Raw genomic sequence first — 57,671 nt, 5'->3', positions numbered from 1 at the left:
CTAATAAGATTTTAAGTAAGCCTTGAGTTGATGCATCGAATGTAGATAAATCTTCTTGTTCACAATTAAGAATAGGTAGCAACTGATTGGCAATTTCTTTGCCCTTTTCAACACCCCATTGGTCAAAAGGATTAATGTTCCATAACACCGACTGTACAAAAACTTTATGTTCGTAAGTCGCAATCAACATTCCCAAACTATAGGGATTGAGCTCTTTTAATAAAATCGTTGAACTTGGCTGATTACCTTCATATTGTTTGTAAGTAGGTAAATCTTCAACTTCATCAACCGTTAATGCTTGATTACCGAACGCCAATAAACGCGACTGAGCTAAGCAGTTTGATAATGCCAAATGATGTTGCTCAATCAAAGCTTCTGCATTTTCAGCATAAGTAAATTGATTGGCATTGTATCGTTTAACTGGTGCGATAAAATCACAACTGACCTTATGAGTGCCTTGATGAAGGAGTTGATAAAAAGCATGTTGTGCATTCGGCCCGACCTCTCCCCAAACAATTGGACAAGTCGCGGAATCAACTTTTTCACCACTTCTTTGCGTTGACTTACCGTTCGACTCCATTTCCAGCTGCTGCAAATAAGCAGCAAAATATTTGAGCCGCCCATCATAAGGTAGTACTGCATGTGTTTGAATATCTAGAAAATTATTATTCCAAACACCTAACAACCCAATTAAAACAGGAATATTTTGAGCAAACGGTGCCGTTTGAAAATGCTGATCAATGGCATATGCACCTGACAACAATTGTTTGAAACCATCGATACCCACAGTTAATGCGATCGGTAAACCAATACATGACCAGAGTGAGTATCGACCACCGACCCAATCCCAAAGTAGTAACTGATTTTCTGGTGCAATACCCCACTCAGACATCTTATCCGGTTTGGTTGATACACCAATAAAGTGATGCTTCAGCACATGACTATTTTTACCTAAAGCTTTTTCTAACCATTGACGTACAGTTTGTGCATTCGACAGCGTATCAATCGTACCAAAGGACTTAGACGAAATAATAAATAACGTTGTTTCTGGTCGAAGTTGATGCAGCAAATCAGAAAGCTGACTGCCATCCATCGTCGATACAAAATGAACATCCAAAGGCTTTGCTGTTACGACTTTAAAATCCGAAAGCGCATGTGTGACCATTAATGGGCCGAGATCAGAGCCACCGACCCCAATATTCACCACATCCTGAATCACTTCACCTGTTGCACCACGATATTGGCCTGCATGAATTTTCTCAACTAAGCTATACATCCGCTCTAATTGAGTATGAACTTGTGCCGTAATTTCAGGAAGTACTTGCTGATTTTGCTCAGGCACACGTAAAGCCCAATGCATTGCTGCACGTTGCTCAGTATAGTTAATCTCTTCAAGAGAAAATAATCTTTGGATCCATTGTGTTAGGTCTTGAGCATGGGCTAAATCAACAAGTCCATTTAAAACATTTTGATCAATACGATGCTTACTGAAATCCAAGACCAGCTGTTCTTGTTCGACTGAAAAGCGCTCGAAGCGCCCTAAATCATCTGAGAAAAATTGATTCAAATGCATGTCTTGGGTTTGCATTTTAAGGTTATACAACGTTGACCGTGCTTGTTGCTGGCTTTTAACTATCAAAGGCTGCTTATAATTCATTATCAACGCCCCACCCCCATATAAGCAAACTGTTGTGCTTTGACATATTGGGGATCATAAATATTACGGCCATCTAAAACCAAAGGATGAGCCATACGTTGCATCATTTGTTTAAAATCAGGACTCCAATATTGTTTCCATGCAGTAAGCACACACAACCCATGTGCATTTTCAAGAGCTTCATACTGCTGCTGACAAAGTATCAAGTCATCACGCTGACCATAGATCATCTGAATCTCTTCTAGCGCTTGAGGATCATGTAATTGCACTTTAACGCCCTGCGCCCATAAAGCTTTTAACATCAAATGAATCGGTGAATGTTGTATGCTTGAGGTATTTTCCTTAAACGAAGCGCCCCAAATTGCAATCGTCTTACCATGCAAATCGCCATGATAATAATTCCATAATTTGCGGAATAAAATTTCTTTTTGTTGCTCATTGATTTCCCAAACTTGAGCAAGCAACTGGCTCTTTACTCCAGTATTGGCCACGGTATTCGCAAGCGTCAAAACATCATGGGAAAAGTTTTCTCCACCAAAACCCGCACCAGGCGATAGATAAGCAGTACCAATACGGTTGTCTGCTGCCATCCCTTGGCGAACCGAAGCAATATCAATACCCAACTTTTCAGCGACTACAGCCAAGTCATTAATATAACTAATGCGTGTCGCCAACATGCCTGAAATACTAAGCTTGGTAAACTCAGCATCTAATACAGGCATAAATAAAAATTGTTGCTCAAAAGGAAAAAATGGGCGTAACAACTCTTTGACTTTCTGCTGTGCCGATGGCTCTGTATACCCAACAATGAGTTGTTTTGCTTGAGTGAAACTCTGTAAAGCATTTCCTTCTTGGATAATATCTGGCAGATAAACCCATTCATCTTCAGGCAAAATTTGCTTAAATTTTTCTGTACTATGCAAACCAAATGTTGATGCATTCACCATCAGCTTAGGATGAATAATCGGACGTTGCTGCAATTCAGTTAATAACGCTAAAACTTGCTGCTCTTGTGTCTGATTAAAACTGAATAAATAGACATCAATATCAAGTGGAATATGCTTGAAATTTGCATAATATAAAAAACCACTGTTGAGCTGCTTATCAAGCAAACGGCTTACATTTTCATCATGAAATGAATATTGCACAGTGTTTTCTTTATCATCGGTGTTTGAACACCAATAAACACTGTGCCCAGACTCTGATAGTAATGCAGACATGACCCCTGCATATAGGGTATTGCCAAAAACTGCAAGTTTCATAACCGTTAACCCTAAACTATAGGGCTAACTCACGAATTAAGCCCTTAAACTCTTCACCCAATTTTGGATGTTCAACACCATAGTGTAGTACAGCTTTAAGATACCCAATCTTGCTACCACAATCAAAAGTTTGCCCTTTCATACGATAGGCTTCAACAGTTTCTGATTGTTGCAATGCTGCGATCGCATCCGTCAATTGAATTTCATTTCCTGCACCACGCGGTGTATTCTCTAACAGTGCCATGATTTGCGCAGGTAAAATATAACGGCCAACGACTGACAAATTGGATGGCGCAGTTCCAACACTTGGTTTCTCTACAATGCCTTGCATTACAATACTTTCACCTTCATTTGGCGAATTTTCGACATCAACAATGCCATATTGATCAACCAGATGATCAGGAACAGCTTCAACCATAATTTGTGCAGCATTCGACTGCTCAAAACGGCGAATCATTCGCGATAAATCATTGTCTGCCTCAGCATCTTTGACCAGTACATCGGGTAGCAACACTGCAAAAGCTTCATTCCCGATTACATCTTTGGCGCATAAAACCGCATGTCCCAAACCTAATGGTTGCGGTTGGCGTACACTAATCACGCTAACATGCTTCGGTAAAATATCTGTGATTTCTTTCAGTAGGTCGAACTTCTTCTTTTGTTCTAATATCGTTTCAAGTTCAAAATTACGATCAAAATAGTTCTCAATCGATGCTTTTGATGAGTGAGTCACCAAAATGATCTGCTCAATGCCTGCTTCAACTGCTTCACGCACCACATATTCAATTGCTGGGCGATCAACCACAGTCACCATTTCTTTTGGAATTGATTTGCTCGCTGGTAAAAAACGAGTTCCAAGACCAGCGACAGGCAAAATTGCTTTCTTAATCATTTAATTTCTCAGTTTAATTCACTCTAACTTCATCACTACGCTTGTAGCCATCAACATAATATTCAAGCTGGGTTAATGCCCAATCAACGTCATGTTCGACCGCAGTCATTTGATTAATTCTATCAAAAATCAATTGAATTTCAGCTAATGGATAATGTTTCTCAAAAGACCGTAAAATACGAGTATGTTCTGTGTATTCTGTATTTTCTTGATCAATCAATAATTCCTCATACAGCTTTTCGCCTGGACGCAATCCGCTATATGCAATTTCAATATCACCGTCTAATGATCCAGCTTCACGTACAGTTAAGCCGCTTAACTTGATCATTTGTCGAGCCAAATCTTGAATACGTACAGGCTCACCCATATCAAGCAGAAATACATCTCCTCCCGTCCCGAGTGCGCCAGCCTGAATCACCAACTGTGATGCTTCAGGAATCGTCATAAAATAACGTGTAACGTCTGGATGGGTTACGGTAATCGGTCCACCACGTGCAATTTGCTGCTTAAATAATGGTACAACAGAGCCCGAAGACCCAAGCACATTACCAAAACGAACAATACTAATTTGTGTATTGGGTTGAGTATCGGCAACCGCTTGGCAGTACAGTTCAGCCATTCGTTTTGAAGCACCCATCACATTGGTTGGGCGTACAGCTTTGTCTGTAGAAATTAAAACAAAAGTCTCAACACCATTTTTAATAGCGGCATTCAGACTATTTGCTGTACCAATCGAGTTGTTTTTCAATCCCGCGATTGGATTACACTCAACGAGTGGTACATGCTTATAAGCAGCAGCATGATAAACCGTCTGAATGTGGTACTGTTCAATAATGCGTTCTAGTTTTTGTTGGTCTTGTACTGTTCCTAAAATTGGAATAATTTCGCAATTGGCTGTCTGTCTCAGCTCTTTTTCAATGTCGTACAAAGCGAATTCTGTTAATTCATATAACACCAACATTTTAGGATTATTTTTGATGATCTGACGACATAATTCAGAACCAATAGAACCACCCGCACCTGTCACCATCACAATTTTATTTTGAATATTTTTTGCAAGTAGATGTGAAATAGGAGGAACTGGATCACGCCCCAACAAGTCAATAATATCAACTTCTTGGATGTCTGAAATCTGAATTTCTCCATCAACCAGTTGTGTCAGCCCAGGTAATTCAGTAATTTTTAAATGCGCATTTTCAAACTGTTGAATAATTTCTGTCTTTCTTACGCGACCAACCGAAGGAAGTGCCAGTAAAATTTCCTCGATCCTGTCTTTCTCAAAACGCTGTAATGCTTTTTCAACAGAATATACTTTTAAACCACCAACGATTTGACCTTGTAATGATGCATAGTCATCTATAAAGAAAACTGGTAAATGATCATCTGAACGATGTAATGCAGCAGCCATTTGTTGTCCAGCATCACCTGCACCATATATCGCAATACGTTTCCGGCCAATTTCTGAATAAAATGAAGCCTTAATAATAAAACGGATAGAAGCTCGGCTAATCCAAACCCAAGCAAACATCATAAATCCAAACATAAATGGGATGGACATTGGGATATAAGCTTGTGTACATGTACTTAGGGTGTAGAGCGCGATCATGCTTAAGCTAACAGCGATCGCTAACTTAACAATAAATACTTCATTAAAGGTTCGAACAATAAAGCGATAAACACCAGTGATTGCCAAACTCAAAATTGCAATTAAGGTGACAAGCAAAATACCATGATCAATGCCTGGAATAATTTTGGCACCCAAATCAAACAAACGAATGACATAGCACAACCATAAGATCACTGGAAAAGCTAAAGCATCCAAGATAACAAGGAATATTTGCTTAAATAATCTTGGCGCAGAGGCAAATTGATGAATAATCTTTTTCACAATGATCTTCTAAACAACTCTTTAACAGTTTTATCTTTATAGACACCTCACTTTAAAAGTCGAAATGCCTCTTACATTTTTAATTTCATAATCAGGGATTAATTATAAACTCTGATTCTGGATATTACTCAATAATTTAATCATCAATTGCTTGTATCACGTTCTGAATAGCCACTACTGTTTTTGTAATGCTATCTTCACTTAATGTCGGATGTACCAAAAACATTAAACTTGTCTCACCAAGTTGCTGGGCATTTTCCAACCGTTGTTCAGGGCGCCACGGCGTATTATCAAAAGCGTGTTCCAAATACACCTCAGAACAAGAACCACTAAAGCAAGGCACATTTTGCGAATTAATCTCTTGCATGATTCTGTCCCGTGACCAACCTTCAGGTAATGCAGCCAAATTAACTTGTACATAGCATTTATAATGCGCATGAACATAATCATTCGAAGGTAAGTGAACTGTAAAATAAGGAGAATCGGCAAAAGCTTTTAGAATTTTTTCTGCATTCTCAGTTCGTTTCTGTGTCCACTCTGCCATACGTATCAGTTGAATACGACCGATCACTGCCTGCATTTCCATCATACGCCAATTGGTTCCAAATGAATCATGTAACCAACGAAAACCCGGCGGGTGTTGCTTGTTATAAACGCTGTCATAGCTTTTACCATGATCTTTATAAGACCACATTTTTTTCCAAAGGCTCTCATCATTGGTCGTGACCATTCCGCCTTCGCCACCTGTGGTCATAATTTTATCTTGGCAGAAAGACCAAGCTGAAATATGCCCAATTGAACCCGCTGGTTTACCTTTATACTTTGCACCATGCGCTTGCGCGCAATCTTCAATAACATACAGCCCTTTTTCTTCAGCCAGTTGCATGATCGGATCCATATCACACATCCAGCCCGCCAAGTGCACACAAATAATGGCTTTGGTTTTCGGAGTCAGTACCGCCTCAATAGTTTCTCGGGAAATGTTCTGTGAATCCAGCTCGACATCAGCAAAAATAGGATTTGCTCCTGCGGTAACAATTGAACTGGCTGAGGCAAGGAAAGTTCGTGACGTGACGATGACATCATCACCCGAACCAATATCCAAAGCTTTTAATGCGACATCTAATGCAACAGTTCCATTCGCAAGCGCAACAGCATATTTAGTTTGAGAAAATTGAGCAAACTCTTTCTCAAAATCACGACATTCTTGGCCAGTCCAGTAGTTCACTTTGTTTGAAAGAAGAACATTTTTAACAGCATCTGCTTCTTCAATTGTGAAGCTTGGCCATGGTTCAAATGAAGTGTTTAACATCTTATTTTACCTAAATTTGCTCAAAATTAATTTTTTTCAAGAACTCTAGCAGGATTTCCTACTACTGTTACATTTGGAGGAACATCTTTCGTGACTACCGCCCCCATTCCTACTATAGCACCTCGACCAATCACAAGTGGTTTATTTGCAGTGCCTTGTTTAATTACGGCACCAGCTCCTATGTATGCATGATCTTGAATATGAATATTGCCATTACATTTTACACCTGGCGCAAAAGTGACATAATCACCAATTACACAGTCATGCTCAACATAACTATATAGGTTAGCATGGAAGCACTTACCAATTTTTATATTGGAGGTAATCGAAACAAAGGGACTTAGCGCAGCACCCTCGCCTAATTCAATATTGTCCATCATCACAATATTATCAGCATGTACAGTCCATAACTGAAGACCATCTCTAATGAGCTGATTTGCAAGTTTTTCACGAATTTGACTATTTGCAATGGCAATCAACACGTATTTTTGAGGCGCATCCAAGTCTTTGAAAGACTGATAGTTTAAGGCGATATGCCCATTTACAATCTGCTGTTCTCGTAGACTGTCGTCAATAAAATAAATCTCAGAGTTAACACCCTCTCTGGACAGTTGTTGGCGAGCAACTGGCATCAGACTACGGCCACAACCTGATGCCCCATAAATCGCATAGATCGGCTGACTCATTGATTTTCTTCCGACGTTGAACCCGTAAACTTTGTCATCGTCGCTTCGCCAGCCTCGTTAATATCATCTTTGGCAATGACCTTCTTCACTGTCTGCAACATAATTTTAAAGTCTAGCCAAAGTGATCTGTTTTCCACATACCATGTATCTAGTTTAAATTTTTGTTCCCAACTAATTGCATTACGCCCATTGACCTGTGCATGTCCTGTCATTCCTGGACGTACATCATGACGTTTGGCTTGTTCTTTATTATATAAAGGTAAATATTCCATCAATAATGGACGTGGCCCCACGATACTCATATCGCCTTTAATCACATTCCAAAGCTCAGGCATTTCATCCAAGCTTGTTGAACGTAACATCTTGCCAAAAGGGGTTAAACGCTCATTATCTGGTAATGGATTACCTTGTTCATCAAGTGCATCCTTCATGGTGCGGAACTTAATCATTTCAAAGGGTTTGCCATGTAAACCAGGACGAACCTGACGAAACAAAACTGGTGAGCCTAGATTCTTTTTTACTTTATGCGCAACATAAAAGTATAGGGGTGAAAGCAACACCAGCGCAGTGGAAGCAATAACAATATCCAGTAAACGTTTAAGCATATTACGCTCCTGTGACCCAGTCAGAAAATTTCTGCGAAAGAATAGAACGATTAAACTGTTCTCTGGCAACCTGCTGACCATTTCTGCCCATTTCAATCAGTTTTTCGCGCTGATTCGCTGCCTGTTCCAAGGCATCAGCAAACGCTTGAGGATTCTCTGGGGGTACAGCAAAACCACATTGTTCTTTAGTAATTAACTCTGCTAACCAACCCGGATAATTATTTAAAACGGGCAGGCCAGCTGAAATATAATCAAAAAATTTATTCGGTGACGTTCCATAATAAAAGGCTGGAACATTGGCTAAAATTTGTAACCCAATATCTGCACTGGCCATAAGACCTGCTAACTTTGCTTTATTAACAGGATCATGAAAAATCACATTATCCAATTGAAGCTCGGCCGCTCGTTCAAGCAATGCTTTTTTCTGCATGCCATCCCCAACCAAAACCAATTTAATGTCCATTCTTTGACGTTTTTTCAATTCAACTGCTGCGTCTAACACAGCATTAAGACCATTGGCCAAGCCATGTGTCCCAGTAAAAATTGCCATAAGGTCTGTTGGTTGAACACCCTCTGGTCGCCATGCTTGATGTTCAGATGCAAAAATATCTAAATCACAACCATTTGGAATAGAGGCTACTTTTTCAGGGGCAATCCCTCGTTTAATAATGCCGTCCACAATACCTGGAGACAATCCCACTAAACGATCAGCTGAATGATAAGAGGTCCACTCAAGCACAGACATCATCCATAAAACAATTGGGTTTTTGATCACCCCCATCGCTTTAGGCAGCTCTGGCCATAGATCCCTCACTTCGAAAACAAATGGTTTACGCCGAAACCACTTAGCAAAAATACCCGGAATACCCGCCGTTAATGGTGTTGTTGTCGCAAATACAACATCGTATTGTTCAGTCAAAGCAACTTTGATCGATTTAAAAGCAAAACTTAAAAAAATTAAAATACGCTTGAGAAAAGAAAGCGCATTTGAATAAGGCAGTTCAAATTCTATGATATCGATGCCATCGACCATACCACGGCGCATTCCTTTATTAAAAGGCTGGATTAAACCCGTTTGGCCTGCACCAAAAGAACCACAAACCATCGTCACCTGATGGCCATTACGAATGAGCGATTGAGCCATGGCATAGGAACGGATTCCTGCTGACCCTTTAGGTGTCGAGAAATGCTGATGGAAATATAAAATTTTCATGTTAAATCTTTAATTACAGTAAAAATTGTAGTCGCTTGTGTAGCAATCACTTCTAGAACAGGCACTTTGCTCTTTTGATAGTAGTACCTAGACTCCTCTCCCTCACTCCAACGAAGAGTGATCGGATGCTCAGCCTCTAAAATAATCTCCACTTTACCATTGCTTAGAACATTATTCTCAAGAGTCCAATGATCTGGCTGTAAACGCCAACGTAAGACCGCTTGTTGCTGAAATCCAGAGATATTATCTGCTATTTTAATTGCATTATCTGTTAATGAAATTTTACGGTGGTGTGTACAACCCCAATGATCTTGATAACCACAACCAAATTCATTAGCACTATACGTTAATTTTTTTGGTGTAAGCCATGCACCAAATAAAAAGCGACTTAAACGCGGCATTTGTTGATGTTGATCAAACTCAACGGTATTGTGACTGGCAACGCCAGAAAAGTAGTTTAAATCTTCTACGGTGGAATTATAACTATAAGTTCCGCCATCACGTAAAAGGTTTTGTCCTTTAAACCAAACATCCAGATGCAAAGCATCACATTGACTTGGACGAAATTTGAATTTCGGCAATTTGAATGCAATAAAGAAATTATTATTTTGAGAGCTAATCAAACCGCTTTCATTAAAAAATTGATTTCGCGAAGGTAGTTCAACGTTTTCTTGCTTCAATTTTTGTATTTGAAAGAACGTTAGACTTTCATCATATGAATCTGGTTCTGAATAATAACTATGTTGATGGAATAAGGTACTTGCCAACTGAACTGTTGGTCTAAAATCACGATAATCCGTTTGGCTTACAGGAATCAGTCGCGCACCATCATTGGCACCTAAATTAGGGACATCCCCATCAACTTGGGTTAATACATATAACCAGTCTGTCGCTTTCTGCAATTGACGGTATAGTTGTCCTGAAAAAGGCTTCAATTCAAATTTTTGGCGGACGATTTCAGCTAAGCAATAAGAATCCAGCATCACGCGATGGTAATTAATCGAATATTGACTAAAACCACCATCTTGCATAATGAGCTTGCTTGCACGGTTCAGCAACCATTTCTCACCCAATGCCTGCCATTGCTGATATTGAGGCTTAGGTTTCCAAAGATTTAGAACAGCCCCACCGATATACAATGCTGCTGCCTCAGATGTCCCATGATTATTATCCTGAGCAATGGCATAATCAATTGTCGGTTCAATACGCTTTAAATGTGCCTCGATAAATGCGCAGACATTGTCATGCGGATGCTGCTCTTGCTCTAAACCGATAAGTGCAGTAATGATATGCATGACACGGATGGATGCTTCCTGCCCACATTTCCAATTCGGCCCCAAATAAGCAGGGTTCTTCTCACACCAATCATTCAACCATAAATCAAGCTGAACCAATGCTTGCCCATCTCTCACTTGACGCTCGTGTAGCACAAGGTCTATTAGCCAATCAAAACGAGAAGCCTCCCATATGCCTTTAATATCACCAACATTTCCATCAAAATCTGGAATTTGATACCACGCCTTCTCTGTATTTTGAAAGGTATGTTTGGTTAAAGGGCTATAGAACCAATTCGGCAGCTGTCCAGCCACTGGATACTTGAGGTATCCAAAGGCTGTTAACGTTGAGTTTACGGGCACATTCATTGTGCCAGTGGGTGCACTCTGACTAAAGAAGCAACCCGTTGGCAATTGTGCAGACAGCTTTTGTACAGGGTTTAGACCTGTTTTTACGCCTAGACGATATTTAAAGACTCTGAACAAATTAAACAGCCCTAATGCTAGCGCTGTTTGAGCTTTCATTAGAATAGGCATTTAAAATCTACCTGATAGGAATATAGATTATTTCTTAATTTCATGATCTATCCATCGTCGAACGATACTATCCCAAGTATAATTTGTCTCTACTCTTTCTCTTAAAGTCTTTGAATTGCCAACAAATAAGTCATAATTATCAAATACATGAAGAATCGTCGAATTTAAACTTTTATAGTCTCCTGATCTATAGAATATGAATTCATTAAAATCTTTTGCTGTTTCGTAAAGAGAGTCTCCAATAATCACAGGAATATTCAAATAAGCATACTCAAACATTTTCATAGGACTTCCAGATTTTGCTATTTCAGAGTCATCTGGATGAAGGATAAGAATAGGGTTGATAATTTCATTAATTCCTTTAATTAATAACTTATGATCAAATTTTCCATGAAAAAAAATATTTTTTAAATTTACATGATCATTAAAACCAAATACATGTAAATTAATATTAGGATGATCTTGCATTACACGATACAAACCATCCCAATCATAATAGTTTTGTTTTTTTCCAAAATAAACAATATTAGGTTGCGATTTCAACCTAAGATTAGGATTAAAATTATTAAATGCACTTGGATTAAAACCATTAGGCATAACATAAATTGGATATATAGGTTTCGTTAGAGATAATATTTGCTTCTTTGAATTTTCAGAAACAACAATAATTTTTGCAAATTTTGCAGTTAAATAAATTGAAAGCCTGACTCCTGCTCTAACCAAGAAATTTTTTGAATTCAATCCAGTAATAGAATTTACTTCAAAATATATATCCTTATAAAAAAATAGATAAACAAAAAATAATAAAGGTAAGATAGGGCGCCAGCGTATTACTATTTTATCTTTCTTAAAAAGAGATATAAAAACCTCATAAAAGCAAACCAAAAGCAAAGCATATTTGAACTCTTTTATTTTTGTATAAGAGTTTTCTACAATAAAATTCTTAGCTCCTTTACCACAGATGAGAGTAACATATTGATTATTGTTAGCTAAACCTTCAACAAAACCTTTTGCATGACTCACACGTCCACACGGGCCTTCAAGGAAGAAAGATTTGGTAGTTAGAATATACTTAATCATAGCTTTTCCGTAATAAGAGCTTTATATCTATTTAAAACCACATCCAAACCAACCACTAAAATTAAAAAAATAAACCCATTATATACACTTCCTCTAGAAAAAAATAAAATAAAATAAAATATAAAACCAAAATATAAATAGTTATATTTAGAGGTTAATAAAACATTATGAATTAAAAATCTAGAAAAAAACAATACAATAAAATATATAAAACCTAACCAACCTGCAGCATCAGCATAAGCATAACCATAGCTTGTAGGATGAAGACTTCCACCAACACCACTTTCCACTAAATAGTCATATAAATTATACTCAACAGTTTTCCCTTCAAAGCTCCAAAAATATAATTTACTTAAAATCTTTTGGAAAAAAGTAAACTCTCCGCACCACAAAGATACATTACATTGTTCAATAGTCTTGAAATAAACAGAAATAATAGAAAGATCACCTGAAGTAAAATTCTTTGCTAAAATATCTGAAAAAGAATCACCAACTACTCCTGCATCCAAACTATTATTTAAAGAACCTTGATAACGAACAGCTTTTACAAACTGTGACATAATAAAGATTATTGGCACCATCAAGAATAAAATATATCTTTTCTCCTTATTAAAAAAAAGAATATAAAAAAATAAAGGTAAAAAGAATAAACCAATAATTGATCTACTTCTAAAATAAAATAGTATCAAAAGAAATATTAAAAATATAATCACACCCAATATTTTCTTTTTATTTTTATAAACATAAATAAATTGTGAAAATAAAAATGCTGACAAACCAAGCAAAACAAGATACCAGCCTCCCAAGTCTCTTTTTGATGTAAGATTTGACTCTAAAAAGGCTTGAACATCAACCCCATTAAATAAAAGAATAAGTGGTATAACACCACTAACAACCAATATAGTAAAATCCTTAGATTTTGTAGGCTGCAAATCTAAAGTATATTTTTTATTAGTCTTAGAAAAAACTAAAAATAAAGTAAAATATAGGATATTACATAATACTATAAAATTAGCTGCCTCAATAAAAGTTGACTCATAAAAAGTTCTATTTTCAATAAAGAAATAGAAGGGAATATAAACAAAAGGTATATTTAGCAACCAAAATAAAAACATAGGGGATTTAGCTTTCCAATCTATATAAATACATGGAAGAGAGGAAATAAATGCTAAAAACAAGCTTAAATAAGCCATTTAATTCTCCTCAATTCTTCTTGCAATCTTATTTGCAATAAAGACTCTAAACAACCAGTTTAAAATTACCACTAAAATTACTATGTAAAGAGAAAAATCAAAATAAACAACCAATATCAAAACCAACATATATAGAATTGTTAATATTATATTTCTCCCCAGAAAACTTTTTAAATCTACAGGGTTTGCCAAAGCTCCCATCTTAGATGTAGGAAATATATATAAAACTCTTAACATTCCCAATAGTAAAAACATAATAGCTAAAAATAAATCTAATTGAACACCAGTACATAAAAGGTAAGCACAACCAAAAATAAAATTTAACAAACCAACAGCGACGATTGAAATTCTTATTTTATATTTATTTTTTTCAATAAAATGCAATGTTTTTTCTGGCTGTTTTCTTATTTTTGGAGTTAAATAAAACCCTAAATATCCTGATAAGAAAATTCCATAAGCAGTAAACAAAGTAAAATATAGAAAGTATTTAGATACTAGTTTAGCATCATAAAATTTTGCCAAAAGAAATAATTCATAGTATGTAGCAACATTTAATAACAACCCAGAGATGAGCATTTGCCGAGCAAAACTATGATTATCTTTTTCCAACTTAATAGAGTTATCACTTTTAAGTTGAGAAGAACACTTAAGTAAATAAAGTAGAGAAGGAAGAAATAAAAATAAACCGAGCATTACATAGTAATATTTATTTAAATTTGAATAATAGCAAGTAAAAAGAACAAAAAATAATAATAAAATTTTCCATATCGACTGATTAATTTGAGCTGCCAAATTACCATTAGCAACCCTTAACAAAGAAGTCACAAAAAGAGAGAAAGAAAAACTTACCACTATAAAATAAGAGAATTCAAATTTAAAAAAATAATCTAGAATAAAACCAAAGATAAGCCAAAATATACTTAGGTGTAGACATAAATCTAACGTTGACTTTATTTTCTCTGGATATCTTAAAAAAACATTATTATATCCTAATAGTAGTAGTGGTCCAATCATCATCATTAGAGACTTATTCAAAACCCACAACTTAATATCATTAGCACTAAAATAATGATTAATTAAGATATCAACAAAAAACAGCCCCCCTATACCTAATGTATAGAAAATTAAGCTTAAAATAATACTATTCATTACCTGATATTTTTCTATATTTTATAACTTTAGCAGGATTTCCTCCTACAATAGCATAATCAGGGACATCCTTAGTGACAACAGAGCCAGATGCTATTACTGCTCCTTTACCAATCACATTAACCTTACTTAATATCAAGCTATTAGCGCCAATCCACGCATATTGCTTTATAACTAAAGTCGAGTAATTAATACCATCCTTTTGCCAATCATCACTCTTTTCAATATTATGGTCATGAGTAAAAATCATTGCGCGTTCAGATATTGTGACGTCATCTTCAATATTGACCCCACCAGTAAAGTCAATATAAGCTCCACTTCCTATTTTTAATGACTTACCATAGTTAAAAAATGATTGAGGTACGCTATGGGCGGGTTTGACTAATATATTACTTCCAAACTTAGCCAAATACTTTCCTTTATGATATTTTCTAAAAAAGCCAAGCTTCAACTTCCTTAGGAAAGGAAGTTGAAATAGCGTCGAGGCTAAAATGAAGTAATATAATTCTTGTAGAATTTTCTTTTTCATAACCCATCCAAGTTATACAATAATACCCTTAGTATCTATAATATATTGACCATCTAAGGAGCTTTTCTTAAACTCTTTATGATCAACCAAAATTAAATGGATATCAGCTTTATCCTTATCCTCTAATTGGATAAGTTGAACATTTGATGGTAAATTCACAGGTAACTCATCAATATTTGGCTCGATAGCTAAAATATTTAATCCTTGTTCTGCTAACTGTTTTGTAATTTCCAACGCAGGGCTTTCACGGAGGTCATCGATATCTGGTTTAAACGCTAAACCGTAACAAGCAACTGTAACATCTTTAATTGTTCTAGTTGGATTCGCCTGTAAAAACTCGGCGATCTTGATCTTAACCTGATCAATGACCCATTCTGGTTTAGCATCATTCACTTCACGTGCCGTACGAATCAAACGTGCTTGTTCTGGTGTCTTTGCTACAATAAACCAAGGATCAACAGCAATACAGTGACCACCGACCCCAGGTCCTGGCTGTAAAATATTCACACGAGGGTGACGATTTGCCAATGAAATTAATTCCCAGACATTGATATCTAGCTTGTCACAAATAACTGAAAGCTCATTTGCAAAAGCAATATTGACGTCACGGAAAGAATTCTCCGTTAACTTACACATTTCTGCGGTACGAGCATTAGTTTCAATACAATCGCCTTTTACAAAGATTTTGTATAAATCACATGCAGCTTTTGAGCAACGTGGTGTCATCCCACCAATAATACGATCATTACTGATGAGCTCTTGTAAAACTTTACCTGGCAATACACGCTCTGGGCAGTGCGCGACTAAAATATCAGCCTCTTCACCCTTTTGTTGCGGGAAGCTTAAATCTGGACGCGCTTCACTTAACCAAGCCGACATTTGTTCAGTTGCTTCTACAGGTGAAGTCGACTCCAATATTACCAAGTTACCCGGTTTTAAAAATGGAGCTAAGGCTTTCGATGCAGCTTCAATATATTTCAAATCAGGTTGATAGTCATCTTTGAATGGTGTTGGGACAGCAACAATATAGGCATCTGCTTCTGTTGGTGTAATCTGTGCCGACAATTTTCCTTGCGCTACAACATCACGAACTAAAGCATCCAGATCAGGTTCAACGATATGAACTTTTCCTTGATTAATCATATCAACAGCATGTTGATTCACATCAACACCAGTAACTTTTACTCCATGTGCAGCAAATGTTGCTGCAGTAGGTAAACCAATATAGCCCAATCCAATTACACAGATATGCTTAAATGCGTTATTCATATTCAATACTTTTCAAACTTGATAGATAAAAATTAAACGAAATTTCTTTTTAAGAAATCAATAATCTGCTGACATGCTGTGCCATCACCATAAGGGTTATGTGCTTCAGACATTTCTGCATAAATATTTGGATTCTCAAGTAACATGGTTACTGACCGTTCGATAGTATTTACATCAGTTCCAACCAAACGTACCGTTCCTGCCTGTACAGCTTCAGGTCTTTCCGTAGTGTCACGCATTACCAATACAGGTTTTCCTAAAGATGGCGCTTCCTCCTGAATTCCACCAGAATCAGTTAAAATCAGGTAGCTGCGATTCATCAAATAGACAAAAGGTAAATAGTCCTGAGGCGCGATCAGGTGAATATTTTCTATTCCTGCTAAAAGTTCATTTACAGGCTGCTGTACATTTGGATTTAAATGGACAGGATAAACAATTTGGATCTCAGGATATTTTTTAGCTAAATTTGCTAGAGATGTGCAAATATTTAGAAAACCCTGTCCAAAATTCTCTCGACGATGTCCAGTGACTAGCACAAGTTTTTTATCAGAATTAAGGAATGAAAATTTTTCTTGAAATTGATTAACAAGTGATTGGTCTGTTTCAACTTTTTTCTTCACTTGTAACAGAGCATCAATCACGGTATTACCTGTGATTACGATATTGACGGGGTTCACATTTTCTTTAATTAAATTTTCATAAGAAGATTGTGTTGGAGCAAAATGATAATTTGCTAAAACACCCGTTAATTGTCTATTAGCTTCTTCTGGCCAAGGAGAATATAGATCTCCTGTTCGTAAACCAGCTTCGACGTGACCTACCTTTATTTTGTGATAATATGCCGCCAACGAAGCGGCAAATGTAGTTGCAGTATCACCATGTACCAGAATAAGGTCAGGAATCCATTGCTCAAATACTTGCTCTAAACCCACTAATACACCAGATGTTATGTCAGATAAAGTTTGGCCTGGTTTCATCAGATTCAGGTCAAAGTCAGGTTTCAAATCAAATAGCTCTAAAACTTGATCTAACATCTGGCGATGCTGGCCAGTAACACAAACTTTAGTTTCAAAGTCTTGATCGAACTCTTTTAATTTTATAGCCAAAGGTGCCATTTTTATCGCTTCTGGCCGAGTACCAAATACTAATAAAACCCTCTTCACCTAATTCACCCTTTTTATTCATGATCATACGACTTAAAGCGATATTAAGAACCAAAGAAACACCCAAAATGGTTATGTAACTTCAAATATCCACAAAACTACAATATTGTTTTTTTATGAAAACTTAAAGAAAGTGCATAAGTCTAACTCAATTTTTTAAAGAAACTATGGCTATCAATCGTCTTTAGGTCCTATGTTTAACAAGTAAAACTAATACTCTTTTAGTTTATCTAAAGAATTTGCTACCAACCAAGAAAAAGTAGCTTTTCTGATTACCAACGAAATCCTACCTAGGATAAAAACGGCTCTACTATAGCAGACTTTTAAATTTACCCTCACTTTAATTGTACGATTGTTTTTAATAAACACTCTCTTATCAGTAAGCATCTATATCCTATCTGTCTAGACATAGCCTAGAAATACTAAACATACAAAGCTTCTAGATTTTCTCATGATTTTTTAACGTTTTTAAGCTAGACTGAGTGCATTTTTAAATCTAAAGTGAAGCTGTATAGAGCAGCTGATATCAATGAGATATAAGTATTCAAGGGTCGAGTGTGAAGCATTATAAAATTTTTTCTATCCTCGCAATTAGCATTAGTGCTACAGGTTGTGCCGTTACTTCTGGCTTGCAAACTTATGACATTCCAAGTGAAGGAAGCTATACAACTGATCTAGGGTCACATATTAATGTTGTAAAAATTACTCAAGATAGCCTAACGACTATTCTCTCTCAACAAGTAAACACACAACAGAATTATACATCACTTTTTAAGGAGCACCCCCAAACTTATCGCTTAAGCTCAGGGGATATTTTATCTATTCAGTTATGGGCCTACCCTGAAATTACGCCGCCATCAGTGACGATGAGCAATGACCAAGCGATCCAAGCAAATGGTTATCCAATTGATGCTAATGGATATATTCAACTGCCATTGGTAGGTCGATATAAGGCATCAGGTAAATCACTCAGCCAATTAAATGTAGAACTGAGAAAGCACTTTGCACAATATTTAAAAAACCCAGATCTCATCGTAAGAGTTCTTTCCTATCAAGGGCAACGTTATTCAGTCCAAGGAAGTGTAACTCGCGCAGGTCAGTTCTATTTAAATGATAAACCCACAAGTATCTATACAGCCTTAGGTCTTGCTGGTGGAATCAATGATAAAGGTGCAAATACCTACATTCAACTTATTCGAAATGGTCAAACCTATAACCTCAATACGATAGAGTTAGAAAAATCAGGATATTCGCTGCATAACCTTTTAATTCAACCTAATGATACGATTTATGTCAGTACAAGAGAGAATCAAAAAATCTACGTTATGGGGGAGTCCGGTAAGAATCAAGCTTTACCTATGCGTGATCAAGGCATGTCTTTGAGTGATGCACTTGGTGAAAGTTTAGGCTTAAATCCTTTATCCGCTAGCGCTAGTCGCATTTATGTATTAAGAACAAACCCTACTAATCACAGTACCGCTCTGTATCATATGAATTTGTTGAGTCTCGGTGACTTTGGATTAGCCAATCAATTCCAGTTACGTAGTAACGATATTGTCTATGTAGATGCGACAGGATTAACACGCTGGCAACGTGTGGTGAATCAAATGATTCCTTTCTCAAGCGCTTTGTATAACATTGATCGCTTAGGACAATAATTCAAATGAATATCAAAAATATTCTGGTTGTGTGTGTTGGAAATATTTGTCGTAGTCCAATGGCAGAGTATTTTTTAAAAGCAGATTATCCTAACTTACACATTGAGTCAGCAGGCATTTCAGGTTTAATCGGACATCCTGCTGATGAAAAAGCAATACTATGTATGCATCAACTCAATATTGATATGGGTGCCCATGTTGCCAAAAAGTTAAATGCTGAACATTTAAAAAATGCAGATTTAGTTCTTGTGATGAGTCATAATCAGCAAAAACATGTCGAGCAAACTTGGCCATTTGCAAAAGGGAAAGTTTTCCGTTTAGGTCATTGGCAAAACAAAAATGTACCTGACCCTTACCAACACGATCAAACTTTTTTTGATCAAACCTGTCTGCTAATCCAACAATGTGTTACTGACTGGAAAAACTATATTTAACTTTTTAGATTTAAGATTATGAGCCAAAATACCAATACTGAAGATACGATTGACTTAAAAGAGCTTTTCTTTGCTTTGATTGCACAATGGAAGCTAATTGCACTGTGTATTATTTTGAGTTTGGTCTTTGCTTTGTTATACCTACGCGCAACTCCAAATACATATTCCGTTGATGCTTTGGTCCAAGTAGAAGACAGTAAAGGGGCTTCAGCTGCGCTGCTTGGGGATCTTTCACAAATGATTGATCAAAAGTCGCCGGCTCAATCTGAGATTGAAATTTTAAAGTCTCGCTTAGTTCTTGGTTCTGTGATTCAAGCACTTCATCTAGATATTAATATTTCCAGCACTGAAGATACTTTTTCTCATCGTTTATTCAATAAAGTAGATTACTCGACTGAATATACTCCCAAAGCTGTTATTTTTAATGATGGTGGGAAATCTTTTGATATCAAGCAATTCGATGTTCCGAATTACTATCTAGATCAAAAGCTGAGCTTAAATTTTAAGAATAATAGTTTTAGTTTAACTGATCCAAAAACGGATAAAGTCCTTCTTTCAGCTCCTCTGAATCAGTTAAATCAGGTTAACACTCAAGATGGTTTTTGGAAAATTGCAATTTTTACAAAAGATACTTTTGACATTGATTACTCTGTACAAAAAAGTTCATTACCAGCTGCAGTCAACACTATTCTTTCCAACTATTCCGTTGCCGAAAAAGGGAAACTAACGGGAATTTTAGGATTAAATTACCAAGGCCAAGATAAAGAGCATATTACGAAAGTTCTAAATTCTATTTTATCAGCTTATAGTGCTCAAAATGTTGCTCGTCGATCAGCAGAAACAGCACAAACACTGAAATTCTTAGATGAGCAACTCCCTGAACTAAAAAAACAGTTAGATGATGCTGAACGTGAGTTCAATAAATTCCGTCAACAATACAATACGGTTGATGTCACTAAAGAGTCAGAACTTTATTTGACTCAAAGTATTACTTTAGAAACAAAGAAAATTGAATTGCAACAACAGCAAGCTGATTTAGCTGCTAAGTACACGTCTGAGCATCCCGCTATGCGTGAGATTAATGCTCAGCTTGCAGCATTAAATAAACAAATCTCAGACCTTAATGGCACACTTAAACGCCTACCAGATTTACAACGCCAATACTTACAATTGTATCGAGAAGTTGAAGTTAAAACCCAACTGTATACAGCATTGCTTAATTCATATCAGCAATTACGTATCGCAAAAGCAGGTGAAATTGGTAATGTCCGGATTGTGGATACTGCCGTAGAACCTGTAGAACCAATCAAACCTAAGAAATTACAAATTTTAATTCTTTCTATTTTCCTTGGTGGCTTCTTAGGGACTCTGCTTGCATTATTACGAAATATGCTACGTACTGGCGTCAAAGACTCGACACAAATCGAGAGAGAGTTTGACCTTCCTGTTTATGCTACAGTTCCGAGATCTCCTGTACAAGAAACTCGTATCAGTATCTTGAAAAAGAAAAAATCGATCCCTATCTTAGCTGTAAAACATAGTGATGATATTGCAATTGAGAGCTTACGCAGTATCCGTACGGCAATCCATTTCGCCCTCGCGAATGCAAAAAATAATATCATTATGATTGCTGGCCCAGCACCTGAAGTCGGAAAATCGTTTATTTCAACGAATTTAGCAACCATTTTTGCTCAAAGCGATAAAAAAGTTCTTCTCATCGATGCGGATATGCGTCGTGGTTATATGCATAAATACTTTGATGTTGAGGTGAAACCTGGATTGTCTGAATTTTTAAGCAATCAAGCTGAGTTAAGCCAAGTAATTCATCAGACTGAGGTAAATGGACTGAATGTCATCACACGTGGTAAAAGTCCAACAAATCCATCTGAAATGTTAGGTTCTCAAAAATTTAAAGCATTGCTTGATGAACTCAGCCAACAATATGATCATATCATCATTGATACGCCACCGATTTTAGCCGTAACGGATGGGATTATTATTTCTCAATATGCAGGCGTGAACTTATTAATTGCTCGTTATTCTAAATCGCAAATGAAAGAGCTTGAGCTTAGCTTAAATCGTTTTGAGCAAGCAGGCGTCAAAGTGAATGGCTTCATCTTAAACGATATCCAACGTACTGCTGGCGCTGGTTATAGCTATAACTATGCTTATGCCTATAAAGCCAATAAAGAAGACTAACTTTAACTTGCGTTAAAGTGAGTAAAAAGCCAGATCAATTGATCTGGCTTTTTTTTAAAACAAAAACCTAATAAAAAATACACGTATTATTCAAATCGGTTATTCAATGGATCAGCATAGACATGCTAAGATCAATGCCATATTTTTTACTAAGAACTCATATCGGGACATCTCATGAGTAAAGCTTTACCTTTTGTTGTTGCAGCCGTTTTAGGTGGTGCAGCGCTTGTTCCTGTTTATTACGCTACACAACATCCAACAACTGAACTTGGGGCTAAAGCTGATAAAAATGCAGCACCTGTAGCAAAAATCAGTTATGCCTTGGGTTATGAAGTTGCAAAGCAAACTCCTCCTGAATTAGATACAAATTCATTTATTACTGGTTTCCGCGATGCACATGCGCAAAAACCAGCAGCATATACAGAAGAAGAGCTACAAGCAGCTTATGTTGATTTTCAAAAAGAAATTCAACAAAAACAGTTAAATGAAACGAAAAAAGCAGAAGCAACAAGCAATAGCTTTTTAGCTGAAAATGCCAAAAAAGAAGGTGTTAAAACAACTGCTTCAGGTCTACAGTACAAAATTATTAAAGAAGGTACTGGTAAACAGCCATCTGCCACCTCTGTCGTTAAAGTTCACTACAAAGGTCAGCTCACTGATGGTAAGGTCTTTGACAGCTCTTACGATCGTGGCGAGCCAATTGAATTCCCGCTCAATCAAGTGATTCCTGGTTGGACGGAAGGTCTACAACTGATGAAAGAAGGCGGTAAAGCAACGTTATACATCCCTGCAAATCTGGGATATGGTGAGCAAGGCGTACCAGGTTCTATTCCACCGAACAGTACATTAATTTTTGATGTTGAATTAATCTCTGTAAAATAATTGATATAAGGAGAGCATGTGCTCTCCTTTATTTTGGAAGAAATAATGAAAAAACTAAGTCTAATTTTAATTGCATCGGCTATTGGTACGGTTCAAGCAGCACCGACAACATTAAAAAGCCCCCAAAAGGAACAGTTGGGCTATAGTTACGGATACTTGATGGGTAAAGGAAATGCAGAAACCCTGAAAGATTTAGATATTGAAACCTTTGTACAAGGCTTAAAGGATGCGACCCAAGGTAAAACAGCATCATTAAGCGATGAAGAAATGGCGAATGTTCTAAATCAATATAAAAAACGCCTTGAAGCAAAACAGTTGATTGAATTTCAAGAATTAGCGCAACAAAACCAGCAAGCAGGTCAAGCTTTTTTAGCTGAAAATGCAAAGAAAGCGGACATCATCACAACAAAATCAGGTTTACAGTATCAAGTCTTACAAGAAGGTAAAGGTAAATCACCTAAAGCCACCTCTATGGTAAAAGTGAATTATGAAGGTCGTTTGCTTGATGGAACTGTTTTTGATAGTTCTATTGCACGCAATCATCCTGCTGAGTTTAAACTCAATCAAGTCATTTCTGGCTGGACCGAAGGTGTTCAAACCATGAAAGAAGGCGGTAAAAGCCGTTTCTTCATCCCTGCTGATTTAGCATATGGTGACATTGGTGCTGGTGATGGAATTGGCCCGAACAGCACACTGATTTTTGATATCGAACTGATCGAAGTGAAATAACAAAGAACCCTCCATCTCGGAGGGTTTAATTTTAGAATAATTGAGTATTAATGTTTTAAATGTCTTGGTCTAAAACCCATTACCACTAAACCAATTAAATAGGCCACAACGCCAACCACACATAGACCAATCACTTCTACAATACGGAACCATTGTGAAACATCACCTTGATACCATGTTAAGGCATACCACAAGGCTGCAATCATGGTCATATTCGCTACCGCAAATTGGAAAAATAATTTCTTCCAATGCGCACCAAAACGGTAGATATGACGCTTATGTAAATAGAAATAGAGCATTCCTGCATTCACCAAAGCAGAACCTGATGAAGCAAGAGCCAGTGCCATATGCTCTGCATGCCAATCAATTAATTTAAAGAAACCAATAAATACCACGTTTAAAATAGCATTTGCCGCAACCGCCATTAAGCCCACACGCACTGGTGTTTTAGTATCTTGTTGTGCATAAAACCCTGGTGCGAATACTTTGATCAACATAAATGAAATCACCCCAGCACTCATACATTGCAATGCTAAAGCCGTCATTTGAGTATCTTCTAACGTAAACTCACCACGTTGGAACAATGCTTGAATAATCGGTGTCGATAACATAAATAAAGCAATACTGGCAGGGATACCGACTAACATAATAATTTTAGCGGCCCAATCGATCATGCTCTTAAATTTGGCTTGGTCTTGCTCGGCATGACGTGCTGATAATGAAGGCAAAATCACCGTGCCTATTGCCACGCCAATCAATCCCAATGGAAGCTCCGTCATTCGCTCAGCACTATAAAGCCAAGACACCGAACCATCTTGCATGAATGATGCCCAGATTGTATTGAGCAATAAATTAATTTGCGTTACTGAGACACCAAATAAAGCTGGCAACATCAGCTTTAAAATACGATCTACACCTTCATGTTTAAAATCAACTTTTGGTGGAATAAGTAAGTTTTTCTTCCATAACTCAGGAATTTGAATCGCAAGCTGCAATACACCTGCCGCAACGACTGCCCAACCTAGTGCCATAATTGGCTCAGCCATGAACGGCGTTAACCACCATGCTCCTGCGATCATGGCAACATTTAATAAGACAGGTGCAAATGCAGGTGAGGCAAAAGAGCCATAACTGTTCAGAATACTACTTGCAAATGCCGTTAATGACATAAACATCAAATATGGAATCGTTAAACGAAACATATCAACGGCTAATGCAAATTTATCAGGATCGTTATGGAAACCAGGTGCATACAAATAAATAATGGCAGGTGCAGCAACCATTGCCACAAACGTTAATAGGGTCATGGCTGTCAATAAGCAGCCAAATACCCGACTAATTAAAATCTGAACTTCGGCATGCGCACGACTGGTCTTATATTCTGTTAAAACAGGAATAAAGGCTTGTGAAAATGCACCCTCAGCAAATAAACGCCGAAAAAAATTAGGAATACGAAATGCAACAACGAATGTATCGAAGTCCTTCCCTGCACCAAATACGTTGAGTAGTACGACATCTCGTACCAATCCCAACACTCGGGATAACATCGTCATTGCACTGACAATGACAGTCGATCGCCACAATGCCATCGCATTCACCTACGGCTTATCTTTTAAAAAGCGTTATTGTAATGAAAGTCCAAATAAATTTCGTTGTGAAATCATAAATCGAACGATGTTTTTTTGGATAATTTTGCTGCTGATAATTGGAAACGGAATAACTGCCAGTCAAAAAATGGTCCAGGATCAGTCTTACGTTTCGGTGCAATATCAGAATGTCCTGCAATATGATTTTGAATTTTTGGATAAGCTTGCTGAAGCGTTTGTATAACCTCTACCAGTGATTGATATTGTTCTTTTTCAAATGGTAAATCATCACTTCCTTCCAGCTCAATTCCAATCGAATAATCGTTACATTCTTTTTGAGCCAAATAACTAGAACGTCCCGCATGCCAAGAACGGTTATTGAAATTTACGAACTGGATGACCTCACCTGTTCTCAAGATCAATAAATGTGCAGAAACTTGCATTCCCTCAATAGTTTGGAAATAAGGATGCAATGACCAATCTAATTTATTCTGAAAAAACTGCTGAATATAGCCTCCACCAAATTGTGAAGGAGGCAAACTAATATTATGAATTACAATCAGTTGGATATCAGTGCCATCTGGACGTACATTAAAATTTGGAGATGCTATTTGAGTCGCCCCAATTAATACACCATCCTGAACTTGAGCAAATTTAGAGTGTTGCATTGTCATTCGAATCAGCAATTTAATATTTCTATGCTGCATTCTGACATGCTTTATCACGAATAATCGAGACGAAATACTTATTTTTTATGTTGAGGGTGCTAATATAACGCACAAGTTTTTTGGCCAAAAATATACTGGAAATGGTATGAGTATTCCTCAATCTTTGCTTGAACAATCTATTCAAATCAATATTCAACAAGCATTACAAGAAGATATTGGGGATGGCGATATTACTGCCATGTTAACACCTGTAGATGAACAAGCGACTGCCACGATCATTACTCGTGAAGAGATGGTTCTAGCGGGACAGCCTTGGGTTGATGCGTTAATAAAGGCGTATGACGAAACTGTGCAAATTACATGGTTAAAGCAAGAAGGTGATGTTGTTGCAGCAAATGAAGCTTTTTTAAAGCTTGCTGGTTCAGCACGTAGCCTTCTCACTGTTGAGCGTCCAGCGTTAAACTTTGTACAAACACTTTCAGCCGTTGCGACCAAAACAGCAAACTACGTTAAACAGCTTGATGGATTAAATACAAAATTATTGGATACACGTAAAACCTTACCCGGATTACGCATCGCACAAAAATATGCTGTGGCTATTGGCGGTGGACAAAACCACCGTTTAGGTCTATTTGATGCATTCTTAATTAAAGAAAATCATATCATGGCAGCTGGTGGTATTGCTCAAGCGATTGTCAAAGCACATGACATTGCACCGGGTAAACCTGTTGAAGTTGAAGTTGAGACTTGGGACGAGCTGAATCAGGCGCTTGAAGCTGGGGCTGATATTGTGATGTTAGATAACTTTAGTCAGCAGCAAATGATTGATGCGGTGAAGCATGTCGCTGGACGCTGTAAATTAGAAGCATCAGGTAATATCACCATTGAAAATCTACGTGAAGTCGCAACGACAGGTGTGGATTATATTTCGATGGGCGTACTTACCAAAGATGTAACCGCTGTAGATTTATCGATGCGTTTTAACGCTTAACCTTGTTCGGATTTATTCTCTTGCTCTGAACGTTTTGGTTGAACCGAAACTTCAGGCATCTCTATTTTTCTTTCTTCAGCTCGCTCAGTCCATGCTGATTTAGCTTCGGTTGAATCAGTAGGTCTTGGGTCGGCAGCCATCAAGACAAAAGTAACTGCGGTCAAAAATACGAGAAATACTTGTAACATTCTCATCCCTATTTTGTTTTCTTTCAATTTTATAAATTTAACAAAGCAAAATGAGTCAAATTTGCGTGCTCTGTTACATTATGAAATGCGTCAGTTAAGGTATGTAGAAAATGATAACATCATGTTTTTACATCTCTAACCAGAATAAAGTAAAAACAGCCTAAACTGTGTTTAGACTGTTTTTTTTGCAATCGCAGAATTAAAACATCATGAACCAACAAAGCCCATATATGGATCAGAAATTGAATCTTCATTTGTTTCAATGCGACCAGCAAAACGACGGCTATAACTTGGCTCGTTGACTATAGTCACCGTGAAATCATACCAGCCACCAAACTCGCTCATATCCCAGCTTAACTCTTTCTCTGCTGCAGCTGTTTCGATTTGCCATGTTTGACTTGGTAAATACGCATTGGCTTTTACGATGAGTTTTGCAGTTTGAGCTGCATCATTACGCACTTTTAAGAAAAGTTTCGGATCACACTCTTCCATACACACGCGTATCTCAGGTAAGGCAGCAGACTGCTCTGCTTGAGATAAATCACCAGTAAAACTTCGATGGAAACCATTTGGCCCAAGTACCCATAAGTCATAACGACTTTCTTTGGTTTGCCAAATGTCATCCAATTGTTTGCCTGCTTCAACCATATAGCGGCGAGGCACAGCATCCAGATTCAATTTGTCATAGACATGGAAAACTGCAGCATGTGTACCTGTATTGGAGAACATCAACTTTACAGTTTTCGCAGCAACATCAACTTTGGCACTGGTATGAAGAATATACGGCAGTGCACGTGATGGACGAATACCTGTTTCTTGTATTGGATAAGCTTGATTCAGCGGGCGACTCACCTGAGCTAAACCTTCTTGTGCTTTGCGAATTGCATCAGCTTCAGCTTTGGTTTTCTTCCCTGATAGATCTGGCAATGGAACAATATTCGGTGTTTCAAAATCAAAAGCTGTCGTTAAATCACCACATACTGTACGGCGATAAGGGCTGATATTCGGTTCTTCTACATCAAAGCACTGCTCCAAGAAACGAATCACCGAAGAATGATCAAATACTTGTGAATTGACCCAACCACCACGACTCCAAGGGGAAATGATGTACATTGGAACACGAATCCCTGGTCCATATACCCCAACCCCATTACTCACTTTTGGATCTGTAAAGTTTGGCTGTCCCGATGATGCCTTATCATGTGTTGCATATTCATACGACATTTGCGCTTCAGTTAATGTCGACTTACCACAGACCTCACCAGACACATCAATTGATGGTGCACTTGGTGATGGCACATGGTCGAAGAAACCATCATTCTCATCAAAATTAATTAAAAAGACAGTCTGACTCCAAATTTCTGGACGCTCCGTTAAAGCATTCAAAACCTCTTGAATATACCACGCGCCCTGAACTGGACTTGAAGGTCCAGGATGTTCACTATAGGTCGCTGGAGCGACCAACCAGCTCACTTGAGGTAATTGACCTTGGGCAATATCCTGTTTAAACGTCCCAAGAAATCCGCCATCAGGCATGGTGTTGGCAATCCCTTTATATAATGGTTGATTTGCATCAATCGCAGGATCATAGGCAGGACAAATGGTACTGTTATTGACGGGTTTCCCAGACAATTCATTGGCACGACGATACTGTTTAAAACCTGCTAAGGGATTATCTGTAAAGTTATCTGGCATGTTTTGGTAAACTTTCCAGCTTACACCTGCCTGTTGTAAACGTTCTGGATAAGTTGTCCAATCATAACCTGTCGTTGATGGGCCTATCGCATCTAAATCATTGACTACACTGGCCACATTTCCTGTGGTTGGGCCATTCGTTCCTGTCCAAATAAACATACGATTCGAGTTAGTTCCTGTATGCATCGCACAGTGATATGCATCACATAAAGTAAAGGCATTGGCTAAAGCAAACTGAAACTCAACTTCTTGCTGTTTGTAATAACCCATAGACTGAGGTTGTTTATATTGCACCCAATTGCCCATACGACCATGATCCCACGCGTACTGCCCATCGGTCCATGAGTGCGGTGTTCCACTGACACGCTGTGCGTTACCGCGCGTACTGTCTAAATGGTAGGGATAAACTTTGTTTTTGTTCGCATCATATTGCTCCCAAACTTTACGTCCCTGAGTTAAAGGGATGGTAAAACGGTCACCAAAACCACGTACACCTTTCAAGGTACCAAAATAATTATCAAACGAACGGTTTTCTTGGGTCAGAATCACCACATGTTTAACGTCTTTAATTGTTCCTGTTTCTACTTTGGCATCAATCGCTAATGCTTTTTGAATACTCATTGGAAAGCTCGTTAAAGCGGCTGTTCCAAAAAGTGCTTTGGTTGAATTTAATAAAAAATCACGACGGTTCATTTGTTATTTCCTTATTCTTATTATGGGGCGCAATGGATTTTACAGTTCGAGGTTGGCGGCTCTGGTGTTGGCGTAGGTTTATTGTTATCGCCACTATCATTGTCATTACACGCACTTAATAAGAAGACACTACTACTCAGCAGCACTAAAAGGAAATTTCGCATTTTACTATCCGTTAAAATATTCGTGCAGATAGTCAATACAATATAAATGACAGTTGAATGATTGTTTTATAGCAATTCAATGACATCGAAGATAAAAAAAAGGCGGTCTAAAAAAACCAGACCGCCCGCACTATCAACTGGAACTTACCAACCGAGTGCTTGCTGTTGCTTCTGAATCAATTCCAAGATTCCTTTCTCTGCAAGCTCTAACATAGCATTGCACTGCTGGCGCGTGAACGGTTTTTCTTCAGCCGTTCCTTGAATTTCAATAAACTCACCAGCTTGTGTCATCACCACGTTTAAATCCGTTTGGCAATTTGAATCTTCTTCGTAGCAAAGATCGAGTAGGACTTCGTCTTGATACATCCCGACCGAAATTGCTGCAACCAAACCCTTTAATGGGTCTTGTTTAATTTTTTTGTTGCTCAGTAACACATTCATCGCATCAACCAAGGCAACCGCTGCACCTGTGATTGCTGCAGTACGTGTACCACCGTCAGCTTGGATAACATCACAGTCAATCGTAATCGTGTTTTCACCCAACTTTTTCAAATCAACCATGGCGCGAAGGCTACGACCAATTAAACGTTGAATTTCCTGAGTACGACCTGTCTGCTTACCACGTGCTGCCTCACGGTCACTACGGGTATGTGTTGAACGCGGTAACATACCGTATTCAGCAGTGACCCAACCTTGACCCTGACCTTTCAGAAATCGCGGTACTGAATTATCAATACTCGCCGTACACAACACTTTGGTATGACCAAACTCAACCAAAACTGAACCTTCCGCGTAACGGGTATAATTACGCGTAATTTTTACTTCACGTAATTGGTCTAATGCTCTTTGGTCAATACGCATAACGATTCCTTAAAACTATGGCTCAAATATCATTGCGCCATAGTATAGCTCAATTACACGTACTTTCAGTTTTACTTATTCGTTACAATTCACCAGTTTAAGCAAGCTTCAATTTTGCTTTCAGTTTGCTGAATGCTTGAGTTAGGTTTGCACCCACATCATTTGGCAATGAACACTTCGCTAAACGTACCCAAACGGTCCAGAACTGTTTCATAAAGTTTGCTTCGTTATAGTTCACGCCATATTCAGCACATAAAGCTCTGATTTTTGGTGCAACTTCTTCATAACGATTGGCTGGCATATCTGGGAATAAATGATGCTCAATTTGATGGCTCAAGTTACCACTCATAAAGTGCATCCACTTACCGCCTGTAAAGTTACTCGAACCACGGATCTGACGTAAGTACCACTCTGCTTTGCTTTCATTTTCAGTGTTATCCGCTTCAAATGTTTCAGCATCTTCAGTAAAGTGACCGTTAAAAATCACGGCTGATGACCAAAGATTACGGATAATATTTGCCACAGCATTCCCTGCTAATACAGGAATAAAGTTAATGGTCGCAATCGCTGGAAAGAACACATAATCTTTTAAGACTTGGCGTTTAGCTTTCTTACGGAACTCAGCCGCATCAGCCCAAACTTGTTTCCACGTTTTGGTTTTATAAACCAAAGCATCTTCAAGATGTAAGTTTTGCACGCCCACATACCATTGGAAGAAGAACATCAATTGTAATGCCAATGGGATATTGAACAGATGACGCACTTCCCACTTCTGATCTTCTGTGACACGCAAGATGCCATATCCCACATCATGGTCTTTACCGACAATGTTGGTATAAGTATGGTGCATATAGTTATGGGTATAACGCCAGTCATTACCTGAACAGGTGTTGTCCCAGTCATAATCTTCGCCACGTAAACTTGGATCATTCAACCAGTCAAACTGACCATGCATCACGTTATGACCAAGTTCCATATTCTCTACGATCTTAGACACACCAAGCATGGCTGTCCCCAACAACCATACTGGTGGGATCCAACCACCGAACATCAACATTCCACGAGATGCGATTTCGGTATAACGCACGAAATTACGTACTTTATAAATATATTTTGAATCTTGTTCACCTAGATTCTGCATCACATCTAAACGAATCTGTTCTACACGACGACCAAACTCTTCTATTTGCTCTGGTGTTAGATGAGCTGATTTTGATGCTGCTTTAAATTCTAATGCCATATTCATTGTGATAATCCTCAAATGTCTTTGTTTTTATAGGTCAATCGTGACTGGGCTAAGGGCTTGGCTCACACATAATTTGATCGCACGGTTTGGCTGATCATCAATTTCACCTGTGAGCACGTTTTGCGTTACACCACTGACTTTGGTACAGCTACAACGATTACATACCCCCATTCGACAACCATGTTGTGGACGTAATCCTGCTTGTTCTGCACTACTTAAAAGATTTGTCGTTGCAATAAAGTTTTGTTGCGAACGACGGAATGTAATGTTCTGAGCTTCATTCGACTGTTCAAGTTGAACAGGTTGGAAAAACTCTTGATGAAAATTTTCTACTACACCATGTTGCGTATAAATTTCTTGTGCTTGGCGCATCATGCTGTGATGACCACAAGCATAGGCTTGCAATTCAGCAAAGTTCGGAACCAATTGCTTTAATAACACATCATCTAAATGCTGCTTTTGTTCAGCAGTATTAAAAAAGTGATATTTCACTTGTGGATATTGCTGCGCCAAATCCAAAATTTCTTGGTGGAAGACTTCGGCACGGTTGAAGTACACCACATGTATTTCTTTTAACTGTTGTGCAATTGCTTGTTTCACTAATGAATAAATTGCAGTAATCCCAGAACCTGATGCAATGAATACCGCAGGTTGCTGTCCTTGATGGAGTACAAAATCACCTTGTGCTTGAGAAATCTCAACACTTTCGCCGACATGTAAAAGTTGTGCTGCACTTGATACAAGACCTTGTACTTTAATGCCTAAACGGATTTCACCTTGTTCAGTGATATCTATAATAGAGTAGCTACGTTGATGATATACCCCTTGGATCATCAAGGTAATCAAAACACTTTGCCCTGCACATACACGAGAAAGGTCAAAGTTATGATTTGGTTTTAAGGTCAATAAAACCATATCTGTACTTAATGGACGCACAGCTGTCACTTCAGCAAGAATGCGTTTCCAAGCAAATGTTGGTTTTATTTTTTGCAAAACAAAATCAACGAAATCTTCTCTTACCCAATGTGGCTGATAACCTAACTTTGCGTTCATACGTTCCTCGTTTTGTATCTGGCTATTTATATTGAGTGAACAAATGTTCATGTAGTGAACATGTGTACACTATATTTATTTGTGTTCACTGAGTCAACACTTGTTCACTAATTTTTTGAATATTTTTTATCCTTTTTAATAAGCTTTTAAAAAGATTAAGAAAATAGTTTTTGATCACAACGTATTCAGTCCTTCACCAATACATCTATGCATCTATGCATTTTGATTAAGAATCATCATTTCCTGTTCAAATGACTAATCAGCTTTTTGATAAGCTTATAAAGACTTCTCAGCGCTCAGATTGTTTTCTTCTTACGAGGCTTAAGAGGGGCTTTTCAAGACACAGTAGCTTTATTTAACCCCATATTCACAGCACAGCTGTTCATCTTCTTGCGAAGCTTTAGACGCTTCTCAGGACAAAAGTTGCTTTGTTTAATCCTCGCTCAGGGCTAAAAAAATCCTGTTTTTTTTGCTAGACTCTGCTGTACGGTTTCAATGAGTCTTATTCATGTCGATTAGAGATGAACGAAAACAACAAAGTCGGCAGGCTCTACTAGATGCAGCACTCCACCTGAGTACTTCAGGGCGCTCATTTAGTAGTATTAGTTTGCGTGAAGTTGCACGTGAAGTTGGTTTAGTACCAACTGCGTTTTATCGTCATTTCCAAGATATGGAAGCTTTGGGGCAAGAGCTTGTTGACCAAGTTTCGCTGCACTTAAAAAGTTTGATTCATCAACTTGGACAAAGTTATTTACAGCATAGTGGCGGTGCGAAAACACGTACTAGTATTGAGCTATTTGTACAGGCAGTTAACCACAGCCCACAACAATGGCAGTTTATGATTGCGGAGCGTTGGGGTGGTTCAGAATCCGTTCGGATCGCAATCGCACGCGAAATTGAGTTTTTAATTGAAGACCTTGCTATCGACTTATGCAAGCTTGAGACCTTTAAGCACATAAAAGAAGCCAAAGATCTGCAAGTCTTATCGACCATCTTAATTAATATGTCATTTACATGGGCAATGACATGGATCAATTTACCAAAACAATTTACGATTGATCATCTACTGGAACAGCAAAACCTCTTTATTGATAATGCAGCGACGCAAGTACGCTTATTATTCCGCGGTATCTCAAATTGGGAACCACAAAACGCTTGATCATATCAAAGCTAAAGTTTGATATATAAAAGCATTGCTTAGCATTATGATTGTGTTCAACAATTATGCGATGCCGTTTAGAACACTATGAGGAGCTTATAAGCATCATGAATCCTGATCGTCATACCCAGTTCTTAATTCGTAAAGAAAAAATTTTGCAGGTTGCGGAAAAATTATTATTAGAAAACAACCAAGAAATGACCTTAGATGAACTGGTTGCCGAACTAGATATTGCTAAGGGCACTTTATACAAGCACTTTCGTAGCAAAAATGAATTGCTACTTGAATTAATCATTCAAAATGAAAAAGAAATTCTAAAGATTTCAGACCAGTACAATACTGACTTCAAAGAATACGCACCTCGCTATATGTTGCATCACCTGATGGCACCTAGTCGTACTATTTTGCTGCATCAGCTCGAAGAGCATTTAACGATGACCGAATCAAAGTTAAAGCATCTCTTTGATGAGCTTTATGAAGTTCGCCAGCAACGTATTGTTTCTTTGAAAGATATGACTGAGAAATATTTAAAATCGCAGAACTATGATATGTCGATTCGTGACTATTTATCTTATATCTGGTCACTGACTTATGGCGCTGCGTTGCTTTTAAACTCAAGTTATTATCAACGTTCAATTGGTTCACGCCAGAAATTAATCAACCTGTATGTCAGTCAAGCACTCTCTTTGCCAACGCAAACCGTGCAAATTGATTTAAAAGAATTTCATCTCGACGAAAAGAATTAAAAGAAAAAGGACTGTATTAACAGTCCTTTTTTAATCTTTGCGAAACACAAATTATTTTGCTTTACGCTCTTTTTCCAATAAGTAATCAATAACTTGAGTTACTTTACCATCTTCACCTTGTACAACGTATTTACCGTTTACAACAACTGCTGGTACACCCGTCAACTGATACTGTTGAGCCAATTTATTTGACTCAGCAATTTTTGCTGTGATCGGGAAAGAGGTAAACATGCTATTAAATTTCGCTTCAGGGACACCATAACGCGCAAAGAATTTCGCTTGTGATGCTTGGTCAAAAATCTGCTGACCACCTTCATGAATCGCATGGAACAAAGGAATATGTGTTTTCTTACGCACGCCAAGCGCTTCAGACACGTAGTAACCACGCGCACCTTGTTCCCATACTTTGTTCATTGCCGCTGGTGTGCGAAGGAAATAAACATCTTTTGGAATTTTCTTCAACCACGTTTGCATATGTGGCTCAAGCTTGAAGCAGTGCGGGCAACCGTACCAGAAAAATTCTCGAACTTCGAGCTGTCCTGCAGGTGCGGCTGTCTTACCTGGATTTGCAACCACGATATAATCCTTACCAGCAACAAAATCCGCAGCCATTGCATTCATTGAAAATGCCATTACAGCCGCACTTAAACCACCTAATACTAACTTTTTCATTGAGTTTGCTTTTCCTCTAAGCATTTTTCGTAAGTTTATATGCTAAATATAAAACAAACACGACCAATTCGTTTTGCTTCTGTGAAGTTTTTTATTGGATTTATCGCTTTTTTTTCTAGAATCGCTACACTACCAACAGATTAAACCGAAATAATCATCCTAAAATATAGAGGTGACACCATGTCGCAATTGAATGTTGACCCACAAGAAATCGCAAAATTTGAAGCACTGGCTGCCAAATGGTGGGATCAACATTCTGAGTTCCGCCCTCTACACCAAATTAATCCATTACGCTTAAATTGGATTGATGAACGTGTAGGCGGGTTAGCGGGCAAAAAAGTGATCGATGTCGGCTGCGGTGGCGGAATTTTGGCAGAAAGCATGGCTCGACGCGGTGCAAATGTTCTCGGTATCGACATGGGCGAAGCACCACTTGCTGTTGGTCGCTTACATGCACAACAAGACAATGTACAAAATATTGAATATCGCCAGATTCCTGTTGAACAACTAGCGCAAGAACAAGCAGGTCAATATGATGTAGTGACTTGCATGGAAATGATGGAACACGTTCCTGATCCAGCATCCATCGTAAAAGCTTGCCAAAGCTTAGTCAAACCTGGTGGTCATGTGTTCTTTTCAACCATTAACCGCAACCCTAAATCTTATTTATTTGCCATTATTGGTGCCGAATACGTGCTGCGTTTACTACCAAAAGGTACGCATGATTATCATAAATTTATTCGCCCTTCTGAAATGGCACATGATATTCGTAATGCAGGATTGACCTTAAAGGAAATGACTGGACTTCATTACAATCCAATCACCAAACACTATTGGTTAGCACCAAATGTTGATGTGAATTATATGGTTCATACTACGAATACAGGTGCTTAATGAAAGCTGTTTTATTTGATCTTGATGGTACCTTAATCGATACTGCTGCGGATTTCATCCGCATCATCCAGCAGATGTGTCGTGATGAACAACGTCCTGTTGTTGATGCTGAGACCATTCGCACCCAAGTGTCTGAAGGCGCGCGTGCCATGGTCAAACTGGTCTATCCAGAATTAGATGTCACCGACCCTGTATTTTTAGCACATCGCCAACGTTTTTTAGATGTGTATGGTGACAATATTGTGGTCGATACCGATCTCTTTTTAGGGATGTACCCTTTGCTTGAGGAACTTGAAGCACATCAAATTCCTTGGGGAATTGTCACCAATAAACCACGCGGTTTAAGTGAATCACTATTGGCAAAACTGAATCTCACAGAACGTTGTGCAGTGCTGGTTTGCCCTGAGGATGTCAGCAAAACTAAACCTGATCCTGAACCGATGTATCTCGCAGCAAAACAGCTCGATATTGATGTGCAAGAGATTATTTATGTAGGCGATCATCCGCGTGACATCGATGCAGGTCGTAATGCGGACATGTACACCATCTTAGCAGCTTATGGTTATTTACCTGTTGAATCACGTGACGATCTCGCAGCATGGCAAGCTGATGCCATTATTCACACCATCCCTGAACTCCATCAACTGCTTAAACAGAAAATCACTGTTTTGTCAGAAAATCAGGGTATGATGGGTTAAACATTATATTGAAGATCATAACAGGAGGCATAACAATGAAATATTCAGAATATCAACCTCGTCCTGATCTATTAAAAGATCGTATTATCCTGATCACTGGTGCAGGTGATGGGATCGGACGTGCTGCTGCTATGAGTTATGCCCTTCACGGCGCAACAGTTGTTTTGCATGGCCGTACCCTCAATAAGCTTGAAGTGATTTATGATGAAATCGAAGGCTTAGGAGCACCCCAACCTGCGATTTTACCCTTACAACTTTCAACGGCATCAAGCCACGACTATGAACTTTTAGTCGATACGCTTGAACAGCAATTTGGTCGCCTTGATGGCATTTTGCATAATGCAGGTATGCTCGGCGATCGAGTTGAACTTGCGCATTATCCTGTTGATGTTTGGGATGATGTAATGGCGGTCAACTTACGTGCGCCTTTTGCATTGACCCAAGCGTTACTGCCATTACTTGAAAAATCGGAACACGCTTCTGTGGTATTCACTAGCTCAAGTGTGGGCCGTGAAGCACGTGCACTTTGGGGAGCATATTCTGTTTCTAAAGTTGCAACTGAAGCCATGAGCAAAATCTTTGCTGCAGAAAATACGTATCCAAACATTCGTTTTAACTGTATCAACCCAGGTGGCACACGTACTGCAATGCGTGCAAAAGCCTATCCTGAAGAAGATCCAAAAGTGCTTCCAACGCCTGATAGCATCATGCCAGCCTATCTCTACCTTATGGGTGATGATAGTTTAGAGATGAACGGGCAAAGTATTGATGCACAAGGTTAATTAATTTTATAGAATAATTCTAAATAACATTGAACACTGTCGTTAAAGATGTTGTTTTCAGCGAAAGGACTAAAGTCTCTTCATTATTTTAATCGAATAATGAATTGATCTTCACAGTTTCTCTGCATTTTTAACGTACAGTAGTTCACATGAGAGACATCCGAAATACATAAGGTGCATCATGAAAAAATTTTTCATTATCTTGATTTTAGGTTCAACGACCATCTTTAGCAGTATGGCTAGTTTTGCAGGTCCGCATTTTGATCGTGATGAAGATCAGCGTGGTGGTGGCTGGCAAAATGGTCGTGGCTTTGATCGTCCAGATGGTGAAAATCGTCAACGTGAACGTCGTATGCGTGAAGAACGTGGTGTCGAGCGTTTAAAACAACATCGTTGGCAAGCAGGCTATGTGATGCCTCAGCACTACCGTGGAAATGGTTATAAGGTTGATTATAAAGATAATAATTTACCAAAACCAGGCCGTAACCAACAATGGTATAAAATCAATAATGACTTTATTTTAGTCAATGCAGACGATAATAGTATTATCCGCATCATGGGCTTTTAAGCTTTTTTGATCATCCAATTCAATTAAAGTTGTCTCGTGAGTTTGAGAATAGATTTATCTTTTCATTTTTTTGGTTAGAATCAGATAAATTGATGTATCTCTGAGATGAACATGGCGAACCAAATGACTGAAACTTTAAATAGTACAACGCAAGATTATGTACATTGGTTTCGCCACTCTGCACCGTATATTAACGCGCATCGTGATAAAACTTTTGTGTTAATGTTTGGTGGTGAAGCCGTTCAACACCATAACTTTCAACATATTATTCACGATATTGCGCTGCTACATTCTTTAGGTATTCGCTTGATTCTCGTGCATGGGGCACGTCCACAGATCAATCAAAATCTACTCGAACGTCATATCGAAACACCTTTTCATCAAAACCGTCGTGTCACGACTCGCGAATCTCTACGTGGTGTCATGAATGCTGTCGGCTCAATTCGCCTCGAAATTGAAGCATTGCTGTCGATGGGACTCGCCAACTCACCGATGTATGGTGCTCGCATTGATGTCGTATCAGGCAATTTTGTCACAGCCAAACCGTATGGCATTCGTGAAGGTATTGATTTCCAGCTGACGGGAGAAGTTCGCTCCGTAGATACAGATGCCATTCAACGTCATTTAGACAATCACAATATTGTTCTGCTTGGTCCAACAGGCTATTCAACCACAGGGGAAGTCTTTAACTTACTCGCTGAAGAAGTTGCGACCAAAACTGCGATTGCCTTGAAAGCAGATAAGTTGATATTCCTTGGGGAAAAACAAGGGCTAATGAATGAGCAACAACAGTTACTTCGTGAACTAAGTTCTCGGCAGCTTGAACCCTATATTCAAAAAAATCAGCAACAATATCCAGAATTTGCTTTACACCTAAAGCAAGCACAACAAGCCTCTTTGTCTGGCGTTCATCGCGTACATTTGATTTCTTATGCATATGATGGTGCTTTGATTGAAGAGCTATTTACCCGTGATGGTATTGGTACGCTGATTACAGATGCACACTATGAAGAGGTGCGAATTGCCAATATTCAAGATGTTGGTGGCCTAATTAACTTACTTCGCCCTTTGGAACAAGAAGGTATTCTGGTTTATCGCTCACGCGAACGCCTTGAAAGTGAAATTGAACAGTTTGCAGTGATTGAACGAGACGGCATGATCTTGGCCTGCGCTGCACTATATCCAATTCCTGCTGGATCAGATGAAATTCGTTCAGCGGAAATTGCCTGTGTTGCTGTCGATTCAAGCTATCGAAAATCAAATCGTGGTAGCCAGATTTTGCAATTTTTAGAAACCAAAGCCAAGCAACAAGGTATTCAGCAACTCTTTGTTCTGACCACTCGGACAGCGCATTGGTTCTTGGAACAAGGCTTTATTCCTGCCAGCGTAGATGATTTACCGAATGCACGCCAAGCACTCTATAATTATCAGCGGAATTCTTTGGTGTTTAAAAAAACGCTAATATGAAGACTAAATATGGTGAAGAGATATGTTTATTTCTGATAAATAGCTCTCTTCATCATCATAATCTCTGCTTAACTAGTAGATTAGAAATCAATACCACCTAAACCAAAATATTAAAATTCAATATAAAACAATAATTTATGTAAATAAAGTATTGTTTTTCTTATTCTAACTATCGATAAAGTTATGCAATCTTCTATTTTGCTTTTTTCATCATAAGCAAAGCCTAATTAGTTATTTTTTATGCAATAAAAAAAGTTTTAGCTTAGTTGCTCATCTTATTTAAATCTTTTGATTTGTCGGGGAGCGCAACTCACATGGCTATTTCTATTCATCGTTCATGGGCAACATCTACAATCATTGCAGCAAGTCTTGCCAGTGTAATGGGTGTTGCAGGTTGTGCAAAAAAACCAGAGCAGCAAGAGACAACAAAACAAGAAACCACAACATTAAATATCGGCTTTCAAAAGTATGGCATCTTGCCGATTGTTAAAGCAAAAGGTGAATTAGAAAAAAATCTTGCTGCTCAAGCTGTCACGGTGAAATGGGTTGAATTTCCAGCTGGCCCACAACTTTTGGAAGGATTAAATGTAGGTAGCGTGGTATTTGGCGAAGCAGGTGAAGCACCGCCAATCTTTGCTCAAGCCGCCAATCCCAATCTGGTCTATGTCGCGAACCAACCTGCAGCACCACAAGCCGAAGCCTTGATCGTACAAAAAAATTCTCCTATTCAATCCATCCAAGATCTGAAAGGTAAACGTGTGGCGCTGAATAAAGGTTCCAATGTTCACTATCTTCTACTCAAACTCTTAGAAGCAAACAATCTCAGTTTAAAAGATGTTCAAGCTGTTTACCTGCCACCGTCAGATGCACGTGCAGCATTTGAAAAAGGTGCTGTAGATGCTTGGGTGATTTGGGATCCTTTCTTCGCCGCAGCTGAACACCAAATACATGCCCGTGTGATCGCCACAGGTGAACACTTAGTCAGTAATCATCAATTCTATTTGGCCGATCGCCAATTTGCTGAAAGCCATCCTCAGGTTTTAACGACCTTGGTCACCACACTCAATCAAACCACGGATTGGGTCAAAACACATCCAGATGATGCAGCCAAATTACTGGAAAAACCAACAGGGCTTGAGTTTGATGTTTTAAAAAGCTCAATTTCGCGCATGGGCTTCGGGGTTCAACCGATCTCTGCCAAAGTCGCAACAGAGCAGCAATATGTCGCTGATGCCTTCTTTGCGCAGAAACTGATTCCGAAGCAGCTTGTGATCCAAGATGCCGTATTAAAGAACGGTTAAATAATTGAGGATCGCCATGAAGTTGTTATCTAAAGTTTCTGTTTTGGGGTTGCTGATCTCTACATTTTCACTGGGTGGTTGCCAGAAGCCAGAGCAGAGTACGGAGAAGACAACTTCAGCAACTGAAAATACGGCGGTCAAAACCCTATCCATTGGCTTCCAGAAATCTTCCCTCAATTTGTTAGTTGCCAAACAACAAAAGCTATTTGAGCAAGAATTTCCGAATGCCAAAATTGAATGGCGAGAATTTCCAGCAGGCCCACAAATGCTTGAAGCTCTTGCCGTTGGTGCAGTCGATTTTGGTTATGTCGGCAATACTCCACCCATCTTTGCTCAAGCTGCAGCTAAACCATTGAGCTATGTGGCTTATGAAGTGGTTGCACCAACAGGCCAAGCTATTTTGGTACATGCCAACGATAAAATCAGCACCCTGCAAGACTTAAAAGGCAAACGTGTCGCAGTTCAAAAGGGCTCCAGTGCGCACGAACTTTTGGCAAAAACCTTGCAGAAAGCGGGTCTATCTTGGCAAGACATTCAACCGATTTGGTTACCTCCTGCCGATGCACGCGCAGCATTTGATAAGCAGGCCGTAGATGCGTGGGCAATTTGGGAACCCTACTTAGGTACAGCAGAACTGCAAGGCCATACCAAAACCTTGGTTGATGGCTCTGCTTTTCCAACCACTTATTCTTTTTATATTGGTAATCCTGATTTTATTAAAAAGCATCCTGATTCTGCACCAAAGCTGATTAAGAGCATCAACATTGCGGATCAGTGGATTGTGCAGCACCAAGATCAGGCACTACAGATTTATGCACAAAGTACGGGGCTAAGCCTTCCTGTGGCGCAACGTGTTTTAGATAAACGACCAAAACCATCGCCTGTGCACATCCTCACAGCTGAGGTCATAAAGAGTCAGCAACAAATCGCCGATTTATTTAAACAAGAGCAACTCATTCCTGCGCAAATTGATATTCAGCACAGTGTCTGGTCTGCCCAATGAACATTGATTTCATTTTCATAAGGAACATCGACATGAATATTTTCTGGTTTATCCCCACTCATGGTGACAGTCGTTATTTAGGCACCAGCAAGGGTGCTCGTCAGGTCGATCATGCTTATATGAAACAGATTGCAGTTGCCGTGGATAATCTGGGTTATGCAGGCGTACTCATTCCAACAGGACGCTCTTGTGAAGATCCTTGGATTACGGCAGCCAGTTTAATTGATGCAACCACCCAACTTAAGTTTTTAGTCGCACTTCGTCCTGGGCTGACCACACCAGCACTTGCTGCACGCATGGCAGCCACTTTTGATCGTCTCTCCAATGGCCGTATTCTGCTCAACCTTGTCACAGGTGGTGATGAACAGGAACTCAAAGGTGATGGACTCTATGAAGATCACAGTACCCGTTATCAAACTGCTTCTGAATATGTCAAAATCTGGCGCGAAATTCTCACTCGCTCACATACGGGTGAACCGTTTAGCTTTCACGGCGAACGCCTCAGAGTTGACGATGCCAAACTGCTCTATCCACCTGTACAACAGCCGTACCCACCCCTCTGGTTTGGTGGTTCTTCAGAAGCTGCAACAGAGTTGGCAGCTGAACAGGTTGATACCTATCTGACTTGGGGTGAACCACCTGCTGCGGTAAAGGAGAAAATTGAATATCTCCGTGCTAAAGCAGCTGCCAAAGGTCGCACACTTACTTATGGCATCCGTTTGCATGTAATTGTACGTGAAACCAATGAACAAGCATGGGCCGCCGCCGATGAACTGATTCAATATCTGGATGATGCCACAATTGCGGCGGCACAGAAAAAATTTGCGCAGATGGACTCAGTCGGTCAGCAACGTATGGCTGCACTACACGGCGGACGTAAAGATCAATTAGAGGTATCTCCGAATTTATGGGCAGGCATTGGCTTAGTTCGTGGCGGCGCGGGTACTGCTTTAGTCGGAGACCCTGAAACAGTTGCCGCACGCATTCAAGAATATGCTGATTTAGGCATTGATACCTTTATTTTCTCTGGCTATCCACATTTGGAAGAATCAATCCGCTTTGCCGAATTGGTGTTCCCACTACTCCCACTTAAAACTCGTGAAAAATTGGCACAACCTCATCTCACAGGTCCATTCGGAGAAATCATTGCCAATAACTATGTGCCCGAAGAGAAAGTGCCAAAAATCTTGGTCAAGGAGGATGCATGAGTACAAAACCTTTTTTGAATAATGTTTCACGTGGAACACAAAGAATAGGTAAAGGTCTACTGCCATGGTTATTCCCAATACTGTTGATCCTGATTTGGCAAACAGCATCTAGCTCTGGGTTGCTACAAAATCGAATATTACCTGCCCCAACTGCTGTTGTGGGTGCTTTCTGGCATTTGCTAGTCAGTGGCGAACTTTGGCAGCATGTCAAAGTCAGTGCAGGTCGGGCGCTACTCGGTTTATTAATTGGTGGTGGACTCGGTCTGATACTAGGACTACTCAATGGCTCATCACGTGTGGCTTCAACCTTGCTGGATACTACCCTGCAAATGGTCCGTAACATACCTGCGCTGGCACTGATTCCACTGGTGATTTTATGGTTTGGTATTGATGAAACTGCCAAGTTATTTTTGGTTGCGATCGGCGTATTTTTTCCAATTTATATCAATACCTATCATGGTATTCGCTCTGTCGATCCACAGCTCATCGAAATGGGCAAAAGCTACGGTCTCAACCGTTGGCAGCTCTATCGAGACATTATTTTACCGGGTGCGATGCCCTCGATTTTAGTTGGACTGCGCTTTTCTCTAGGTTTGGTTTGGGTACTCTTAATCGTTGCAGAAACAATTTCAGCACAGTCAGGAATTGGTTATATGACCATGAATGCACGCGAGTTTTTACAGACCGATATTGTCTTAGTCGGTATTTTACTCTACGCCCTACTGGGTAAATTAGCAGATGTATTGGCACAAGTACTAGAACGCTATCTATTGCGTTGGCACGCAGGCTATCAAAAATAAAAGGCACAGAAACATGAGTAACTTAAATTTAAACTTTTACGATAACAATCTTATTCAACCTATAACTGGGCCAGAAACTTCTACAGTACCCATCAATGGCGCTGATATTTTGATTGAGCAACTGTATAAATTTTATGGTGATATCAAAGTTCTTGAGGATTTAGACCTCAACATTCAAGCAGGTGAATTTGTTGCTATTGTTGGACGCAGTGGTTGCGGCAAAAGTACGCTGCTGCGTTTGATTGCTCAGTTAGAAAATGTCAGTTATGGAGAAATTAAATTTCAATCTGCTCGCAATTTCCATGAGGGCATTACGAGCACTGATATTCGCGTGATGTTCCAAGATCCTCGATTATTGCCGTGGAAAAGTGTTCTGCACAATGCTCAACTTGGTTTAGCTAAAGAGCAATATCCGCTTGCAGCAACACTATTAGAAAAAGTAGGCTTAAAAGACAAAGCCAATCAATGGCCAGCACAGCTTTCTGGTGGACAGCGCCAACGCGCCGCTCTTGCACGCGCACTTTCACATACACCACGTATTTTATTGCTGGATGAGCCATTAGGCGCATTAGATGCTTTGACGCGTTTAGAAATGCAAAATTTGATTGAACATCTATGGAAGGAACAAGGTTTTACTGCAATTTTAGTCACACATGATGTCAGTGAAGCAGTGCAATTGGCAGATCGAATCATTTTGCTGGATCAGGGTCATATCGCACGAAATTTTCAAGTAGACCTCCCCCGTCCCCGTAAAAAAAGCATTACTTTCGCTCAGCTTGAACAACAAGTACTTGATGCAGTTTTAGCAACCTAAGACTGCTTTTTATATTTAAAGGCACACCAAATAATAGAATTTCAGTGTTCTTGCAAGACCAACACAGATTAATTTTTTACAAAATATGTATTCATATATTGAGATTTCAAGAATTATCAATTACGTAGGGAATTTTCATTTCATCGTAAAGTTTTTTTCGACAAAAAAAATGCGTTATTGTGCACAAATCCGACAAATTATCTTACAATGTCAATGACATTTTTTGAATCAAGCTCTCAGATGGAACAGAAAAAAAGTACACAAAAGCGCAATCAATTGCTGAATGCTGCCCTGGATGTTTTTTCCGTCTATGGGTTCAGTGGTGCAAGTTTGGATGAGATTGCACAGCTTGCAAATATGCATAAATCGAATATTTTCTATTATTATGAAAATAAAGAGTCTCTTTACGTTGAAGTTCTTACAACAGTTTTACAGAAGTGGCTTGCTCCTTTGCAAACCCTTGAGTCAGAACTTGAGCCAACTGAAGCATTAACACACTATCTAATTCAAAAATTAGAAAGTTCAAGGGATCAGCCAAAAGCTTCTCGTTTATTTGCATTAGAAATTATTCAGGGTGCTCCGCATATTCTACCTATTTTAAAAGGGCCTTTGAAAAAGCTATTTAAGCGTAAAACCAAAGTGATCCAAACTTGGCAAGAGCAAGGTAAATTATCAGCAGAGATTGACCCTGAATTGTTGATTCTCAATATCTGGGCTATCACCCAGAATTACGCGGACTTTTCGACGCAAATGGAAATGGTCACGGGTAAAACTTTGCGTAACCGTAGCATGTTTCAACGCTCGGTTGAGCACACTGTGCATATGATGTTGTACGGCGTATTACCACGTTAAATTTTCTTTAGTTAAGAGCCTTAATTTTAGCAATTGGAATACACTAAAAAGCGACTTTGTTAGTCGCTTTTCCTATTCAGTGCATGAGAATGTTATTAAGTTGACCTAAACAAAATAATGATCAATAAACCTATATGGAATGTGAAACATCAAGTAAAAGCCGTTCCAGTGCGCTTTTTATTGGAACGGCTTTGGTTAAGATATTGATGCTAAAGAGGAAACTTCAATCATTACGCATAAGGCGTATTATGTTAATTTTAGATAGATTAAATGAAAACTATTCTTTATTTTCATCTCTGTTATTATCTTTTCTCCGAAGTTCTGAAGAATTTATGACTCTTCGCACATCACTATCTTCTAAAGAATTTCTGACTCTTCGAACATCACTATCTTCTAAAGAATTTCTGACTCTTCGAGCATCACCCTCTCCTAAAGAATTTCTGACTCTTCGAACATCACCCTCTTCTAAAGAATTTCTGACTCTTCGAACATCACCCTCTTCTAAAGAATTTCTGACTCTTCGAACATCACTATCTTCTAAAGAATTTCTGACTCTTCGAGCATCACTATCTTCTAAAGAATTTCTGACTCTTCGAACATCACCCTCTTCTAAAGAATTTCTGACTCTTCGAACATCACTATCTTCTAAAGAATTTCTGACTCTTCGAACATCACCCTCTTCTAAAGAATTTCTGACTCTTCGAACATCACTATCTTCTAGAGAATTTCGTTTTTCGTCTGAATTTAATTTGTTATGTTGTTCTGTTAAAAGTTGCTCTATATTTTTTCTTATCAAAAATCTTTGCTTAGATAATTGTCGTTTTTTACTTTCTAGACTTTCCAAGTTTTCAGAAATCATTTTCTCAGCTTGATTTAGTTTCCTTAGTAATTCATGTTCTTTACGAAGTTCACTTGGATCTAAATCATCAAAATTTTCAAATATTCTTTCTTCAATATTTTTAATTTCTTGTTGTATAGAATTTAATTGATGAACCGCATGTTTTATATCAAAATTTAATTGTTGAATTTGTTTAGAAAAAGTATTCATATCCATTTCTAGATTCAGAATATAATCATTCAAATTACTGATATTACTTAATTTAAATTTTTCTTCTGACGCACTTTTAAAATTATTAATAGTTATATAATTTTCATGAACGGCATTCAAATCAGCAACTAAATTAGTATCTAGTTTGACCTTACTATGTTTAATAAATTCTTCCGTATTAAAAACCAAAAAATTCAATATTCCTGCTTCTTTAAAAGCTTCTTCTCTAATTTCTCGTCTGACTCCATAATATTTACTACTTTCATGAGGCACACTCTCTTTCCAATCTTTTTTACTATCTTCTGATATAAAAATAACATTTTTAATTTTTCTTTCTGAACTTTGCTTAAGAATTTGCTTATATAAAATCAAATCCCCAAATTTGCTTTTATATAATAAACCTCTATTTAAAAACTCTTCTGTTTTATGTGCATCTTTATAGCCTGGTGGAATTTCTTTTGTATATCTAATCTCACCATCTTCATAAATTTTATTTAATATTTCTTGATCAAAAGGAGAACCTACTTTCTCATCGGAATACAATTCCAATAGCTTTTGATAAATACTGTCACTTCCCGTCAAAGAGATAGTTTGTTTTTTAAGCTCTTCTGTTTTAGCTTTTATCGGTCTTGCATCTTCTTCTAATTTTAGAATTACTTCATTGATTATTTTTTTGCTAGATTCTTTAAAGTTATTAAATAGCTCTCTTAATTCTGGATACATTTTCCCAAAGTTAGTATCAAAAGTAATTAATTCTTTTTCATTACACTTATGAGCTTGAATGAATGCATCCAAATATCCATTAATTAAGTCAAAGTTTTTTTTGCTTTTATAAATAATTTCTGGTCTATTTTTATGAAACTCTAGCATTACCTGATGTGGTGCCCATAGTCGATCATTCACTTTATCAAGGCTTTTATAAATCGCTTTCTTTGTTGCATCTTGGTAAGAATAAAGGTTTAACAAGACATTAGTATCTAAAACGAATAATGTATCTGCATCATTCCATATTTCTGAAAGACTAGGCTCACTCAAAAAATAATCGAATTCAAAAAAAAGTGATTTCATTAAATATATTACAAAGGAATAAGTAAAATTAATTTTATAATACTTTTACTTAACATAAAACCTCTTATGCGAACTCACTTCAAAACAATTATTTTATTTCAAAATTTTCCAGCTTCATAAAGTTTACCTGCACACACTACAGCATTAAAACTTTGCATTTAAAAATGTGCCTGATACAACGCCAATAATTTTTGTGCGCCAAGCAACAAGTTCTCTTCCCAATCCAAATGAGCAGTATCATTTGCACCATCAGTAATGTATTTGACTGAGATCAATCGTACACCGAGCTTTTTACACACTTTAGCCAAGGCATAGGCTTCCATGTCCACAAGATTACAACTGACCTTTGGTACTCCTGTTTCAAACGAATCACCCGTACCACAAATTCCCTTTGGTAAGGATTCAAAGTGGGGTTGTGCATGAATCTCTGCTGGAAAATGCTCATCCATCGGTGTCACCCCAACAGCAAAACCTAAAGGTGAAACATCCATATCACGTTGCACAAAAGTCGTAACCTCGACCAAGCTATGCGCATCAAAGTGTGAACTGCCTGCACTGCCTAAATTGATCAGCGTTTTACATCCCGTCTTTTGAATCACCTCAAAGGCTTTAAATGCTGCATTAATTTTGCCGATGCCACTGTAATGAACATCAATGCCTGCTTGTTCAAACAAGCCTTTAGATTCATTCGGCAAAGCCATAATCAGAGCAATATCAGCATTCATAAAAAAGACTCGTTCAAATCAAAATAGAGACACAAAAAAGGTGTGCTTCGGCACACCTCAATATTATTGCATCTTCTGCTGTAAGGCGACCAAACAGGGAGAGAAAAATAATTGACCACTATACGCTCCCGCTACGGTTTTCTTCACCACCAACGCCCACAAGCCAACTAACAATACACTTAATATCACCGCCACATACTGTAAGAAGTCGATATGTAACTGATGTGCTAAGTTAAATATCGCTAAAACAAACACGCCGAATGGGAACGTTAAACCCCACCAACCGAGATTAAATGGAATACCTGTGCGTGTATGACGTAAAGTTGTAAGAATTGCAATTCCAAACCACCACAAACCAAAACCTAATAACACCAAACTTGCAACGATGCCTAAGGCTGGAAGTAATACTGCTAAGCCATCAAAACCCATCACTTGCATAATTCGTGGCGCTTGCTCACCAAGCAATAATAACGCTAATGCTCCCGTTCCAATCGGTCCTAAACATAACCAACTAGAAATCGCGACTTCTTTCTCTGGCAATTGGTGCAAGGCCAAACGCAACATTAAAATGGTTAAGATCGCAAAAGCAGGTAGTACTGAAATCCCCCACAACACATAACCAGTGATCAAGATCGCTAAAGCATGTTGGTCAGCAGCTAAATGTTGCAATAAAAGACCAGCAGAACTGGCTGCAACTTCACACGCCACTATCGGGAGTAACCATACTGCCGTCATACGATGTAGCTGATGATCTTGGCAGCTAAACATACAAAACGGCACAATCCATGCGATCATCACTGCGAGCAAAACATCGAGATACCAAAGGTATTCAGCAATATGTATTGCAATATCCCCGTAAAGATGAATACCAAAACTGAGGAAACCATTGGCAATAGTGGCTAAACCCATTGGAATAGCGCCTAAAAACAAGCTCATATTGGGATGATTAAAAATCTGTTTTGCTTCATTTGGAAATAAAATCCAACGTAAAGCATAAAGCACGCTAAAAGTGCTAAATAACAAAATATTAAACTGCCATAATTTAGTCGCAAGCATAAACAAAACAGATGAAGCAAAAGGGAGCTGTGCTAAAATCATTGCGACAACGCCTGTTCCCATGGTTGCAGTAAACCAGTTTGGGGTAAAATGGCGAATCACATCTCTGCTCTGTTCTAGCTGATAAAATGGCTTTTTCATCTCTATCTCGATATAAAGCAACGATAGCGTTATATTAAAAGAGATTTTAAATAAGTAAAATTGATTTATTTTTATTTAATGAATAAATTAAATTGATATAAAAGTTTTAAATATTAAAATTTTTCTGTGTAAAAACACAACAACAAGACGAAACGCCGAGATTATGGCAATATATAGCCTTTGCAAAATTCACTGTATTTAACGCCCATGAAGTTGCTTCGTCTCAACGCATTATCGCCAGATTTTCAGTTACCTCCGACTGCGGTAACGATTGGCAATTTTGATGGTGTCCATCTCGGTCATCAGGCGATGATTGCTCAATTGCAAATGTTAGCCAAAGCACAAGGCTTAAACACATTAGTCATGATTTTCGAGCCGCAACCACTTGAATTTTTTAAAGGTTATGACGCACCTCCGCGCATTAGCTCATTACGTGAAAAAGTCGAATATTTAACTGAACTGGGTGTCGATTACATCGCAGTCGCAAAATTTGATCAATATTTTAGAAGCCTCAGTGCAACACAATTTGCTGACTTGCTCAAATTAAAACTCAATGCACAAAGTTTAGTGCTGGGTGATGACTTTCATTTTGGTAAAGATCGTCAGGGCAATAGCGAATTTTTACGTGATTATGGTTTTGATGTCACAAATTTAAATACCGTTGCCTTAAAAGGTGAACGCGTCAGTTCTACCCGTATTCGCCAAGTGCTACAAGAAGGTGATCTTGCTTTAGCTGCAAAACTACTGGGTCGTCCTTATAGCATTACAGGTCGAGTGCAATATGGAGATCAGATTGGTCGTACTCTTGATTTTCCAACCATTAATGTTCGTTTAAATCGCCATAAACCCTGTTTAAATGGCATCTATGCAGTAGATGTGGTCTGTGAAAACGCGTCATTGAGTGAAAAAATTAAACATTCAGATCCTGCGCTCAACGGTATTGCAGGATATCAAAATGATAGTTTATTTGGTGCAGGTCATGTGGGGACACGTCCTGCCATCCAACAAGCACAGCCAGAATGGCGATTAGAAGTACATTTCCCTGATGTTTCTGCTAATCTGTATGGCTTATTGATGCGGGTGACTTTTCTTCACTATTTACATGGTGAATTGAATTACCCTTCGCTTGAAGCACTCAAAGTCGGAATTGATGATGATGTACAAAAATTACGTGATTATCGTAGTCGTACTTCAGAATTTCCTTTTTAAATTTAATTTTCATTTGTAATACATGTCAGTTTACAAACTGATCAAACTGGAAGAAAACTTGCATGAGCGATAAGCAAACTCCTGAAAATGCAGTGGATTATAAAGCCACACTCAATTTACCTCATACTGAATTTGCGATGAAAGCAAACTTAGCTGTGCGTGAAGCTAAATGGTTAGAAGAGTGGTATGCCGACAACATTTATCAGCAGATTCGTGAATCGCGTATTGGCAAGAAAAAATATGTACTTCATGACGGCCCTCCATATGCCAATGGTCAAATCCACTTAGGTCATGCAGTCAATAAAGTTTTAAAAGACATCATCATTAAAAGCCGCGTTTTAGATGGCTTCGATGCACCCTATGTACCGGGCTGGGACTGTCATGGTTTACCAATCGAACTGAAAGTCGAAGAAAAAGTCGGCAAAGTCGGTGTTAAAGTTGATGCTTCAACTTTCCGTAAAGCATGTCGTGAATATGCCTATTCACAAGTTGAGCTACAAAAGAAAGACTTCGTGCGTATGGGGGTATTTGGTGACTGGGACAATCCTTATCTCACCATGAACTTCAAACAAGAAGCGGACATCGTACGATCACTAGGTGCAATTGCCAAAGCTGGTCATATTGAACCGGGTCTAAAACCAGTCAACTGGTGTATGGACTGTGGCTCTGCACTCGCAGAGGCGGAAGTTGAATACGAAGATAAGAAATCAGATGCGATTGATGTTGGCTTCAGCGTTGTTGATCTCAAAGATTTAAGCACACGTTTGAATGTTGATGTGCAAGATGCAACTGATATTGTGATCTGGACCACCACACCGTGGACTTTGCCTGCTAACCAAGCTGTAGCACTACACGCTGAAATCGACTATCAATTGGTTCAAGTGACGACTGAACGTGGCACGCAAAACTTTATTCTAGCTAAAGATTTAGTTGAATCTGCGATCGAACGCTACAAACTAGAAAATCCAGTGGTACTGGCTGATTTTAAAGGCGCGGCAATCGAAAATCTGTTATTGCAACACCCACTGTTAACAGATCGTCAAGTACCTGTGATTTTAGGTGAGCATGTCATCGCAACAAGTGGTACAGGTGCTGTTCATACCGCACCCGGCCATGGTGTAGACGATTATAAAGTCGGTTTACAGTACAATCTAAAAGTAGATAATCCAGTGGGCGGCAATGGTGTTTATTTGCCAACAGCTCCGATCTTTGCTGGCGAGCACATCTATAAAGCAAATCCTCAAATCATTGAGGCATTGGGCGCAGTGGGTCGTTTATGGGCACACCACCCCATTAAACACAGCTACCCACACTGCTGGCGTCATAAAACACCAATTATCTTCCGTGCAACACCGCAGTGGTTTATCAGCATGGATGCCAATGGTCTACGCCAAAATGCCTTGAATGCGATTGAAAATGACATCGAATTTGTGCCTGATTGGGGCCAAAGCCGTATTCAGTCGATGATCGAAGGTCGTCCTGACTGGTGTATCTCACGTCAACGTACTTGGGGCGTGCCAATCCCATTCTTCGTACATAAAGATACCAATGCTCTGCATCCACGCACGCCTGAGTTGATCGAAGAAGTGGCTAAACTAATCGAACAAGAAGGTATCGATGGTTGGTATAACCGTGAAGCGAGTGAGTTCATCGGTGCTGATGCAGAACAATACAATGCAGTACGCGATACCTTAGACGTTTGGTTTGACTCTGGAACGACACACTACGCTGTGCTGCGTGAACGTGATGATCTACAAGATCCAGCAGATTTATATCTTGAAGGTTCAGACCAACACCGTGGCTGGTTCCAATCTTCATTGCTGACTTCAATTGCAATCAATGAACGTGCACCATATAAAGGCCTACTCACCCACGGTTTCGTGGTTGATGAGAAAGGCCGTAAGATGTCTAAATCATTGGGCAACATCATTACCCCACAAGACATTATCAAAGATATGGGTGCGGATGGTTTACGCTTCTGGATTGCTTCAGCTGACTACCGTTATGAAATGACGGCAGGTAAGGAAATCTTTAGCCGTGCCTCTGATGGTTATCGTCGTATTCGTAATACTTTACGTTTCTTATTGGCGAACTTAAATGGTTTCAAACCATCTACAGATGCGCTGCCAGTAGATCAGTTGATTGCATTGGATCAATACATCTTACAACGCGCTGCTGAGGTTCAAAAAACTATTCAGCAAGCTTATGAAGAGATGAATTTCCATATTGTGACCAATGCACTGACTAACTTCTGTATCAATGACTTGGGTGGTTTCTACCTCGACATCATCAAAGATCGTCAATACACCACCAAAGCAGATTCTCAAGCACGTCATTCTGCTCAAACCGCGCTGTATCATATTGTTCAAGCCTTTGTTCGCTGGATGTCACCAATCCTAAGCTTTACTGCACAAGAGGCTTGGCCGTTGATTCCTGAACAAACAGGAAAATATGTATTTACCGCTGAATGGTATGATATCCCAACTGCATCAACTGCAAACCTGCTTTCAGAAGCAGATTGGCAAACATTGATTAGCGTAAAATCAGCAGTAAATAAACAGATTGAAGCCGCACGTAACGCTAAACTCATCGGCAGTAACTTATCTGCCAAAGTCGAACTTTGGGCAGATGAAGCATTACAGACATTGTTAAATCAATTGGCCGATGAATTGCGTTTTGTCTTGATCACATCTCAAGTCATCGTTCACCCTTATGCTGAACAAGGTGAAAGCACAGATCTTGCTGGTCTGCGCGTTCAAGTTTCAGCAGCAGATGGTGAGAAATGTGTACGTTGCTGGCATGTATTGCCTGATGTAAATACACATGTTGGTCATGCAGGTTTATGCGCTCGTTGTATCATCAACGTCACTGGTGGTGGCGAAGTGAGAAAGTATGCCTAATTCACAAGCAAAAAAAGGCTTGTTTCAGTTTTATCCGCACAATTTACTTTGGCTTGGACTTTCAGTCCTTGCCATTGTGTTGGATCAATGGACAAAATGGATTGCCAGTACACATTTAAATTACGCCGATCCAATCCCAGTCTTACCATTTTTAAACTGGACTTTACTGCATAACTACGGGGCTGCTTTTAGCTTTTTATCAGATGCGGGTGGTTGGCAGCGTTATTTCTTTACCTCTTTAGCGGGTATCGTATCGATCATTTTTGTGTTTTGGTTAATGCGTATGCCGAAGAAAATGGTGATTTTACCGATGGCTATTGCCTTGATTCTGGGCGGTGCGATTGGTAATTTGATTGACCGCGTCAGCCTAGGCTATGTCGTCGACTTTATCCATGTGTACTACCAAAACAGCCACTTCCCTGCTTTCAATCTTGCAGATAGCGCTATTACTTTAGGGACTATTTTACTGTTGATTGATACTTTCTTCTTAGAGAAGAAACGCAACCAAAATGCGGATGCATAAGATGAACGAAATTATCCAACCTAACGAAGAAATCCGTATTCAAGACGGCTCAAAAGTTGACTTACATTTTTCTGTATCCATTGAAAATGGTGTTGAAATCGACAACACTCGTGGACGCGAAGAACCTGTAAATCTTGTGATTGGTGATGGTAACTTACTGCCAGGATTTGAAAAGGCATTATTTGGTTTACGTGCAGGCGATCGTCGTACTGTACATTTACCACCAGAAGATGCATTCGGTCCTTGGAATCCTGAAAATATTCAAACCTTCGATACCGTCAAATTTGAACAACGTCCAATTGTTGGTCACATGATTGAATTTGAAGATAAAGCCAAAGCAACCTTGTTTGGAATCGTAAAATCGGTCAATGATGACATTACAGAAATCGATTTTAACCACCCATTGGCAGGCAAAAATATTACCTTTGAAGTGGAAATCTTCAAAGTTACCCCTGCAGGCCAGCAAGGCATCAAATTGATGTAACAAAAAAGCTCTCAAATGAGAGCTTTTTTTATCGCCTAAAAAAAGTATAAGATCATTTAAAGGCATTTATTTTTAAAATCAAAGCAATAACACAGGAATTTAAATATGCTCATTTATATTATTGTTGGTAGTGTTCGGGAAGGTCGTACAGCGATCAAAGTCGCAAATTGGGTACAACAAGCGATAACTGAACTCGCATTAAAAGATATTCAAACCGAAGTTGTTGATCTTAAGGAATGGGACTTACCTCTATTTGCAGGTTCTCACCCACCTGCAACAGGCATCTATGACCAACCCAAACAACAGCAATGGGCAGATAAAATTGCACAGGCACAGGCGTTTATCTTCATTAGCCCTGAATATAACCATGGCTATAGTCCAGCACTCAAGAATGCCTTGGATTATGTCGGTAAAGAATGGCAAGATAAACCTGCAGCCTTTATCGGCTATGGTTCAACCAATGGCTCACGTTCAATCAGTCAAATTCGCCAAGTAACCTCAAGCTTAGGTCTAGTTGATCCGAATGCTGTGATTGAAATTCGCGACATCTTTAAACGTAATAAAGACGAAAAATTTGAAGCCAATGAATTTGAAGTGAAAGGACTAACAGCACTTGTTGCCAAATTACGGAAATATCATATCGATTAGTCGTATGCCTAAGCGTACATTCATCAGGTCAATTTACGTCTGTTACAGTTCTATTTGCTTATATTCTCTCTGAAATAAATTTATGAGAGAATAGCTCTGGTACCCTCTCTTCAGCTAGAAGCTTACATAAGCAGCAAGCTTCTAGAACCAATTTCTACCGTTTAATCGTTGCAAATACTCTCTGAAAAGTCGGTTCATCTTAAGTTTTCTACGTCTATTTCTGACCATTTACTCCCAAGTCGAAGACATAGCTAATAATCTCTGGGGGCTTATGTTCCTTATTAAACGAGAAGACCTCTCCACCAGCTAGAGCAGCGCATGCCAGACGCTCCTGCATAGGGATATTACCAATGAGTGAGGTATCCATAGTTGCTTGAACAGTTCTATAATGGGCCAAAAAATCTGGTGTCGGACGAAGCTCACTTCCTATGCACTCGGAGTAATCCTTCTCTTCGACAACCTGTCCTGCCAAATCACGCATAGATCTACCTGCAAAGATTAGCCGCTGGCACCATTGTTTCTTCGGTTGAAAACTTTTGTTGTGGTTATATTTTTCTGCTGATGCCCGACCTAGCGCAGCAGCTTTAGCTTGTGGCGAACCTATTGCCGCACAGTTCAATTCCGTCCAAGGAGTACGTATTTCTGATGTGAGCAGCAAACGTGAACGTTCTGCATCCCATCTGAAAATTGCTTTACGATAATGGACTGGCGCATCGATGAGCGAGCCAATATTGATCTCTTGAATCACTCCTTTCGATACTGCCTTGTCATCGCCTACAGCAGCATATCCCTCATGAGTATGCGCGCTGAAGTAAATAGGAGCCACAAAGGGAAACTGATCGTGCAGTGTTAGCATCCACCTTGCCGAGCTACGATCAAGCGCTCGAAGTGGATAGTGTCCAGCCAGCACTACGGCTTTAATATTTTGCTTCGGATCATCTCGCCATGACTTGAGCTGCGCAACAATGAGGTCACGCTGGCCTTGACGAATAGTGCCAGTACTTGAATTCGACTTTTTCGAAAGGAACTTAAAGCTCGGTACACTAGGCCAATCCGTTGTGTCGATCAGGATCATTCCTAGCTCTGCATTATTGGAAACACCAAGCTGTTTCAGCGGGACGCGTACGGATTGGAGCAGCGAACCTGTGTTCCATTTATTCAACGAGTTACCAGTGTTGATGGTTGCCGTGTACTCATATGGGGTATGGACTGTCAGCTGCGAGTTAATCAGCGGTGGTGTTTTTTTACCGTCAGCCACTTTCACACGCCTGTGGTAATCCGACGCATTACAGAACGTTTCAATAGCAGGTGTGAGTTTTCCACCACTCTTCAACCGCAGGTAGTCACAATTGAACTGGTGCGGCCATTCGCGGGCATCTGGAAATGGACGCAGGCTATTAGCATCAGATGCAAGCGAATTACCGTCTAGCTGACCGCAGACAGCATTGAAGTGTCCCTCAAGTGATGGATCAATGCTATGGTTGACAGTGAACTTTCGAATATATAACCAAGCCATTCCAATCCACCCACCATAACTCATGTTCCCTTGAAAAATACCATCGTGATTACCTTTAACAATATAGATATTAGGAGCAGATAGAAAGGAAAAGTGCTGGAGGCGCTTTAATTCGGAATGGCATGAATAATCAAGAAGATCGCCTAAGTGGATCACTGGAGGAACCCCGTCTTGCTGAGTGATTCGTCGCATTACGGACTCAGCAACATATTTTGTATAGAGATCCTGCTCTACTGAGCGAATAGCGACGTCACTAGTGTCTTGTGCGAGGCGCGCAGAATAGTATGTCGGATCGCCAAACAGTTCTCGCTCCTGATTGTCAGCCATAAAGTAGACAACAGCTGTAGGTAAGTCATCTCTAGGAATAGACATGACATATGGAGAATCTGGTCGAATTCTTATAGAAGAATTACACCCTGCTAAAGTAAATAAAAATAGTGTAGCGGTTATTTGTATTAAAATTTTATTATTCATATACTTATTCTCAATGAACTTCTTATTTCTACAATGATTTTATCTGATAAATTTGCAATTGTTTATTTTTAAATATGTAATTATATTTTAATCAGAATACAAAACAACCACACTGTTATCAAGGTAAATTTTTCTCTATAATTATCCCCCGCGGGCAAA

Annotated in this window: 51 protein-coding genes and 1 pseudogene (1 of these 52 running past the window's edge); 24 read left to right on the top strand and 28 right to left on the bottom strand. The window is 38.9% G+C overall.

From position 1 onward, the window contains the following. From pgi to wecB, 15 genes and pseudogenes are all read right to left on the bottom strand, one after another. Nucleotides 1–1,657, bottom strand: the 5' portion of a protein-coding gene (gene pgi, locus ACF8D3_RS16090) for a glucose-6-phosphate isomerase (protein ID WP_392472418.1). It extends 17 nt beyond the left edge of the window; only the first 1,657 of its 1,674 coding nucleotides appear in the window; it begins with the start codon at nt 1,655–1,657; its stop codon lies off the left edge, out of view. 2 nt (nt 1,658–1,659) lie between these two features. Then, a complete protein-coding gene (locus ACF8D3_RS16085) occupies nt 1,660–2,919 on the bottom strand; it encodes a nucleotide sugar dehydrogenase (protein ID WP_392472416.1) in 1,260 nt (419 codons plus the stop codon). Nucleotides 2,920–2,935: 16 nt separating this feature from the next. Further along, nucleotides 2,936–3,811, bottom strand: coding sequence for a UTP--glucose-1-phosphate uridylyltransferase GalU (gene galU / locus ACF8D3_RS16080; RefSeq protein WP_061393497.1), 876 nt, complete (start codon nt 3,809–3,811; stop codon nt 2,936–2,938). 13 nt (nt 3,812–3,824) lie between these two features. After that, entirely contained in the window at nt 3,825–5,699 is a 1,875-nt protein-coding gene (locus tag ACF8D3_RS16075) for a nucleoside-diphosphate sugar epimerase/dehydratase (RefSeq protein WP_004882105.1), read from the bottom strand. Between the two features lie 136 nt (nt 5,700–5,835). After that, entirely contained in the window at nt 5,836–7,011 is a 1,176-nt protein-coding gene (locus ACF8D3_RS16070; RefSeq protein ID WP_392472413.1) for a DegT/DnrJ/EryC1/StrS family aminotransferase, read from the bottom strand. Between the two features lie 26 nt (nt 7,012–7,037). Next, nucleotides 7,038–7,697: an acetyltransferase gene (locus ACF8D3_RS16065; RefSeq protein WP_392472411.1), complete on the bottom strand. Its 660-nt coding sequence runs from the start codon at nt 7,695–7,697 to the stop codon at nt 7,038–7,040. Continuing rightward, nucleotides 7,694–8,302: a sugar transferase gene (locus tag ACF8D3_RS16060; protein WP_257736267.1), complete on the bottom strand. Its 609-nt coding sequence runs from the start codon at nt 8,300–8,302 to the stop codon at nt 7,694–7,696. Before ACF8D3_RS16060 ends, ACF8D3_RS16065 begins: the two co-directional genes overlap by 4 nt. Before the next feature lies 1 nt (nt 8,303). Next, nucleotides 8,304–9,515: a glycosyltransferase family 4 protein gene (locus ACF8D3_RS16055; RefSeq protein ID WP_392472409.1), complete on the bottom strand. Its 1,212-nt coding sequence runs from the start codon at nt 9,513–9,515 to the stop codon at nt 8,304–8,306. Then, nucleotides 9,512–11,326, bottom strand: coding sequence for a heparinase II/III family protein (locus ACF8D3_RS16050; RefSeq protein ID WP_392472408.1), 1,815 nt, complete (start codon nt 11,324–11,326; stop codon nt 9,512–9,514). Before ACF8D3_RS16050 ends, ACF8D3_RS16055 begins: the two co-directional genes overlap by 4 nt. Before the next feature lie 27 nt (nt 11,327–11,353). Further along, nucleotides 11,354–12,406 (bottom strand): hypothetical protein, encoded by a 1,053-nt coding sequence (locus ACF8D3_RS16045; protein WP_392472406.1) that lies wholly within the window; start codon nt 12,404–12,406, stop codon nt 11,354–11,356. Beyond that, on the bottom strand, nt 12,403–13,599 hold the full coding sequence (locus ACF8D3_RS16040; RefSeq protein WP_392472404.1) for an O-antigen polymerase: 1,197 nt from the start codon (nt 13,597–13,599) through the stop codon (nt 12,403–12,405). Before ACF8D3_RS16040 ends, ACF8D3_RS16045 begins: the two co-directional genes overlap by 4 nt. Continuing rightward, entirely contained in the window at nt 13,600–14,748 is a 1,149-nt protein-coding gene (locus ACF8D3_RS16035) for a hypothetical protein (protein ID WP_392472402.1), read from the bottom strand. A gap of 13 nt (nt 14,749–14,761) precedes the next feature. After that, nucleotides 14,762–14,863, bottom strand: a pseudogene (locus ACF8D3_RS16030) (antibiotic acetyltransferase); the annotation flags it as partial. A 426-nt stretch (nt 14,864–15,289) separates the two neighbouring features. Further along, complete coding sequence (wecC, locus tag ACF8D3_RS16025; protein ID WP_392472400.1) at nt 15,290–16,546, bottom strand: UDP-N-acetyl-D-mannosamine dehydrogenase; 1,257 nt, start codon at nt 16,544–16,546, stop codon at nt 15,290–15,292. A 32-nt stretch (nt 16,547–16,578) separates the two neighbouring features. Beyond that, nucleotides 16,579–17,709, bottom strand: coding sequence for a non-hydrolyzing UDP-N-acetylglucosamine 2-epimerase (wecB, locus tag ACF8D3_RS16020; RefSeq protein WP_392472398.1), 1,131 nt, complete (start codon nt 17,707–17,709; stop codon nt 16,579–16,581). A gap of 557 nt (nt 17,710–18,266) precedes the next feature. On the opposite strand from wecB, the gene ACF8D3_RS16015 reads away from it, so the two are divergent. The 5 genes from ACF8D3_RS16015 to ACF8D3_RS15995 all read left to right on the top strand — a co-directional run bounded on the left by ACF8D3_RS16015 (nt 18,267) and on the right by ACF8D3_RS15995 (nt 23,611). Continuing rightward, nucleotides 18,267–19,367 (top strand): polysaccharide biosynthesis/export family protein, encoded by a 1,101-nt coding sequence (locus ACF8D3_RS16015; protein WP_392472396.1) that lies wholly within the window; start codon nt 18,267–18,269, stop codon nt 19,365–19,367. A gap of 5 nt (nt 19,368–19,372) precedes the next feature. Then, entirely contained in the window at nt 19,373–19,801 is a 429-nt protein-coding gene (locus ACF8D3_RS16010) for a low molecular weight protein-tyrosine-phosphatase (RefSeq protein ID WP_392472395.1), read from the top strand. 18 nt (nt 19,802–19,819) lie between these two features. Then, nucleotides 19,820–22,000, top strand: coding sequence for a polysaccharide biosynthesis tyrosine autokinase (locus tag ACF8D3_RS16005; RefSeq protein WP_392472393.1), 2,181 nt, complete (start codon nt 19,820–19,822; stop codon nt 21,998–22,000). Nucleotides 22,001–22,174: 174 nt separating this feature from the next. Next, entirely contained in the window at nt 22,175–22,882 is a 708-nt protein-coding gene (locus tag ACF8D3_RS16000; RefSeq protein WP_004882136.1) for an FKBP-type peptidyl-prolyl cis-trans isomerase, read from the top strand. A gap of 45 nt (nt 22,883–22,927) precedes the next feature. Next, nucleotides 22,928–23,611, top strand: a complete 684-nt coding sequence (locus ACF8D3_RS15995; RefSeq protein WP_392472391.1) for an FKBP-type peptidyl-prolyl cis-trans isomerase — start codon at nt 22,928–22,930, stop codon at nt 23,609–23,611. Between the two features lie 47 nt (nt 23,612–23,658). Here ACF8D3_RS15995 and murJ read toward each other — a convergent pair whose 3' ends face one another. Next, entirely contained in the window at nt 23,659–25,209 is a 1,551-nt protein-coding gene (gene murJ, locus ACF8D3_RS15990) for a murein biosynthesis integral membrane protein MurJ (RefSeq protein ID WP_171253904.1), read from the bottom strand. 62 nt (nt 25,210–25,271) lie between these two features. Then, nucleotides 25,272–25,865 (bottom strand): 1,6-anhydro-N-acetylmuramyl-L-alanine amidase AmpD, encoded by a 594-nt coding sequence (ampD, locus tag ACF8D3_RS15985; RefSeq protein WP_278395311.1) that lies wholly within the window; start codon nt 25,863–25,865, stop codon nt 25,272–25,274. Nucleotides 25,866–26,010: 145 nt separating this feature from the next. On the opposite strand from ampD, the gene nadC reads away from it, so the two are divergent. Beyond that, complete coding sequence (gene nadC, locus ACF8D3_RS15980; RefSeq protein WP_392472389.1) at nt 26,011–26,856, top strand: carboxylating nicotinate-nucleotide diphosphorylase; 846 nt, start codon at nt 26,011–26,013, stop codon at nt 26,854–26,856. Here the strand turns inward: nadC and ACF8D3_RS15975 are convergent. From ACF8D3_RS15975 to ACF8D3_RS15950, 6 genes are all read right to left on the bottom strand, one after another. Next, nucleotides 26,853–27,044 carry a hypothetical protein gene (locus ACF8D3_RS15975; RefSeq protein WP_004882142.1) on the bottom strand — a complete coding sequence of 64 codons (192 nt, stop codon included), beginning with the start codon at nt 27,042–27,044 and terminating at the stop codon, nt 26,853–26,855. The genes nadC and ACF8D3_RS15975 overlap by 4 nt on opposite strands. 207 nt (nt 27,045–27,251) lie before the next feature. After that, on the bottom strand, nt 27,252–29,432 hold the full coding sequence (locus tag ACF8D3_RS15970) for a phosphocholine-specific phospholipase C (RefSeq protein ID WP_392472387.1): 2,181 nt from the start codon (nt 29,430–29,432) through the stop codon (nt 27,252–27,254). Between the two features lie 20 nt (nt 29,433–29,452). Continuing rightward, complete coding sequence (locus tag ACF8D3_RS15965) at nt 29,453–29,596, bottom strand: hypothetical protein (protein WP_171054742.1); 144 nt, start codon at nt 29,594–29,596, stop codon at nt 29,453–29,455. A 144-nt stretch (nt 29,597–29,740) separates the two neighbouring features. Continuing rightward, nucleotides 29,741–30,457 (bottom strand): ribonuclease PH, encoded by a 717-nt coding sequence (gene rph, locus ACF8D3_RS15960; RefSeq protein ID WP_004882145.1) that lies wholly within the window; start codon nt 30,455–30,457, stop codon nt 29,741–29,743. Between the two features lie 97 nt (nt 30,458–30,554). Beyond that, a complete protein-coding gene (locus tag ACF8D3_RS15955) occupies nt 30,555–31,697 on the bottom strand; it encodes an acyl-CoA desaturase (RefSeq protein ID WP_171054746.1) in 1,143 nt (380 codons plus the stop codon). A gap of 33 nt (nt 31,698–31,730) precedes the next feature. After that, a complete protein-coding gene (locus ACF8D3_RS15950; RefSeq protein WP_023012572.1) occupies nt 31,731–32,756 on the bottom strand; it encodes a ferredoxin reductase in 1,026 nt (341 codons plus the stop codon). A 508-nt stretch (nt 32,757–33,264) separates the two neighbouring features. On the opposite strand from ACF8D3_RS15950, the gene ACF8D3_RS15945 reads away from it, so the two are divergent. Further along, nucleotides 33,265–33,915, top strand: coding sequence for a TetR family transcriptional regulator (locus tag ACF8D3_RS15945; protein ID WP_004882151.1), 651 nt, complete (start codon nt 33,265–33,267; stop codon nt 33,913–33,915). A gap of 107 nt (nt 33,916–34,022) precedes the next feature. Further along, nucleotides 34,023–34,661 carry a TetR/AcrR family transcriptional regulator gene (locus tag ACF8D3_RS15940; RefSeq protein ID WP_004882156.1) on the top strand — a complete coding sequence of 213 codons (639 nt, stop codon included), beginning with the start codon at nt 34,023–34,025 and terminating at the stop codon, nt 34,659–34,661. Between the two features lie 51 nt (nt 34,662–34,712). Here ACF8D3_RS15940 and ACF8D3_RS15935 read toward each other — a convergent pair whose 3' ends face one another. Continuing rightward, nucleotides 34,713–35,333 carry a thiol:disulfide interchange protein DsbA/DsbL gene (locus ACF8D3_RS15935; protein ID WP_392472384.1) on the bottom strand — a complete coding sequence of 207 codons (621 nt, stop codon included), beginning with the start codon at nt 35,331–35,333 and terminating at the stop codon, nt 34,713–34,715. A 180-nt stretch (nt 35,334–35,513) separates the two neighbouring features. Here ACF8D3_RS15935 and ubiG point away from each other — a divergent pair, with 180 nt between their 5' ends. From ubiG to ACF8D3_RS15880, 11 genes are all read left to right on the top strand, one after another. Next, on the top strand, nt 35,514–36,227 hold the full coding sequence (gene ubiG / locus ACF8D3_RS15930; protein ID WP_004882158.1) for a bifunctional 2-polyprenyl-6-hydroxyphenol methylase/3-demethylubiquinol 3-O-methyltransferase UbiG: 714 nt from the start codon (nt 35,514–35,516) through the stop codon (nt 36,225–36,227). Further along, the gene (locus tag ACF8D3_RS15925) at nt 36,227–36,925 is read left to right on the top strand and encodes an HAD family hydrolase (RefSeq protein ID WP_392472381.1); all 699 of its coding nucleotides are present in this window, start codon (nt 36,227–36,229) and stop codon (nt 36,923–36,925) included. Before ubiG ends, ACF8D3_RS15925 begins: the two co-directional genes overlap by 1 nt. A gap of 35 nt (nt 36,926–36,960) precedes the next feature. After that, nucleotides 36,961–37,707, top strand: a complete 747-nt coding sequence (locus ACF8D3_RS15920) for a YciK family oxidoreductase (RefSeq protein ID WP_004882160.1) — start codon at nt 36,961–36,963, stop codon at nt 37,705–37,707. A 181-nt stretch (nt 37,708–37,888) separates the two neighbouring features. Then, on the top strand, nt 37,889–38,275 hold the full coding sequence (locus tag ACF8D3_RS15915) for an RcnB family protein (protein WP_007478180.1): 387 nt from the start codon (nt 37,889–37,891) through the stop codon (nt 38,273–38,275). Nucleotides 38,276–38,386: 111 nt separating this feature from the next. Next, complete coding sequence (argA, locus tag ACF8D3_RS15910; protein ID WP_392472379.1) at nt 38,387–39,742, top strand: amino-acid N-acetyltransferase; 1,356 nt, start codon at nt 38,387–38,389, stop codon at nt 39,740–39,742. A 314-nt stretch (nt 39,743–40,056) separates the two neighbouring features. Next, on the top strand, nt 40,057–41,043 hold the full coding sequence (locus tag ACF8D3_RS15905; protein ID WP_392472377.1) for a sulfonate ABC transporter substrate-binding protein: 987 nt from the start codon (nt 40,057–40,059) through the stop codon (nt 41,041–41,043). A 16-nt stretch (nt 41,044–41,059) separates the two neighbouring features. Beyond that, nucleotides 41,060–42,046: an aliphatic sulfonate ABC transporter substrate-binding protein gene (locus tag ACF8D3_RS15900; protein ID WP_392472374.1), complete on the top strand. Its 987-nt coding sequence runs from the start codon at nt 41,060–41,062 to the stop codon at nt 42,044–42,046. 32 nt (nt 42,047–42,078) lie between these two features. Beyond that, entirely contained in the window at nt 42,079–43,254 is a 1,176-nt protein-coding gene (ssuD, locus tag ACF8D3_RS15895; protein WP_392472372.1) for an FMNH2-dependent alkanesulfonate monooxygenase, read from the top strand. Continuing rightward, nucleotides 43,251–44,054 (top strand): aliphatic sulfonate ABC transporter permease SsuC, encoded by an 804-nt coding sequence (ssuC, locus tag ACF8D3_RS15890; RefSeq protein WP_392472370.1) that lies wholly within the window; start codon nt 43,251–43,253, stop codon nt 44,052–44,054. The genes ssuD and ssuC overlap by 4 nt, the downstream gene beginning before the upstream one ends. 13 nt (nt 44,055–44,067) lie before the next feature. Further along, nucleotides 44,068–44,868 (top strand): ATP-binding cassette domain-containing protein, encoded by an 801-nt coding sequence (locus ACF8D3_RS15885; protein ID WP_392472367.1) that lies wholly within the window; start codon nt 44,068–44,070, stop codon nt 44,866–44,868. Nucleotides 44,869–45,108: 240 nt separating this feature from the next. Then, a complete protein-coding gene (locus ACF8D3_RS15880) occupies nt 45,109–45,720 on the top strand; it encodes a TetR/AcrR family transcriptional regulator (protein WP_392472364.1) in 612 nt (203 codons plus the stop codon). A gap of 277 nt (nt 45,721–45,997) precedes the next feature. Here the strand turns inward: ACF8D3_RS15880 and ACF8D3_RS15875 are convergent, their stop codons facing one another. From ACF8D3_RS15875 to ACF8D3_RS15865, 3 genes are all read right to left on the bottom strand, one after another. Then, entirely contained in the window at nt 45,998–47,803 is a 1,806-nt protein-coding gene (locus tag ACF8D3_RS15875) for a PIN-like domain-containing protein (protein ID WP_392472363.1), read from the bottom strand. 191 nt (nt 47,804–47,994) lie between these two features. Then, nucleotides 47,995–48,561 (bottom strand): 5'-nucleosidase, encoded by a 567-nt coding sequence (locus ACF8D3_RS15870; RefSeq protein ID WP_392472361.1) that lies wholly within the window; start codon nt 48,559–48,561, stop codon nt 47,995–47,997. A gap of 63 nt (nt 48,562–48,624) precedes the next feature. Continuing rightward, complete coding sequence (locus ACF8D3_RS15865; RefSeq protein WP_061398194.1) at nt 48,625–49,758, bottom strand: TDT family transporter; 1,134 nt, start codon at nt 49,756–49,758, stop codon at nt 48,625–48,627. A gap of 207 nt (nt 49,759–49,965) precedes the next feature. On the opposite strand from ACF8D3_RS15865, the gene ribF reads away from it, so the two are divergent. The 5 genes from ribF to ACF8D3_RS15840 all read left to right on the top strand — a co-directional run bounded on the left by ribF (nt 49,966) and on the right by ACF8D3_RS15840 (nt 55,522). Beyond that, a complete protein-coding gene (gene ribF, locus ACF8D3_RS15860) occupies nt 49,966–50,967 on the top strand; it encodes a bifunctional riboflavin kinase/FAD synthetase (protein WP_007478164.1) in 1,002 nt (333 codons plus the stop codon). 62 nt (nt 50,968–51,029) lie between these two features. Further along, nucleotides 51,030–53,867: an isoleucine--tRNA ligase gene (gene ileS, locus ACF8D3_RS15855; RefSeq protein ID WP_392472359.1), complete on the top strand. Its 2,838-nt coding sequence runs from the start codon at nt 51,030–51,032 to the stop codon at nt 53,865–53,867. Then, the gene (gene lspA, locus ACF8D3_RS15850) at nt 53,860–54,390 is read left to right on the top strand and encodes a signal peptidase II (RefSeq protein WP_007478162.1); all 531 of its coding nucleotides are present in this window, start codon (nt 53,860–53,862) and stop codon (nt 54,388–54,390) included. The genes ileS and lspA overlap by 8 nt, the downstream gene beginning before the upstream one ends. A gap of 1 nt (nt 54,391) precedes the next feature. After that, a complete protein-coding gene (locus ACF8D3_RS15845; RefSeq protein WP_004882179.1) occupies nt 54,392–54,874 on the top strand; it encodes a peptidylprolyl isomerase in 483 nt (160 codons plus the stop codon). A 105-nt stretch (nt 54,875–54,979) separates the two neighbouring features. Further along, nucleotides 54,980–55,522, top strand: a complete 543-nt coding sequence (locus ACF8D3_RS15840) for an NADPH-dependent FMN reductase (RefSeq protein WP_392472355.1) — start codon at nt 54,980–54,982, stop codon at nt 55,520–55,522. A gap of 214 nt (nt 55,523–55,736) precedes the next feature. On the opposite strand, the gene ACF8D3_RS15835 is transcribed toward ACF8D3_RS15840, so the two are convergent. Then, complete coding sequence (locus tag ACF8D3_RS15835; RefSeq protein WP_061515832.1) at nt 55,737–57,512, bottom strand: metallophosphoesterase family protein; 1,776 nt, start codon at nt 57,510–57,512, stop codon at nt 55,737–55,739. Nucleotides 57,513–57,671: the final 159 nt, after the last annotated feature.

Origin of the sequence: Acinetobacter sp. YQ_14, from assembly GCF_043102985.1 — a bacterium.
GTDB classification, from domain to species: Bacteria; Pseudomonadota; Gammaproteobacteria; order Pseudomonadales; family Moraxellaceae; genus Acinetobacter; species Acinetobacter venetianus.
The sequence above is the reverse complement of the archived record's forward strand: the minus strand, read 5'-3'. Positions and strand labels throughout refer to the sequence as shown.

Excerpts from the sequence above, each read along its gene's own strand:
- galU (WP_061393497.1), bottom strand. The coding sequence starts at position 3,811 with ATGATTAAGAAAGCAATTTTGCCTGTCGCTGGTCTTGGAACTCGTTTT.
- ACF8D3_RS15835 (WP_061515832.1), bottom strand. The coding sequence starts at position 57,512 with ATGAATAATAAAATTTTAATACAAATAACCGCTACACTATTTTTATTT.
- ACF8D3_RS15880 (WP_392472364.1), top strand. The coding sequence starts at position 45,109 with ATGGAACAGAAAAAAAGTACACAAAAGCGCAATCAATTGCTGAATGCT.
- rph (WP_004882145.1), bottom strand. The coding sequence starts at position 30,457 with ATGCGTATTGACCAAAGAGCATTAGACCAATTACGTGAAGTAAAAATT.
- ACF8D3_RS15870 (WP_392472361.1), bottom strand. The coding sequence starts at position 48,561 with ATGAATGCTGATATTGCTCTGATTATGGCTTTGCCGAATGAATCTAAA.
- wecC (WP_392472400.1), bottom strand. The coding sequence starts at position 16,546 with ATGAATAACGCATTTAAGCATATCTGTGTAATTGGATTGGGCTATATT.
- ACF8D3_RS16065 (WP_392472411.1), bottom strand. The coding sequence starts at position 7,697 with ATGAGTCAGCCGATCTATGCGATTTATGGGGCATCAGGTTGTGGCCGT.
- ACF8D3_RS16085 (WP_392472416.1), bottom strand. The coding sequence starts at position 2,919 with ATGAAACTTGCAGTTTTTGGCAATACCCTATATGCAGGGGTCATGTCT.
- ACF8D3_RS16040 (WP_392472404.1), bottom strand. The coding sequence starts at position 13,599 with ATGGCTTATTTAAGCTTGTTTTTAGCATTTATTTCCTCTCTTCCATGT.
- ssuD (WP_392472372.1), top strand. The coding sequence starts at position 42,079 with ATGAATATTTTCTGGTTTATCCCCACTCATGGTGACAGTCGTTATTTA.
- ACF8D3_RS15965 (WP_171054742.1), bottom strand. The coding sequence starts at position 29,596 with ATGCGAAATTTCCTTTTAGTGCTGCTGAGTAGTAGTGTCTTCTTATTA.
- argA (WP_392472379.1), top strand. The coding sequence starts at position 38,387 with ATGGCGAACCAAATGACTGAAACTTTAAATAGTACAACGCAAGATTAT.
- ACF8D3_RS15970 (WP_392472387.1), bottom strand. The coding sequence starts at position 29,432 with ATGAACCGTCGTGATTTTTTATTAAATTCAACCAAAGCACTTTTTGGA.
- lspA (WP_007478162.1), top strand. The coding sequence starts at position 53,860 with ATGCCTAATTCACAAGCAAAAAAAGGCTTGTTTCAGTTTTATCCGCAC.
- ACF8D3_RS16005 (WP_392472393.1), top strand. The coding sequence starts at position 19,820 with ATGAGCCAAAATACCAATACTGAAGATACGATTGACTTAAAAGAGCTT.
- ACF8D3_RS15885 (WP_392472367.1), top strand. The coding sequence starts at position 44,068 with ATGAGTAACTTAAATTTAAACTTTTACGATAACAATCTTATTCAACCT.
- ACF8D3_RS15840 (WP_392472355.1), top strand. The coding sequence starts at position 54,980 with ATGCTCATTTATATTATTGTTGGTAGTGTTCGGGAAGGTCGTACAGCG.
- ssuC (WP_392472370.1), top strand. The coding sequence starts at position 43,251 with ATGAGTACAAAACCTTTTTTGAATAATGTTTCACGTGGAACACAAAGA.
- ampD (WP_278395311.1), bottom strand. The coding sequence starts at position 25,865 with ATGCAACACTCTAAATTTGCTCAAGTTCAGGATGGTGTATTAATTGGG.
- ACF8D3_RS16060 (WP_257736267.1), bottom strand. The coding sequence starts at position 8,302 with ATGCTTAAACGTTTACTGGATATTGTTATTGCTTCCACTGCGCTGGTG.
- ACF8D3_RS15920 (WP_004882160.1), top strand. The coding sequence starts at position 36,961 with ATGAAATATTCAGAATATCAACCTCGTCCTGATCTATTAAAAGATCGT.
- ACF8D3_RS15975 (WP_004882142.1), bottom strand. The coding sequence starts at position 27,044 with ATGTTACAAGTATTTCTCGTATTTTTGACCGCAGTTACTTTTGTCTTG.
- ACF8D3_RS15940 (WP_004882156.1), top strand. The coding sequence starts at position 34,023 with ATGAATCCTGATCGTCATACCCAGTTCTTAATTCGTAAAGAAAAAATT.
- ACF8D3_RS15950 (WP_023012572.1), bottom strand. The coding sequence starts at position 32,756 with ATGAACGCAAAGTTAGGTTATCAGCCACATTGGGTAAGAGAAGATTTC.
- ACF8D3_RS15900 (WP_392472374.1), top strand. The coding sequence starts at position 41,060 with ATGAAGTTGTTATCTAAAGTTTCTGTTTTGGGGTTGCTGATCTCTACA.
- ACF8D3_RS16000 (WP_004882136.1), top strand. The coding sequence starts at position 22,175 with ATGAGTAAAGCTTTACCTTTTGTTGTTGCAGCCGTTTTAGGTGGTGCA.
- ACF8D3_RS16050 (WP_392472408.1), bottom strand. The coding sequence starts at position 11,326 with ATGCCTATTCTAATGAAAGCTCAAACAGCGCTAGCATTAGGGCTGTTT.
- ACF8D3_RS15845 (WP_004882179.1), top strand. The coding sequence starts at position 54,392 with ATGAACGAAATTATCCAACCTAACGAAGAAATCCGTATTCAAGACGGC.
- ACF8D3_RS15925 (WP_392472381.1), top strand. The coding sequence starts at position 36,227 with ATGAAAGCTGTTTTATTTGATCTTGATGGTACCTTAATCGATACTGCT.
- ACF8D3_RS15905 (WP_392472377.1), top strand. The coding sequence starts at position 40,057 with ATGGCTATTTCTATTCATCGTTCATGGGCAACATCTACAATCATTGCA.
- nadC (WP_392472389.1), top strand. The coding sequence starts at position 26,011 with ATGAGTATTCCTCAATCTTTGCTTGAACAATCTATTCAAATCAATATT.
- ileS (WP_392472359.1), top strand. The coding sequence starts at position 51,030 with ATGAGCGATAAGCAAACTCCTGAAAATGCAGTGGATTATAAAGCCACA.
- ACF8D3_RS15945 (WP_004882151.1), top strand. The coding sequence starts at position 33,265 with ATGTCGATTAGAGATGAACGAAAACAACAAAGTCGGCAGGCTCTACTA.
- ACF8D3_RS15995 (WP_392472391.1), top strand. The coding sequence starts at position 22,928 with ATGAAAAAACTAAGTCTAATTTTAATTGCATCGGCTATTGGTACGGTT.
- ACF8D3_RS16045 (WP_392472406.1), bottom strand. The coding sequence starts at position 12,406 with ATGATTAAGTATATTCTAACTACCAAATCTTTCTTCCTTGAAGGCCCG.
- ribF (WP_007478164.1), top strand. The coding sequence starts at position 49,966 with ATGAAGTTGCTTCGTCTCAACGCATTATCGCCAGATTTTCAGTTACCT.
- ubiG (WP_004882158.1), top strand. The coding sequence starts at position 35,514 with ATGTCGCAATTGAATGTTGACCCACAAGAAATCGCAAAATTTGAAGCA.
- ACF8D3_RS15935 (WP_392472384.1), bottom strand. The coding sequence starts at position 35,333 with ATGAAAAAGTTAGTATTAGGTGGTTTAAGTGCGGCTGTAATGGCATTT.
- ACF8D3_RS15915 (WP_007478180.1), top strand. The coding sequence starts at position 37,889 with ATGAAAAAATTTTTCATTATCTTGATTTTAGGTTCAACGACCATCTTT.
- ACF8D3_RS16010 (WP_392472395.1), top strand. The coding sequence starts at position 19,373 with ATGAATATCAAAAATATTCTGGTTGTGTGTGTTGGAAATATTTGTCGT.
- ACF8D3_RS16035 (WP_392472402.1), bottom strand. The coding sequence starts at position 14,748 with ATGAATAGTATTATTTTAAGCTTAATTTTCTATACATTAGGTATAGGG.
- ACF8D3_RS15955 (WP_171054746.1), bottom strand. The coding sequence starts at position 31,697 with ATGGCATTAGAATTTAAAGCAGCATCAAAATCAGCTCATCTAACACCA.
- ACF8D3_RS16070 (WP_392472413.1), bottom strand. The coding sequence starts at position 7,011 with ATGTTAAACACTTCATTTGAACCATGGCCAAGCTTCACAATTGAAGAA.
- ACF8D3_RS15865 (WP_061398194.1), bottom strand. The coding sequence starts at position 49,758 with ATGAAAAAGCCATTTTATCAGCTAGAACAGAGCAGAGATGTGATTCGC.
- ACF8D3_RS16055 (WP_392472409.1), bottom strand. The coding sequence starts at position 9,515 with ATGAAAATTTTATATTTCCATCAGCATTTCTCGACACCTAAAGGGTCA.